Annotated in this window: 51 protein-coding genes and 4 tRNA genes (1 of these 55 running past the window's edge); 11 read left to right on the forward strand and 44 right to left on the reverse strand. The window is 60.6% G+C overall.

The features are described from left to right. The 17 genes from tuf (FJ248_00005) to FJ248_00085 all read right to left on the reverse strand — a co-directional run bounded on the left by tuf (FJ248_00005) (position 1) and on the right by FJ248_00085 (position 17,614). Positions 1–1,206, reverse strand: a complete 1,206-nt coding sequence (gene tuf / locus FJ248_00005) for an elongation factor Tu (protein ID MBM4119276.1) — start codon at positions 1,204–1,206, stop codon at positions 1–3. 28 nt (positions 1,207–1,234) lie between these two features. Further along, the gene (gene fusA, locus FJ248_00010) at positions 1,235–3,316 is read right to left on the reverse strand and encodes an elongation factor G (protein ID MBM4119277.1); all 2,082 of its coding nucleotides are present in this window, start codon (positions 3,314–3,316) and stop codon (positions 1,235–1,237) included. Positions 3,317–3,441: 125 nt separating this feature from the next. Beyond that, positions 3,442–3,912, reverse strand: coding sequence for a 30S ribosomal protein S7 (gene rpsG, locus FJ248_00015; GenBank protein ID MBM4119278.1), 471 nt, complete (start codon positions 3,910–3,912; stop codon positions 3,442–3,444). Positions 3,913–3,935: 23 nt separating this feature from the next. Next, on the reverse strand, positions 3,936–4,307 hold the full coding sequence (locus FJ248_00020; protein MBM4119279.1) for a 30S ribosomal protein S12: 372 nt from the start codon (positions 4,305–4,307) through the stop codon (positions 3,936–3,938). 109 nt (positions 4,308–4,416) lie between these two features. Next, positions 4,417–8,592 carry a DNA-directed RNA polymerase subunit beta' gene (rpoC, locus tag FJ248_00025; protein ID MBM4119280.1) on the reverse strand — a complete coding sequence of 1,392 codons (4,176 nt, stop codon included), beginning with the start codon at positions 8,590–8,592 and terminating at the stop codon, positions 4,417–4,419. Between the two features lie 25 nt (positions 8,593–8,617). Beyond that, positions 8,618–12,583, reverse strand: coding sequence for a DNA-directed RNA polymerase subunit beta (rpoB, locus tag FJ248_00030; GenBank protein ID MBM4119281.1), 3,966 nt, complete (start codon positions 12,581–12,583; stop codon positions 8,618–8,620). A 90-nt stretch (positions 12,584–12,673) separates the two neighbouring features. Then, positions 12,674–13,609, reverse strand: a complete 936-nt coding sequence (locus tag FJ248_00035) for a 50S ribosomal protein L7/L12 (GenBank protein MBM4119282.1) — start codon at positions 13,607–13,609, stop codon at positions 12,674–12,676. A gap of 19 nt (positions 13,610–13,628) precedes the next feature. After that, the gene (locus FJ248_00040) at positions 13,629–14,324 is read right to left on the reverse strand and encodes a 50S ribosomal protein L1 (GenBank protein ID MBM4119283.1); all 696 of its coding nucleotides are present in this window, start codon (positions 14,322–14,324) and stop codon (positions 13,629–13,631) included. Between the two features lie 23 nt (positions 14,325–14,347). Further along, positions 14,348–14,770 (reverse strand): 50S ribosomal protein L11, encoded by a 423-nt coding sequence (gene rplK, locus FJ248_00045; GenBank protein ID MBM4119284.1) that lies wholly within the window; start codon positions 14,768–14,770, stop codon positions 14,348–14,350. 34 nt (positions 14,771–14,804) lie between these two features. After that, positions 14,805–15,356 (reverse strand): transcription termination/antitermination protein NusG, encoded by a 552-nt coding sequence (gene nusG, locus FJ248_00050; GenBank protein MBM4119285.1) that lies wholly within the window; start codon positions 15,354–15,356, stop codon positions 14,805–14,807. A 2-nt stretch (positions 15,357–15,358) separates the two neighbouring features. After that, entirely contained in the window at positions 15,359–15,553 is a 195-nt protein-coding gene (secE, locus tag FJ248_00055; protein ID MBM4119286.1) for a preprotein translocase subunit SecE, read from the reverse strand. 41 nt (positions 15,554–15,594) lie between these two features. Beyond that, positions 15,595–15,669, reverse strand: a tRNA-Trp gene (locus tag FJ248_00060). Positions 15,670–15,710: 41 nt separating this feature from the next. After that, a complete protein-coding gene (gene rpmG / locus FJ248_00065; protein ID MBM4119287.1) occupies positions 15,711–15,860 on the reverse strand; it encodes a 50S ribosomal protein L33 in 150 nt (49 codons plus the stop codon). Positions 15,861–15,893: 33 nt separating this feature from the next. Continuing rightward, entirely contained in the window at positions 15,894–17,099 is a 1,206-nt protein-coding gene (gene tuf / locus FJ248_00070) for an elongation factor Tu (protein MBM4119288.1), read from the reverse strand. Positions 17,100–17,270: 171 nt separating this feature from the next. After that, positions 17,271–17,346 (reverse strand) — tRNA-Thr (locus FJ248_00075). A 64-nt stretch (positions 17,347–17,410) separates the two neighbouring features. After that, positions 17,411–17,485: transfer RNA gene (locus FJ248_00080), tRNA-Gly, on the reverse strand. Positions 17,486–17,528: 43 nt separating this feature from the next. Further along, positions 17,529–17,614: transfer RNA gene (locus tag FJ248_00085), tRNA-Tyr, on the reverse strand. 309 nt (positions 17,615–17,923) lie between these two features. Here FJ248_00085 and FJ248_00090 point away from each other — a divergent pair. Further along, positions 17,924–18,187: a DUF4321 domain-containing protein gene (locus tag FJ248_00090; GenBank protein MBM4119289.1), complete on the forward strand. Its 264-nt coding sequence runs from the start codon at positions 17,924–17,926 to the stop codon at positions 18,185–18,187. Between the two features lie 6 nt (positions 18,188–18,193). Here FJ248_00090 and uvrB read toward each other — a convergent pair whose 3' ends face one another. Then, positions 18,194–20,206, reverse strand: a complete 2,013-nt coding sequence (gene uvrB, locus FJ248_00095; GenBank protein MBM4119290.1) for an excinuclease ABC subunit UvrB — start codon at positions 20,204–20,206, stop codon at positions 18,194–18,196. Positions 20,207–20,266: 60 nt separating this feature from the next. Between uvrB and FJ248_00100 the strand changes: the two genes are divergently transcribed. After that, positions 20,267–20,467, forward strand: coding sequence for a hypothetical protein (locus FJ248_00100; GenBank protein ID MBM4119291.1), 201 nt, complete (start codon positions 20,267–20,269; stop codon positions 20,465–20,467). A gap of 115 nt (positions 20,468–20,582) precedes the next feature. Here the strand turns inward: FJ248_00100 and FJ248_00105 are convergent, their stop codons facing one another. Further along, entirely contained in the window at positions 20,583–20,837 is a 255-nt protein-coding gene (locus tag FJ248_00105) for a hypothetical protein (GenBank protein MBM4119292.1), read from the reverse strand. A 294-nt stretch (positions 20,838–21,131) separates the two neighbouring features. Here FJ248_00105 and FJ248_00110 point away from each other — a divergent pair, with 294 nt between their 5' ends. Next, positions 21,132–21,605: a hypothetical protein gene (locus FJ248_00110; GenBank protein MBM4119293.1), complete on the forward strand. Its 474-nt coding sequence runs from the start codon at positions 21,132–21,134 to the stop codon at positions 21,603–21,605. On the opposite strand, the gene FJ248_00115 is transcribed toward FJ248_00110, so the two are convergent. The 6 genes from FJ248_00115 to FJ248_00140 all read right to left on the reverse strand — a co-directional run bounded on the left by FJ248_00115 (position 21,606) and on the right by FJ248_00140 (position 30,065). Beyond that, the gene (locus FJ248_00115; GenBank protein ID MBM4119294.1) at positions 21,606–22,937 is read right to left on the reverse strand and encodes a CCA tRNA nucleotidyltransferase; all 1,332 of its coding nucleotides are present in this window, start codon (positions 22,935–22,937) and stop codon (positions 21,606–21,608) included. A gap of 373 nt (positions 22,938–23,310) precedes the next feature. Further along, positions 23,311–24,072: a DUF3047 domain-containing protein gene (locus FJ248_00120; protein ID MBM4119295.1), complete on the reverse strand. Its 762-nt coding sequence runs from the start codon at positions 24,070–24,072 to the stop codon at positions 23,311–23,313. Then, positions 24,048–25,595: a mercuric reductase gene (locus tag FJ248_00125; GenBank protein MBM4119296.1), complete on the reverse strand. Its 1,548-nt coding sequence runs from the start codon at positions 25,593–25,595 to the stop codon at positions 24,048–24,050. The genes FJ248_00120 and FJ248_00125 overlap by 25 nt, the downstream gene beginning before the upstream one ends. A 17-nt stretch (positions 25,596–25,612) precedes the next feature. Beyond that, the gene (locus tag FJ248_00130) at positions 25,613–26,350 is read right to left on the reverse strand and encodes a TVP38/TMEM64 family protein (GenBank protein MBM4119297.1); all 738 of its coding nucleotides are present in this window, start codon (positions 26,348–26,350) and stop codon (positions 25,613–25,615) included. Between the two features lie 215 nt (positions 26,351–26,565). Beyond that, positions 26,566–28,572: a glycogen debranching protein gene (locus FJ248_00135; protein ID MBM4119298.1), complete on the reverse strand. Its 2,007-nt coding sequence runs from the start codon at positions 28,570–28,572 to the stop codon at positions 26,566–26,568. A 449-nt stretch (positions 28,573–29,021) separates the two neighbouring features. Further along, a complete protein-coding gene (locus FJ248_00140; GenBank protein MBM4119299.1) occupies positions 29,022–30,065 on the reverse strand; it encodes a hypothetical protein in 1,044 nt (347 codons plus the stop codon). Between the two features lie 122 nt (positions 30,066–30,187). On the opposite strand from FJ248_00140, the gene FJ248_00145 reads away from it, so the two are divergent. From FJ248_00145 to queG, 5 genes are all read left to right on the forward strand, one after another. Further along, a complete protein-coding gene (locus FJ248_00145) occupies positions 30,188–30,790 on the forward strand; it encodes a dephospho-CoA kinase (protein MBM4119300.1) in 603 nt (200 codons plus the stop codon). Between the two features lie 179 nt (positions 30,791–30,969). Continuing rightward, positions 30,970–31,893, forward strand: coding sequence for a thioredoxin-disulfide reductase (gene trxB, locus FJ248_00150; GenBank protein MBM4119301.1), 924 nt, complete (start codon positions 30,970–30,972; stop codon positions 31,891–31,893). A 62-nt stretch (positions 31,894–31,955) separates the two neighbouring features. Further along, positions 31,956–33,134, forward strand: a complete 1,179-nt coding sequence (thiI, locus tag FJ248_00155) for a tRNA 4-thiouridine(8) synthase ThiI (GenBank protein ID MBM4119302.1) — start codon at positions 31,956–31,958, stop codon at positions 33,132–33,134. A gap of 128 nt (positions 33,135–33,262) precedes the next feature. After that, a complete protein-coding gene (locus FJ248_00160) occupies positions 33,263–33,655 on the forward strand; it encodes a hypothetical protein (GenBank protein MBM4119303.1) in 393 nt (130 codons plus the stop codon). Next, entirely contained in the window at positions 33,652–34,608 is a 957-nt protein-coding gene (gene queG, locus FJ248_00165; protein ID MBM4119304.1) for a tRNA epoxyqueuosine(34) reductase QueG, read from the forward strand. Before FJ248_00160 ends, queG begins: the two co-directional genes overlap by 4 nt. A 152-nt stretch (positions 34,609–34,760) precedes the next feature. Here the strand turns inward: queG and FJ248_00170 are convergent, their stop codons facing one another. Then, positions 34,761–37,151 (reverse strand): endonuclease MutS2, encoded by a 2,391-nt coding sequence (locus tag FJ248_00170; GenBank protein MBM4119305.1) that lies wholly within the window; start codon positions 37,149–37,151, stop codon positions 34,761–34,763. Positions 37,152–37,246: 95 nt separating this feature from the next. Between FJ248_00170 and FJ248_00175 the strand changes: the two genes are divergently transcribed. After that, positions 37,247–37,444 carry a DUF3565 domain-containing protein gene (locus FJ248_00175; GenBank protein ID MBM4119306.1) on the forward strand — a complete coding sequence of 66 codons (198 nt, stop codon included), beginning with the start codon at positions 37,247–37,249 and terminating at the stop codon, positions 37,442–37,444. Between the two features lie 171 nt (positions 37,445–37,615). On the opposite strand, the gene FJ248_00180 is transcribed toward FJ248_00175, so the two are convergent. The 11 genes from FJ248_00180 to FJ248_00230 all read right to left on the reverse strand — a co-directional run bounded on the left by FJ248_00180 (position 37,616) and on the right by FJ248_00230 (position 47,415). Beyond that, positions 37,616–37,963, reverse strand: a complete 348-nt coding sequence (locus tag FJ248_00180; protein ID MBM4119307.1) for an RNA-binding protein — start codon at positions 37,961–37,963, stop codon at positions 37,616–37,618. 310 nt (positions 37,964–38,273) lie between these two features. After that, entirely contained in the window at positions 38,274–38,618 is a 345-nt protein-coding gene (locus tag FJ248_00185) for an RNA-binding protein (GenBank protein MBM4119308.1), read from the reverse strand. Between the two features lie 240 nt (positions 38,619–38,858). Continuing rightward, positions 38,859–39,578: an ABC transporter permease gene (locus tag FJ248_00190; protein MBM4119309.1), complete on the reverse strand. Its 720-nt coding sequence runs from the start codon at positions 39,576–39,578 to the stop codon at positions 38,859–38,861. 68 nt (positions 39,579–39,646) lie between these two features. Further along, complete coding sequence (locus FJ248_00195; GenBank protein ID MBM4119310.1) at positions 39,647–40,375, reverse strand: ABC transporter ATP-binding protein; 729 nt, start codon at positions 40,373–40,375, stop codon at positions 39,647–39,649. A gap of 12 nt (positions 40,376–40,387) precedes the next feature. Continuing rightward, positions 40,388–41,092: a cytochrome C gene (locus tag FJ248_00200; GenBank protein ID MBM4119311.1), complete on the reverse strand. Its 705-nt coding sequence runs from the start codon at positions 41,090–41,092 to the stop codon at positions 40,388–40,390. Beyond that, a complete protein-coding gene (mobB, locus tag FJ248_00205; GenBank protein ID MBM4119312.1) occupies positions 41,076–41,615 on the reverse strand; it encodes a molybdopterin-guanine dinucleotide biosynthesis protein B in 540 nt (179 codons plus the stop codon). Before mobB ends, FJ248_00200 begins: the two co-directional genes overlap by 17 nt. Positions 41,616–41,640: 25 nt before the next feature. Beyond that, positions 41,641–42,933, reverse strand: coding sequence for a molybdopterin molybdotransferase MoeA (locus FJ248_00210; protein ID MBM4119313.1), 1,293 nt, complete (start codon positions 42,931–42,933; stop codon positions 41,641–41,643). Positions 42,934–42,938: 5 nt separating this feature from the next. Then, positions 42,939–43,892: an Mrp/NBP35 family ATP-binding protein gene (locus tag FJ248_00215; protein MBM4119314.1), complete on the reverse strand. Its 954-nt coding sequence runs from the start codon at positions 43,890–43,892 to the stop codon at positions 42,939–42,941. A gap of 35 nt (positions 43,893–43,927) precedes the next feature. Continuing rightward, entirely contained in the window at positions 43,928–44,863 is a 936-nt protein-coding gene (gene tatC / locus FJ248_00220; GenBank protein MBM4119315.1) for a twin-arginine translocase subunit TatC, read from the reverse strand. 72 nt (positions 44,864–44,935) lie between these two features. Continuing rightward, positions 44,936–46,453 carry a Do family serine endopeptidase gene (locus FJ248_00225; GenBank protein ID MBM4119316.1) on the reverse strand — a complete coding sequence of 506 codons (1,518 nt, stop codon included), beginning with the start codon at positions 46,451–46,453 and terminating at the stop codon, positions 44,936–44,938. A gap of 221 nt (positions 46,454–46,674) precedes the next feature. Continuing rightward, positions 46,675–47,415, reverse strand: coding sequence for a hypothetical protein (locus FJ248_00230; protein MBM4119317.1), 741 nt, complete (start codon positions 47,413–47,415; stop codon positions 46,675–46,677). 113 nt (positions 47,416–47,528) lie between these two features. On the opposite strand from FJ248_00230, the gene FJ248_00235 reads away from it, so the two are divergent. Beyond that, positions 47,529–48,293 (forward strand): glycosyltransferase family 2 protein, encoded by a 765-nt coding sequence (locus tag FJ248_00235; protein MBM4119318.1) that lies wholly within the window; start codon positions 47,529–47,531, stop codon positions 48,291–48,293. Here the strand turns inward: FJ248_00235 and FJ248_00240 are convergent. Beyond that, positions 48,272–49,837 (reverse strand): hypothetical protein, encoded by a 1,566-nt coding sequence (locus FJ248_00240; protein ID MBM4119319.1) that lies wholly within the window; start codon positions 49,835–49,837, stop codon positions 48,272–48,274. The genes FJ248_00235 and FJ248_00240 overlap by 22 nt on opposite strands. Positions 49,838–49,843: 6 nt before the next feature. Next, the gene (locus FJ248_00245) at positions 49,844–51,556 is read right to left on the reverse strand and encodes a carbamoyltransferase (protein ID MBM4119320.1); all 1,713 of its coding nucleotides are present in this window, start codon (positions 51,554–51,556) and stop codon (positions 49,844–49,846) included. Positions 51,557–51,699: 143 nt separating this feature from the next. On the opposite strand from FJ248_00245, the gene FJ248_00250 reads away from it, so the two are divergent. Further along, positions 51,700–53,496 (forward strand): hypothetical protein, encoded by a 1,797-nt coding sequence (locus FJ248_00250; protein ID MBM4119321.1) that lies wholly within the window; start codon positions 51,700–51,702, stop codon positions 53,494–53,496. Positions 53,497–53,573: 77 nt separating this feature from the next. Here FJ248_00250 and FJ248_00255 read toward each other — a convergent pair whose 3' ends face one another. The 5 genes from FJ248_00255 to miaA all read right to left on the reverse strand — a co-directional run. Continuing rightward, entirely contained in the window at positions 53,574–54,026 is a 453-nt protein-coding gene (locus tag FJ248_00255; GenBank protein MBM4119322.1) for a c-type cytochrome, read from the reverse strand. 390 nt (positions 54,027–54,416) lie between these two features. Then, complete coding sequence (locus tag FJ248_00260) at positions 54,417–55,274, reverse strand: helix-turn-helix domain-containing protein (GenBank protein ID MBM4119323.1); 858 nt, start codon at positions 55,272–55,274, stop codon at positions 54,417–54,419. 82 nt (positions 55,275–55,356) lie between these two features. After that, positions 55,357–56,277, reverse strand: a complete 921-nt coding sequence (locus FJ248_00265) for a sugar kinase (GenBank protein ID MBM4119324.1) — start codon at positions 56,275–56,277, stop codon at positions 55,357–55,359. A 14-nt stretch (positions 56,278–56,291) separates the two neighbouring features. After that, the gene (gene mtnP / locus FJ248_00270) at positions 56,292–57,188 is read right to left on the reverse strand and encodes an S-methyl-5'-thioadenosine phosphorylase (protein MBM4119325.1); all 897 of its coding nucleotides are present in this window, start codon (positions 57,186–57,188) and stop codon (positions 56,292–56,294) included. 10 nt (positions 57,189–57,198) lie between these two features. Further along, positions 57,199–57,671, reverse strand: the end of a protein-coding gene (gene miaA / locus FJ248_00275) for a tRNA (adenosine(37)-N6)-dimethylallyltransferase MiaA (GenBank protein ID MBM4119326.1). It continues 562 nt past the right edge of the window; 473 of the gene's 1,035 nt are visible here — the last part of the coding sequence; its start codon lies beyond the right edge, outside the window — the gene reads right to left on this strand; it ends in the stop codon at positions 57,199–57,201.

A 57,671-nucleotide genomic window follows, 5' to 3' on the forward strand; every position in this document is an offset into this window, starting at 1 on the left:
TTAGGCCAGGATTTCTGTAACGACGCCGGAGCCGACGGTCTTGCCGCCCTCGCGCACTGCGAAGCGTAGCCCCTGATCCATGGCCACCGGGCTGATGAGCTCGCCCGTCACCGTCACGTTATCCCCCGGCATGACCATCTCCACCCCCGGGTTGAGCTCCACGACGCCCGTGACGTCGGTTGTCCGGAAGTAGAACTGCGGCCGGTAGCCCTTGAAGAAGGGGGTATGACGGCCGCCCTCTTCCTTGGTGAGTACGTAGATCTCGGCCTTGAACTTCGTATGTGGGGTGATGCTCTTGGGCTTGGCCAGCACCATGCCTCGCTCCACGTCTTCCTTCTTGGTGCCCCGGAGCAGCACGCCGATGTTGTCACCGGCCTGCCCCTCGTCGAGCACCTTGCGGAACATCTCCACGCCGGTCACCACCGTGGTCTGGGTGGCCCGGAACCCCACGATCTCGATTTCGTCGCCCACCTTGACAATGCCCCGCTCGCAGCGCCCCGTTACCACGGTGCCGCGGCCGCTGATCGTAAAGACGTCTTCGATGGGCATCAGGAAGGGCTTGTCGACCGCCCGCTGGGGGGTCGGGATGTAGGTATCGATTGACTCCAGGAGTTTCAGGATGGCAGGCACGCCCAAGGGGCCCTGATCGCCCTCCATGGCCTTGGTGGCCGAGCCCGTGATGATAGGAGTCTTGTCCCCCGGGAACCCGTACTTGGTAAGCAGTTCGCGGACCTCCAGTTCGACCAGCTCCAGAAGCTCCTTGTCGTCCACCTTGTCGGCCTTGTTGAGGAACACGACAATGTAGGGGACGCCCACCTGGCGGGCCAACAGAATGTGCTCGCGGGTCTGGGGCATGGGCCCATCGGCCGCGCTGACCACGAGAATCGCCCCGTCCATCTGGGCCGCCCCGGTGATCATGTTCTTGACGTAGTCGGCGTGCCCCGGGCAGTCCACGTGGGCATAGTGCCGCTTGTCGGTCTCGTACTCCACGTGGCTGATGGCAATCGTCATGATCTTCGTCGCATCGCGCCGGCCCTGGCTCTCGCTCGCCTTGGCCACCTGATCGTAGCTCACGAAGGTCGCCATGCCCTTGTCCGAGCAGATCTTCGTCAACGCACTGGTCAACGTCGTCTTGCCGTGGTCCACGTGCCCGATCGTCCCGATGTTCACGTGCGGCTTCCGCCGCTCAAACTTGCCCTTCGCCATGATGTCCCTCGCTCCTCTTCGCTAAATTCTACTCGCCGCGGTTCTTGGCGACGATTTCATCCGCAATCTGTCTTGGCACTTGCTCGTACCGGTCAAATTCCATGCTGTAGGTGGCCCGGCCCTGCGTGCGGGACCGGAGGTCCGTCGCATAGCCAAACATGGTGCTCAGTGGCACCGCCGCATCGATCGCCTGCGAACCCGCACGCACCTTCATGCCATGAATCTTTCCGCGCCGGCCGTTTAGGTTGCCGATGATGTCCCCCATAAATTCCTGCGGGACCAGCACTTCCACCTTCATGATCGGCTCCAGCAGCACCGGATCGGCCCGCTTGCAGGCATCCTGGAACGCCATGGAACCAGCGATCTTGAACGCCATTTCGTTCGAGTCCACATCGTGATATGACCCGTCAGTGAGTGTCACACGCACGTCACGCATTGGATAGCCGGCCAGCACGCCTGTTTCCATTCGTTCCTTGATGCCCTTTTCGATCGCCGGGATGTATTCCCTCGGAACGGCGCCCCCGACGATCTTATTGACGAACTCGAATCCCTTGCCCGGCTCCGACGGCTCGACCGTGATGCACGCATGGCCGTACTGGCCGCGTCCACCGGTCTGCTTGATATATTTACCTTCCGCATCGGCCGGACGCCGGATGGTTTCACGGTACGCCACCTCAGGCTTGCCGACATTAGCTTCGACCTTGAACTCGCGCAGCATGCGGTCCACGATGATTTCCAAGTGCAATTCGCCCATGCCCGCGATGATCGTCTGGCCAGTCTCCTCGTCGGTCTTGACCCGGAACGAGGGATCTTCCTGCGCCAGCTTCTGGAGCGCCACTGCCATCTTCTCCTGATCGGCCTTCGTCTTGGGCTCGATCGCCATCGCGATGACCGGCTCCGGAAATTTCATCACTTCCAGCAAAATGGCGTTCTTCTCGTCGCTCAGTGTATCGCCCGTCGTCGCGCCCTTGAGCCCGACAGCCGCAGCGATGTCGCCGGCGTAAACCTCGGTGATTTCCTCGCGTTTGTTCGCGTGCATCTTCAGCAAGCGCCCAATTCGCTCGCGGGAATTCTTGGTCACATTCAGCACCGACGTCCCCGTTTTGAGTGTGCCCGAGTAAACACGGAAGAACGTCAACTGACCAGCGAAGGGATCGGTCATGATCTTGAAAGCCAGCGCGGAAAAGGGCTCACTGTCGCTAACCGAGCGCTTGATCTCCTTGTCCGCCCCTGGCTCGACCCCGACCACAGGCGGAATGTCCAGCGGCGAGGGCAAATAATCCACGACGGCGTCCAGCAATTGCTGCACGCCCTTGTTCTTGAACGCCGAGCCGCAGATCACGGGCGTGATCTGCATCTTGATCGTCCCCGCACGAAGCGCCCGCATGACCTCTTCAACTGAGAGCGCCTGACCGTTCAGATATTTTTCCATCGCCTGATCATCGAACTCGGCCACCGCATCAAGCATCTTCTCGCGATATTCCTTGGCCTGGTCGGCCAGGTTGGCCGGGATGTCTCGCACTTCGTATTTTGCACCAAGCGTCTCGTCGTCATAGAAGAACGCCTTCATCTGCACAAGATCGATCGAGCCACGGAATTCCGCTTCACGTCCGATCGGAATCTGGATTGGCACCGGCTTGGCCCCCAAACGCTCCACCATAGACTTCACGCTGGCGTAAAAATCCGCGCCGATGCGGTCCATCTTGTTCATGAACGCGATGCGCGGCACGCTGTACTTGTCCGCCTGCCGCCAGACCGTCTCGGACTGCGGCTCCACGCCCTGCACAGAATCAAACACCGCCACGGCTCCGTCGAGCACCCGCAGGGACCGCTCCACTTCAATCGTAAAATCCACGTGGCCGGGCGTATCGATGATGTTGATGCGCTGGTCCTTCCAGAAACAGGTGGTTGCGGCCGCCGTGATCGTGATGCCGCGTTCCCGCTCCTGCTCCATCCAGTCCATCGTGGCGGCGCCGTCGTGGACCTCGCCCATACGGTGCGACACCCCGGTGTAGTACAGGATGCGCTCCGTGGTCGTGGTCTTCCCGGCATCAATGTGCGCCATGATGCCGATGTTCCGCGTCCGGTCTAATGGTGCCTGCCGTGCCATATGCCTTCCAATTCACACCCTAAAAACAACAATGCTGCAACATCGAGCCACTTCGGTCGCTGCGGCGACTCGGACCCACCGATGCCTTCGCAGCGTGGCCCAACTGCAGCACGGGCAAAACGACGCTACCAGCGATAATGCGCGAAGGCCCTATTCGCCTCCGCCATGCGATGTACGTCTTCCCGCTTTTTCACCGACGCGCCGGTGTTGTTGGCCGCGTCGAGTAATTCTCCGGCCAGCTTCTCGGACATACTCCTGCCGCCTCTGGCCCTTGAATATTCAGCGATCCAACGGAACGCCAGCGCCATGCGACGGACCGGACGAATTTCCACCGGAACCTGGTACGACGCCCCACCCACGCGGCGCGACTTGACTTCCACCGCCGGCTTCACGTTGTCCACCGCAGACCGGAAGACTTTGAGCGGATCTCCGCCTGTCTTTTCCTCTACCAGATCAAAGGCGCCGTAACACACTCGCTCGGCCGTGCTCTTCTTCCCCTTTGACATTAGGACATTGATAAACTTGGTCACCATCTTGTCGTGATAGCGCGCATCCGGGTTTACGTCACGCTGTCCAAATATTCTGTGTCTCGGCATAGCTCGGTTCCGATTTCGTAATCTTACTTGGGCCGCTTGGCGCCGTACTTCGACCGCCCCTGCTTGCGATTGGCCACACCGGCGGCATCGAGCGTACCCCGGACAATGTGATACCGAACGCCCGGCAGGTCCTTCACGCGGCCTCCGCGCACGAGCACGATCGAGTGCTCCTGGAGATTGTGCCCCACGCCTGGGATGTACGTCGTCACTTCCATCCCGTTCGTAAGCCGTACGCGTGCCACCTTCCGAATAGCCGAGTTCGGCTTCTTCGGCGTCGAGGTATAGACGCGGACGCACACCCCCCGCCTCTGCGGACACCGCTTCAGCGCAGGGCTCTTGGTCTTGCTCTGCGACAGCACCCGTCCATGACGCACGAGCTGATTAATGGTCGGCATTCTCTACCTTAAGGCCCTTCAGTTTTTCCAGAAAATCTAAAAAGCGCAAAGCCGCCGGATTATAAAGAGGAAGTCCGCTTCTGTCAAGCGACGGTTTCCGCTTCCAAACTTACTCTCCCGAACCGCTTTCCCCTGTGGCTCCGTCGTGCCCAATGCCGACCGCCTCCTTCTCCAGTGCCAGCGGTTCGTCTTTTGGGCTGATCACGAAGGTATCCCGGTATTCGGCGAAACCGGTGCCGGCCGGAATCAGCCGCCCGACGATCACGTTCTCCTTCAGGCCCATCAGCATGTCTTCGCGGCCGTTGATCGCCGCCTCGGTCAATACGCGCGTGGTTTCCTGGAACGAAGCCGCCGAAATGAAACTGTCCGTTGTCAGCGCCGCCTTGGTGATGCCCAACAACACCGGCTTGCCGACCGCCGGCGTGCCGTCCTTGGTCAGTACCCGCTCGTTCTCATCCTCGAACGCGAACTTATGCACCTGACTGCCGGGCAGGAATTCCGTATCCCCAGTATCCTCAATGCGGACCTTGCGCAGCATCTGCCGCACGATAATCTCGATATGCTTGTCGTTGATGGACACTCCCTGCAGCCGGTAGACATCCTGCACCTCGTCCACCAGATACTTCTGCAGCTCCTTCGGTCCAAGCACGTCGAGGATGTCATGCGGATTGGCCGACCCATCCATCAGGGGCTCGCCCGCACGCACCCAGTCGCCCTCGTGCACGTTGACGTGCTTGCCCTTAGGGATGAAGTACTCCTTCACATCCCCAACCTTGTTGTCCACCATGACCTTGCGCATACCCTTAACGAACCCGCCATAAGACACTTCTCCGTCGATCTCGCTGATAACCGCCTGCTCCTTCGGCTTGCGTGCCTCGAAAAGTTCGGCCACGCGCGGCAGACCACCGGTGATATCTTTGGTCTTAGTCGTTTCGCGTGGAATTTTTGCCAGCACGTCGCCCGGATGCAACGTTGCGCCCTTTTCCACGAAAATGTGAGCGCCCACCGGCAACAGATATCGCGCCACGGACCCGGTCGACGACACCTTTGCGGTTTTGCCGCCATCATCCTTGATGGAAATGCGCGGTCGCAGCGTCGTGGCTCCAGTATGCTCAATGACCACTTTACGCGAGAGCCCGGTGACCTCATCAAACTCTTCCTTCATTGTGACGCCCTCGACGATATCGCCGAACGCCACTCTGCCACCGACCTCCGTCAGGATTGAGAGCGAGTAGGGATCCCACTCGACCAGTTTTTGACCGAGCGTGACGCTACCGCCGTCTTTCAGCTTGATCCTGGCACCATAGACCACGGGATACTTTTCACGCTCCCGGCCGTTCTCGTCGTAGATGGCAATCTTGGCATTGCGATTCATCACGACCCACTCGCCTTCCTTGTTCTTGACCGCGATGCCGGCGTTGTGCACGTCCGCATTCTTCTTCGCATCGAAGCTCATGTACTTCATGCTCCCGGCATGCTTCGCTTCGAGTACTGTTTGTTCAACGACCTTGCTGGCCGTACCGCCGATGTGGAAGGTCCGCATCGTGAGCTGCGTGCCCGGCTCGCCAATGGACTGCGCGGCAATCACGCCAACTGGCTCTCCGCGCTCGACCAGGCGGCCGCGGGACAGATCGCGCCCATAGCACTTCCTGCACACGCCCCGGCGCGCCACACAAGTCAGCACTGACCGGATCTTCACCCGGTCCACGCCGGCCTCGACGATGCTCTTCGTGCGCTCCTCGTCAAGCTCCTCGTTCGCCTTGATGATGATCTCGCCTGTGAGCGGATCGTGCACGTCCTCTGCCGCGATGCGTCCGAGAATACGATCTTCGATCGGCTGGATGATCTCGCCGCCCTCAATGAGTGCCGTCACTTCAATGCCATCGGTCGTTCCGCAATCGTCCTCATTGATGATGACGTCCTGTGCGATGTCGACCAGCCGGCGCGTCAGATAGCCGGAGTTTGCTGTCTTCAACGCGGTGTCGGCCAAACCCTTCCGGGCGCCGTGCGTCGAGATGAAGTACTGCAGTACGGTCAGCCCTTCGCGAAAATTCGCCGTAATCGGCGTCTCGATGATTTCACCGGAGGGCTTGGCCATTAATCCGCGCATCCCGCCTAACTGGCGGATCTGCTGCGAACTCCCGCGTGCGCCCGAATCGGCCATCATGAAAATGGGGTTGAATGCTTCGGGTGCCGTCGCGGCGCCACCTGCGCCCAGTTCCTTCATCATCTCGTTGGCCACCTGCTCCGTGACGTGGGCCCAGATGTCGATCACCTTGTTGTACCGCTCGCCGTTGGTGATCAGCCCCTCGGCATACTGCTTTTCAATTTCGTTGACCTCTGTCTGGGCCTTTGAGATCAGGCTCTCCTTCTTGGCCGGAATGTGCATATTGTCGATGCAGATTGACATGCCCGCCTTGGTCGCGTAGGCGAACCCGATGTCTTTGATGCGGTCCAGCAGCATCACGGTGTCCTTGTGGCCAGCCTGCCGGTACACCGCGTCAATGAGCTTGGTCATCTCCTTCTTGGTCATCAGCTGATTGGCGCAGGAGAACGGCATGGACGGAGGCAGGATCTCGCTCAGCAGAACCCGCCCAACCGTGGTCGACACCATCGCGTTATTAATCCGTACCTTGATCCGAGCGTGCTCCTCCGCTTCGCCCAAATCATAGGCCATCCGTACTTCCTTCGGTGATGCAAAGACCTTGTTTTCACCCTTGGCGCCGGCCCGCTCCTTGGTCAGCCAGTAACAACCAAGCACCATGTCTTGAGACGGTACCGCGATTGGCCGGCCGTTCGCAGGCGACAGGATGTTATTGATCGACATCATCAGTACGCGCGCCTCGACCTGCGCCTCTGCTGACAGCGGCACGTGGACCGCCATCTGGTCGCCGTCGAAGTCCGCGTTGAACGCCGCGCAGACCAGCGGATGCAGCCGGATAGCCTTCCCCTCGACCAGAACGGGATCGAAAGCCTGAATGCCCAACCGGTGCAGCGTTGGCGCCCGGTTCAGGAGGACCGGATGCTCGCGAATGACCTCGTCGAGCACATCCCACACTTCCGGACGTTCCTTCTCGACAAGCCGCTTGGCGCTCTTGATCGTTGTGGCCGCGCCGCGCTCTTCCAGCTTGTGGAAGATGAATGGCTTGAAAAGCTCAAGCGCCATCTTCTTCGGCAGACCGCATTGATTGAGCCGCAGCTCGGGGCCCACCACGATGACAGACCGCCCCGAATAGTCCACGCGCTTGCCAAGCAGGTTCTGACGGAACCGGCCCTGCTTGCCCTTGAGCATGTCGCTCAGCGACTTGAGCGGACGCTTGTTCGGCCCGCGGATGGCGCGGCCGCGCCGGCCGTTGTCGAATAGCGCGTCCACCGCTTCCTGCAGCATGCGCATTTCGTTTCGGATGATCACCCCCGGCGCGCGCAGCTCCATGAGGCGCTTCAGACGGTTGTTCCGATTGATCACACGTCGATAGAGATCGTTCAGATCCGAGGTCGCAAATCGCCCGCCGTCGAGCGGCACGAGCGGACGCAGTTCCGGCGGCAGCACCGGGACGACATCCATCACCATCCACTCGGGCTTGTTCCCGGACCGGCGGAACGCCTCCAGCACTTTCAGCCGCTTCGCGTATTTCTTCTTCAGCGTGGCTGACAGCACTCCCTTGGCCTTGGCCTGCAGATCGGTCCACTCCGCATCGATATCCACCTTTCGCAGCAGCTCACGGATCGCTTCCGCGCCGATGCCTGCCTTGAAGGCGCTCGAGCCGTGCTCGGCCTGCAACTCCCGGAGCTTGTCCTCAGCCAGCAGATCTTTTTCCTTGAGCCCCTTGATGCCACCTCCGTCCACAACCACATAGCTTTCGAAGTAGAGCACCTTTTCGAGATGCTTGAGGCTTATGTCGAGTAGCGTCCCGATGCGCGACGGGACGCCCTTAAGAAACCAGATGTGTGCGACCGGCGCGGCTAATTCAATATGTCCCATGCGCTCGCGGCGCACTTTCGACTGAACGACTTCAACACCGCACTTGTCGCAGACGATGCCGCGGTGCTTCATCCGCTTATACTTACCGCAATTACACTCCCAATCCTTGGTCGGCCCGAAAATCTTGGCGCAGAACAGACCATCCTTCTCAGGCTTGAAGGAGCGGTAGTTGATGGTCTCCGGCTTCTTCACTTCGCCGTACGACCACGACCGAATCTTATCCGGCGACGCGATGCGGATACGCATGGCGTCAAACGACACGGAGTCGCGCGGTTTTTCGAACAGTGTGTAGATGCCTTCCAAGGTCAGGCCCTCCTCAATGAGGTCGTCAGTCTTTGCCCTTGATCAACTCAACGTCCAGCCCGAGGCTCTGCAATTCCTTCACAAGCACGTTGAAGGATTCCGGAAGACCGGGCTCCAGGAAATTCTCGCCTTTCACGATTGCCTCGTACATGCGCGACCGGCCTGGCACGTCATCCGATTTCACGGTCAGGAACTCCTGCAGCGTCGACGCCGCGCCATAGGCCTGCAGCGCCCACACTTCCATCTCACCAAGCCGCTGTCCGCCAAATTGAGCCTTCCCGCCCAGCGGCTGCTGCGTGACCAGCGAGTAGGGCCCGATCGAACGCGCGTGGATCTTGTCGTCGACCAGGTGATGGAGTTTCAGCATGTACATGTACCCGACGGTCACCGGGCTCTTGAACGCCTCACCGGTCCGACCGTCAAAGACCTCGGATTGCCCACTCGACGGTAGCTTGGCCCTCTTAAGCAGCTCTTTGATCTCTTTCTCAGACGACCCGTCAAACACCGGGCTCGCGACATGCAAGCCCAACGCCCGCGCCGCCCAACCGAGGTGAATCTCGAGAATCTGTCCGACGTTCATACGCGAGGGAACGCCAAGCGGATTCAGCACGATGCCGACGGGTGTGCCGTCCGGCAGATAGGGCATGTCCTCTTCCGGCACGATGCGCGACACGACCCCCTTGTTGCCGTGACGGCCGGCCATCTTGTCGCCGACCGACAGCTTGCGCTTCATCGCGATGAAAACCTTGACGAGCTTGATGACGCCGGGCGGCAGCTCGTCGCCGCGCTTCAGACGCCCAACCTTCTCGTCGTACAGTGTTTGGAGAATTTCGCTCTGCTCTTTCGCATGCCGCTCGATCTCCTCGAGCGCCTTCTGCTCTTCCGGATCACTGAGCATGATGTGTCGGATGTGCTCGTCCGAAAGCTTCTTCAGAATCTCTGCCGTCAGCTTGCCCTTCTTCTTCAGAATGACGTCGCCGCCATCCGGATCCATAAGATCGCGCCCGACAACCTTGCCCAGCAGGAGCTTGCGAACCTTTTTGTGTTTTTCCTCTTCAATAATGCGCAGCTCGTCCTGGTGGTCGTGCTGCAGCTTCATCACGTCGTCACTCTCGATGCTCTTGGAGCGCTCATCCCGCTCGCTCCCCTTGCGGGAGAAGATCTTCACGTCCACCACAATGCCTTCGACACCTGGAGGCACTTGAAGCGATGTGTCTTTGACATCCCCAGCCTTCTCGCCAAAGATTGCCCGGAGGAGTTTTTCCTCTGGCGTGAGCTGCGTCTCGCCCTTTGGCGTCACCTTGCCGACCAGAATGTCCCCTGGCTTAACCTCAGCACCGATCCGGATGATGCCGCTCTCATCGAGGTTACGCAGGGCCTCATCGCCCACGTTCGGAATGTCGCGCGTGATATCTTCCTTGCCCAGCTTCGTATCGCGGGCCTCAACCTCGAATTCCTCGATGTGAATCGAGGTGAACACGTCCTCGCGCACAAGCTTCTCGTTGATCAGGATCGCGTCCTCGAAGTTGTAGCCACCCCAGGGCATGAACGCCACCAACACGTTCTGCCCCAACGCTAGTTCGCCATGATCCATGGCCGGCCCGTCCGCCAGCACCTGGCCGCGCTTGACCGGTTGGCCCACGCGCACGACCGGCTTCTGCGTGATGCAGGTGCTCTGGTTGGACCGCTGGAACTTCACCAGGTTATAGACATCCAGCAACGAATCCCGCCGCCGGCTGCTCTCGCCCTTTTTCGGCTCCGCGCGGACGACGATTTTCGTCGCATTCACGCTCTCGACCACACCGGTCCGCTTTGCCTGCACGACATAGCCGGAATCCCGCGCCACAACCGCTTCCATACCGGTCCCGACGAAGGGAGCTTCCGTGCGCACCAGCGGCACGGCCTGCCGTTGCATGTTGGACCCCATCAGCGCGCGGTTAGCGTCGTCATGCTCGAGAAACGGCACCAGCGCCGTCGCCACGCTAACAACCTGCTTGGGCGACACATCCATATACTCGATCTTGTCCGGCGTGGCCGTGATAAATTCACCGCCATAGCGCGCTGACACGGTCTCCGATATCAGCCGGTCCGATCCGTCCAGTCTCGAGTTTGCCTGTGCGATGTAGTACTTCTCGCCCTCAATCGCGGAGAGATATTCGATCTCGTCGGACACACGGCCCTTCTTGACCTTCCGGTAGGGCGCCTCGATAAAGCCAAACTCGTTGATCCGCGCGTAGGTCGCCAGCGACGTGATCAGACCGATGTTGGGACCTTCCGGAGTCTCGATTGGACAGATGCGGCTGTAGTGGGACGGATGTACGTCGCGCACTTCGAATCCGGCACGCTCGCGCGTGAGACCGCCAGGGCCTAGGGCCGAGAGGCGCCGCTTGTGTGTGATTTCTGCCAGCGGATTTGTCTGGTCCATGAACTGCGATAGCTGGCTGCTGCTGAAAAATTCCTTGATCGCCGCCACAACCGGCTTCGCGTTGATCAGGTCATGCGGCAGCACCGTTTCCATGTCGAGCAGGTTCATCCGCTCCTTGATGCTGCGCTCCATCCGAACGAGACCGAGCCGGAATTGATTCTCCAACAGCTCGCCGACAGACCGTACGCGGCGGTTGCCCAAGTGATCGATGTCGTCGATCTCGCCCTTGCCCAGTTTGAGGTTAACGAGATAACGGATCACCTCGACAATGTCCTGCGGGGTCAGCGTCCGCTGCTCCAGCGGGAAATCCAGCCCGAGCTTCTTGTTGAGTTTCAGCCGGCCGACCTGCGACAGATCGTACCGCTTCGAGCTGAAGAACAGGCCGTCGAACAACACGCGTGCCGTTTCGATCGACGGCGTCTCGCCGGGCCGAAGGCGCTTGTAGATCTCAACCATCGCCTCTTCTTTGGACCCAGTCTTTTCCATTTCAAGGGTGCCCAGAATCACCGGCGTTGTCGTGACGCTGTCCAGATAGATGACCTTGAAGCTCTCGATGTGACTCTCGGCGATCTTTTCCAGCAGCGCAGGCGTGAGCTTGGAATTTTTTTCGAGAATTTTTTCTTTACTCTTCGGGTCGGTCAGATCCGTCAACACGGCGCGGCCCACCAGCTCAGCGGGGTCGACCGGAATGTCCTTCACTCCGGCGGCTTTGGCGCGCGTGATCAGCGCCTTGGTTAGTTTCCCGCCCTCGCGCACGATAACCTCACGGCTGCCCTTCTCGGTAATTTCCACCGAACAGCGCAAGCCGTGGTGCACATCGGGGTCCAGTTTGCGGAGAAACTTCCCCTTCGAGACATGCACTTCCTCGATAGGGTAGTACATTTTGAGCAGATCGTCCGTGGAAAACCCGAAGGCCTTTAGCAGGATGGTCGCGGGCATCTTCCGGCGCCGGTCGATGCGGACGTAAAGGATGTCGCGGGCGTCGAACTCGAAATCGAGCCAGGAACCCCGATAGGGGATGATGCGGGCGGAATAGAGCACCTTGCCGCTGGCGTGGGTACGGCCCTTGTCGTGTGTGAAGAACGCGCCCGGCGAGCGGTGCAACTGGCTCACCACGACCCGCTCCGTCCCGTTGATGATGAAGGTGCCGCGCTCAGTCATCAGTGGCAGCTCGCCGACGTAGACCTCCTGCTCGCGAACGTCGACCACCTTCTTTTTCGGACTTTTGTCCTCCTTGTCCAGGACCACCAGGCGGATACGGAGCTTGAGCGGCACAGCATAGGTCATACCCTGCTCCAGGCATTCCCGTACGTCGTATTTTGGCGCGCCCAGCAGATAGCTCGTGAATTCCAGCACCGCCGTGTTGTTGTAATCGCCGATGGGGAACACGCTGGCTAGCGCGGCCTGGAGCCCCTTGTCCTCCCGCCGGTTCGGCTCGGACTCCATCTGGAGAAACTGCTCGTAGGAGCGCTTCTGGATTTCGATCAGATCCGGAATGTCGATGTTGGTCCGGATCTTCGAAAAATCCAGTCGGTCGAACATTCCGTTTGCAGTCGAACTCGACATGATGAAACCCCTCTCCTGCTTATCGCGACACGGAGGACACCCGTCCGGTCAGACGGGTGCCACCCGCACGTCCGCACACTGGGTCCGTTGTTACTTGATTTCGACCTTGGCGCCGCTCTCTTCGAGCTTCTTCTTCATCGTGTCGGCTTCTTCCTTAGCCACGCCGGTCTTAACCGGTTTCGGCGCGCCCTCGACGAGATCCTTTGCCTCTTTGAGGCCCAGGTTGGTCAGTTCCCGCACGACCTTGATGATCTGGATCTTCTTGTCCGCCGGCGCGCTGGCAAGCACAACATCGAACGACGTCTTCTCCTCAGCTGCCGCCGCCGCACCGCCGCCAGCCGCAGGCGCCGCCGCCACGGCCACCGGCGCCGCCGCCGTCACGCCAAAGCGGGTCTCCAGCCCCTTGACCAGCTCCGAAAGCTCGAGCACGCTCATGCTCTCGATCGCCGCGATGAATTCCTCTTTAGACAACTTGCTCTGTGTCGCTGACATAGCCCCGTCTCCTTTCTTCGTACCCTGAATGGCTGCCAATACTCTCACCACCTGTTCTACCACCCCGTTCAACGTATAGACCAACCCGCGCACCGGTCCCTGCATCGTCGACAGCAGCATCGACAGCAGGACTGTCTTTGCTGGCAGGTTAGCAATCGCCGCGATCTGGGACGGCTGGAGTAGCTTGCCCTCCAGCACGCCCGCGGCGATCTTGATCTTCTCATCACGCTTTTCCCCCTTGAGAAAATCGCGCAATACCTTGGTCGGCAGGGCCGGATCGTCATAGCCGATCACCAACGCCATCGGCCCCTTGAAATACGGCTTGGCGTCGATGAGCGACGTGCCGTCCACCGCCCGCGCGGCCAGCGTGTTTTTGACCACTCGCAGTTCCGCCTTCGCACCGCGGAGCTGCTTACGCAGTTCCGTGATGTCGTTCGCCGGCAGGCCGGAGCACTCGGCCATCACGGCCAGCCTGGCCCGCGAGAACCTTTCGTGCAGCTCGGCAACTGCCGCGGATTTCTCTTCTTTTTTCATACCCTCCGCCTCGCTTCCGTTATGCTTCCCACTGCTTGGCGATCGCCACCGGATCCAGCTTCACGCCGGGGCCCATCGTGCTCGACAGCGTCGCGCTCCTGAGATACCGCCCTTTCACTGAGGCCGGCCGCGCCTTCATTACCGACTCCAGAATTGCGCTGGCATTATCGTGGAGCTTCAGCGCATCAAACGACACCTTCCCGACCGGCACCTGCACGATCCCGGCCTTCTCCGTCTTGTACTCCACGCGGCCCTTGCGGATTTCTGAGACCGCCTTGCCCACCTCAAACGTCACAGTGCCGGTCTTGGGATTTGGCATGAGTCCGCGCGGCCCCAAGACCTTACCGAGCTTGCCGACCGCGCCCATCAGATCGGGCGTTGCAATGGCCTGATCGAACTCCATCCAGCCATTTTTCACCTTCTCGATAAGATCGTCGCCGCCCACATGGTCGGCGCCCGCTGCCCGGGCTTCCTGCTCCTTCTCACCCTTCGCGAAGACCACCACGCGGACCTGCTTACCGCTGCCATGCGGCAGCACCGTCGTACCACGCACCATCTGGTCCGACCGCTTAGGATCGATGCCGAGCCGGAGCGCCAGATCGACTGATTCGTCAAACTTGGCATAGGCCGCCTGCTTCACCAGCGCCGCCGCATCTTTCAGGTTGTAGAATTTGGGCTCGACCTTTTTGCGAGCCTCGTTCATTTTCTTGCCCATCGTCGTGCTCCCGTTAATCCGTGCTACTGAATCGTGATGCCCATGCTGCGCGCCGTCCCGGCCACGATGTTGATCGCGCCCTCGAGATCGGCGGCGTTAAGATCGGCCATTTTTTTCTGTGCAATCTCCTTCAACTGCGCCTGCGTGATTTTCCCCACCTTATCTTTGTGCGGGACGCCCGACCCCTTGATGATCCCGGCAGCCTTTTTCAGGAGATCCGACGCTGGGGGCGTCTTCATGATAAAGGTAAAGCTGCGGTCTTTATAGACCGTGATGACAACCGGAATGATGCTGTCGCCTTCCTTCTGGGTCTTGGCATTGAACTGCTTGCAGAACTCCATGATGTTCACGCCGTGCTGACCGAGCGACGGCCCCACCGGGGGAGCCGGATTTGCCTTCCCCGCCGGAATCTGCAGCTTGATCTGTGCCTGTACTTCCTTCGCCATGCCCTCTCCTTACTCGTCCGAATTCTAAAACTGCCTAGATACGCTCCACCTGTATGAAGCTGAGCTCAACCGGTGTGGATCGCCCAAAGATGCTCACCAGCACCTTAACCCGATTGTGCACGTCGTCCACCTCATCCACGTGCGCATTGAAGCCCATGAACGGGCCATCGATGATGCGCACGTTGTCGCCCTTGATGAACTTGAACTGCTCACGCGGCGCTGCCGTGCCGACATCTACTACCTGTTTAAGCATCGACTCCGCTTCTTCTTGCGACAGCGGGACTGGACGCGTGCCACCCCCGACGAATCCCGTCACCTTGGGCGTTTCCTTGATCATCTGGACAGTTTCGTCGGTCAACGGGGATTCCAGCTCAATCAACACATAGCCAGGGAAAAACTTCCGCCGCGAGGACCGGCGCTTGCCGTCCTTGATCTCAATCACTTCCTCGGTCGGCACCAGCACCTGCCCCAGACTATCCTGCCGGCCCATCTGGTTCGCGCGCTCGATGAGACTGGCCTTCACCCGGCCTTCAAACCCGGCGTAGGTGTGGAGCACGTACCACTGCCTAGCGACTGTGTCCGTCATGCTCAGATCACCTTTCCAACTAGCCAGACGAGAAACGCGTCCATCACCGACAGGTAGACAGACATGATGACGCAGAACACGATCACCACCATGGTCGACCCCATCGTCTCGTGACTTGTGGGGAATGAGACCTTCTTGAGTTCGCTCTTAACGTCGCCGAAAAACTCGACGATCGCCAACCTTAATCGCGTGAACATGCGCTTCCCTACTTCCTGCTTCGCTCGCTCGATGCCTCGATTGGCAGGGGCACTAGGATTTGAACCCAGACTTTCGGTTTTGGAGACCGACGTGCTGCCATTAACACTATGCCCCTTCACGCCCGCCCGCCGCCCATCCGCACTGGCGCACGCTCGCTTACTTTACTTCCTTATGGGGCTGGTGCTTTCGGCAAAACCGGCAATACTTATTGCGCTCGATCCGGTCTGGGTCGTTTTTCTTGTTCTTCATGGTCGAGTAGTTCCGCTGCTTGCAGATCGTACACGCCATGGAAATGATGTCCCGCATCGGCTAATGCCTCGCTTCGTTCGAAGGTTCGTCTTAGGCCAGGATTTCTGTAACGACGCCGGAGCCGACGGTCTTGCCGCCCTCGCGCACTGCGAAGCGTAGCCCCTGATCCATGGCCACCGGGCTGATGAGCTCGCCCGTCACCGTCACGTTATCCCCCGGCATGACCATCTCCACCCCCGGGTTGAGCTCCACGACGCCCGTGACGTCGGTTGTCCGGAAGTAGAACTGCGGCCGGTAGCCCTTGAAGAAGGGGGTATGACGGCCGCCCTCTTCCTTGGTGAGTACGTAGATCTCGGCCTTGAACTTCGTATGTGGGGTGATGCTCTTGGGCTTGGCCAGCACCATGCCTCGCTCCACGTCTTCCTTCTTGGTGCCCCGGAGCAGCACGCCGATGTTGTCACCGGCCTGCCCCTCGTCGAGCACCTTGCGGAACATCTCCACGCCGGTCACCACCGTGGTCTGGGTGGCCCGGAACCCCACGATCTCGATTTCGTCGCCCACCTTGACAATGCCCCGCTCGCAGCGCCCCGTTACCACGGTGCCGCGGCCGCTGATCGTAAAGACGTCTTCGATGGGCATCAGGAAGGGCTTGTCGACCGCCCGCTGGGGGGTCGGGATGTAGGTATCGATTGACTCCAGGAGTTTCAGGATGGCAGGCACGCCCAAGGGGCCCTGATCGCCCTCCATGGCCTTGGTGGCCGAGCCCGTGATGATAGGAGTCTTGTCCCCCGGGAACCCGTACTTGGTAAGCAGTTCGCGGACCTCCAGTTCGACCAGCTCCAGAAGCTCCTTGTCGTCCACCTTGTCGGCCTTGTTGAGGAACACGACAATGTAGGGGACGCCCACCTGGCGGGCCAACAGAATGTGCTCGCGGGTCTGGGGCATGGGCCCATCGGCCGCGCTGACCACGAGAATCGCCCCGTCCATCTGGGCCGCCCCGGTGATCATGTTCTTGACGTAGTCGGCGTGCCCCGGGCAGTCCACGTGGGCATAGTGCCGCTTGTCGGTCTCGTACTCCACGTGGCTGATGGCAATCGTCATGATCTTCGTCGCATCGCGCCGGCCCTGGCTCTCGCTCGCCTTGGCCACCTGATCGTAGCTCACGAAGGTCGCCATGCCCTTGTCCGAGCAGATCTTCGTCAACGCACTGGTCAACGTCGTCTTGCCGTGGTCCACGTGCCCGATCGTCCCGATGTTCACGTGCGGCTTCCGCCGCTCAAACTTGCCCTTCGCCATAACTCACGCTCCTTCGTGACTCACCCCAAAAAAAATTAGCTGCAATCCAAATTCAGGTTCTTCGCCGGCAGCACCATCTTCCACTCAACCCTCAAAACACTTGAGGGCGTCTTCCGCTGGCTTAATCACGATACAGCCCAACTTAGCCAGAGGCTCGAGCGAAGCTTGGCATGGAGCCCACGACGCGGATCGAACGCGTGACCTCGTCCTTACCAAGGACGTGCTCTGCCAACTGAGCTACGTGGGCCACCGCCTCACACACCGTCATACGCGAACGCGCGCCACTAATTTCCGCTTCGCGTCTTCCAAGTTGGAGCGGGCGATGGGATTTGAACCCACGACAGCCAGCTTGGAAGGCTGGAACTCTACCACTGAGCTACGCCCGCCCTTGTGCTTTCCGCTGCAAACTCTAGGCGTCAAGCTGGGGCGTGGTGGGCAGGCAAGGATTCGAACCTTGGAAGACATAAGCCAGCAGATTTACAGTCTGCCCCCGTTGGCCACTTGGGTACCTGCCCGCTGATTCACGCCTCCGCCACATTTCTCAGACGCAACCGCATTGACTCAGAAACAAAAACAGACCACCCCACAGGCAACACACCGATCTTCCGCCAACCAGAAAACAGGCGGCTTAGCCAGGATGATCCAAAATTTATTTTTAGAAACGCCGAATTATATGCGGCGAGCCATTTCTTGTCAAGCTCATTATTTTAGCAAAGAACGCCTTCAATGGCGGGAGCATTTTCTTGACTTCCGAAGGGCCTTTTCGCTATCGTGTCGCGCGGTTCGGATTGTATTGGCAACTGGACAGGCTACGGACAGAGCTCATGAGAAAATCGCCCTGGATGCTGCTGCTCTTTATCCTCATCGGGGGATTGCTGGGAGGCATTCTTGGAGAGATTCTTCGGGTGATGGCCCCGCAGGAAGGCACAATTCAGCGGATCTTCACAACTGCCCTGACACCTGGTGTTGATCCGCCCCTCGTCATCAATTTTATTTTACTAAAAATCACCGCCGGCTTTACGCTCAAAATGAACCTGCTGACCTTCCTCGGCATGTTCCTGGGCGTCTACCTCTATAAACAAATCTGAACGAGATTACCCAACTTCTTTAAGATCAAGGTCCTGCTTCTTCAAGGCACGAATCCGATCCCGTAATTCCGCCGCCCGTTCGAATTCCAGATTCTTTGCCGCTGTTTTCATCTCGGCTTCAAGCCGCTGGATCGCCAGCTGGACATTACCCGGCTTCCCAGAATCAGCCATGGGCTCTGCCGCCAGCGGAAAATCATGGTAGTCCGCCTGGGCCGTCTGGTATTCAAGCTCTGGAATGAGTTTCCGGACGCTCTCCGGCGTGATGTTGTGCTTGCGGTTGTATTCCTCCTGAATTCGCCGACGGCGCGCGGTTTCCTCCATCGCCTGCTTCATGGACGCAGTCACCGTATCTCCATAAAAAATGACCCGTCCGGCACTGTTCCGTGCCGCACGTCCTGCGGTCTGAATCAGTGACCGGTGCGATCGTAGATAGCCCTCCTTGTCCGCATCTAGAATAGCCACGAGGCTCACCTCGGGCAGGTCGAGGCCCTCGCGTAACAGATTGATCCCGACCAGCACATCGAATGCCCCCGTGCGCAGGGCGCGGATAATCTCCGCCCGTTCGAGCGTTTTGATGTCCGAATGAAGATACCGTACCCTGATGCCAAGGTCGTGGTAGTACTCGGTCAGGTCTTCCGCCATGCGCTTGGTAAGCGTTGTGACCAGGACGCGATGGCCCCGCGCAGCCTCTGCGCGTACCTCGCCGAGCAGATCGTCCACCTGCCCTTTCGCGGGTCGCACCACAATATCGGGATCCATCAGGCCGGTCGGCCGGATGATCTGCTGGACCACCTTTCCCTTCGCCTGCTCCAATTCGTAGGGCCCGGGCGTCGCCGAGACGTAGACGACCTGATTAAGACATTTCTCAAACTCGTGAAACTTCAACGGACGGTTGTCCACAGCTGATGGCAGGCGGAACCCGAATTCCACAAGTGTCTTCTTCCGTGAATAGTCCCCCTCATACATGCCGCCAACCTGCGGGATAGTCGCGTGCGACTCGTCCACGACGAGCAAAAAGTCCTTTGGAAAATAATCAATCAGGGTCGGCGGGGGCTCGCCCGGCGCGCGCCCGCTGAGGTGACGTGAGTAATTCTCGATGCCATGGCAGTAGCCCATCGCCCGGACCATCTCGACGTCAAACCGCGTGCGCTGCTCGAGACGCTGCATTTCGACCAGCTTGCGCTCTCGCTTCAATTCGGCCAGCCGCTCTGCCATTTCCTTTTCGATGCCATCCAGCGCCCGCTCGTAACGGTCCGGTGCGATGAGATAGTGCGTGTTGGGATAGATGGGCACCTTGGGCAGCCGCTGGAGCGATTGCCCTGTCAGCGGATCGATTTCGTGGATCGCCTCCACCGTGTCGCCAAACAGCTCAACACGCACTGAATTAGCCTCAGACGACGCCGGAAAAATTTCGATGACGTCGCCTCGCACGCGGAACGTCCCGCGGTGGAAATCCACGTCATTGCGCTCGTACTGGATCGCCACCAGCTTCTCCAGAATCTGCTCGCGACGGATGTTCCTGCCCTCCTCCAGATGCAGCAGCATGTCGTGGTACACCTCCGGCGAACCGAGGCCGTAGATGCAGGAGACTGAGGAGACGATCACCACGTCGTTGCGCTCCAGCAGCGCACGCGTGGCCGAGTGCCGCATTTGATCGATCGCATCGTTGATCGACGAATCCTTAGCGATGTAGGTGTCTGTCGAGGGAATGTAGGCTTCCGGCTGATAGTAGTCGTAGTAGCTGATGAAGTATTCGACTGCGTTGTGCGGGAAAAACTGCCGAAACTCCTGATAGAGCTGCCCGGCCAGTGTCTTGTTGTGGACCAACACGAGCGTCGGCTTCTGCACCCGCTCGATCAGATTAGCCATCGTAAAGGTCTTGCCGGAACCGGTGACGCCCAACAAGACCTGGTGCTTCGTACCAGCTTCGATCCCGCCCGTCAGCTTCGCGATTGCCTGTCCCTGGTCACCACAGGGCTTGAACGGCGCTTCGAGTTTAAAAGGACGTCTGCTAGTCACTTTGGCATCTTAGCACAGCGGTTTCGTGACAGTCCCCGTCCGGCCACTTACGACTCAGGTATGATCTTAGCGGCCGCACGACTGCGCGCCCTCTTTTTCGTAAGCCTTCTGATAATCTGGGCGGGCGGCTCCGCGCAAGCCCAGATCGTGCTCGACGGCGCCCTCACGTCCTCATTACTTGCCACCGCCACGGCGGTGATCGCCGCGCCATCCACTGAGGGCGGCACGGACGCATCCGCGATCCCCTGGTGGCACCTTTGACGGCCAGAAGCAAAACGTCCAGACAGACCGTCCCCCCGCAGCTAACGGCGAGGATGACACCCGCCTCGAGCAGCAGAGCGCACGCAACCACCAGCAGTCAGTAGCGACTCATGTCTTATTTGGAGAAAGGCTTGTTCGGAGACGTGATCTGCACGATGTCCTGGACACGGCGATCGCGCGCCTCGCGAAGCGCCTGGCGGCGCTTCCACCGATCCAGCGTCCACCAGCGGAGTTGCTTTGAGAAGGTCATGGGCGGGGGCGGTACGTTGCCGGCCGACTGGTGCTGAAAGTCGTAGCCTTGTGCCCCTTCGCGGTTGCGAAAGAACCGGTCGTAGAGGTGCTCGTAGAGTCCCTTGGAGGAATCCGCCATGGTTTAGGCTCTCAGTTGGGCGCGCATCCTACCGTGACCCGCGATGCGATGCAACGGGAGACCCCTTGGAGGGGTTGACTTGGCCCGTTTCAAGCTTATTTAAGTTGCATGTCGCAAAACAATGCCCCCAAAAACCTTAGTTTTGACGAACACAAAGCGGCCGAAGCCGCATTTGCTGGCCGCCCCCTTGATCCATCTTGGTCAAATTCCGCCCGAACGGTTTATGAAGGCATTCTAGCGGCCCGAGGCCTTCCCATTCCGGAGCCTGTTACGCCTGACAGTACATCAGCGGATGTGGCACCCGCGCCGTCACAAGCTAAACAGTCGGCTGCGGAATTGGACTCCACCGATGTAACGGTTTCTGACGACCCGCCCGCGTTGAAGATCCTCTCGCGTGAAGACGCGTTGCGAGCCGGCGCACTAATTGATGTTACTCCGATCGCGCACAAGCTGGGATTGAAACTCCCGGTCGGCTTTTCGCGGCCCCTGTGGGAGCTCGGCATCACGGCCGCCCACAAGGTGCCTGAGGCGGAATTTGAGGGCCGCGTGCGCGACGTCCTCGCGGCTTTTCGGATTCGTCTGGCGGTCACACCCACGGCTAGTCCACTGATCGAATTTCCGGCGCTACTGGCCTTCCCGCCAGATCCAGTACCGCAAACCTGCCTCGTGTTCGCCGTCGCCCAGCCGGACATGAACGCGCCCGTGGCGCTCACATTCCTTCTGCCGGGCGAAGTCTCGACCAGCGTCCTTCCGTTGGGCAAAGAATAATTACAGCCGGGCGAGTTTCGCTACCAGCTTCAATTCGTCGGCTTTGCTTCGCACGACCCCGTCCAGGCGGGCATCCAGCAAACGAGTCAGAATCTTTTTATAGGCCGGTCCGGGCGTGAGCCCCAGCGCCTTGAGATCGGCGCCTGTCACGGACAGCTTGACATCACGATACTGGGAGCGATAGTCCAGCAGCCGCTTCCGAACGGCCTCGGATGACGCCCTGGCGATTAGAAGACACACCGTCTCATCCGCCAGACCATCCAGCGCTCGATAGATTGCGCTCGGTTTGGGCGCAGGCCGTTTTGCCAACCCGCGCAGAATCGTAGCCGCTCTGCCGTGGCCGGCCATGACCTGTCCCACGTCACGTGCTGGCAGCGCCAGTCGCTGCATCATGTCCTGCACGGCGTTGGGAGTCAGCCCCTCGACCAGCGCCATGAAATAGACCAGCCAGAGATTGTGCGGCCCGCCCGTCTCCATTTTACGGCACCGGTCGACTGCCGCGCGCACCATCTCAAACCGCCGCGCCATGCCCGATGTCCAGATCAATTTTGGATGGACGAACCGCAGCAGCTTCAGCACGCCCAGCCTTGCCAGAGCCTTCTCCGGCTGCGCCTCCAACAGGATGAGACGCAGTTCGTTGCACAGCCGTTGACCGGACAGGTGCCCGGGCAGGTCCTGCCGCCCGGCTTCCACGCAGTGGCGCAATGTTTCCCCGTCCATCCGAAAACCCAGCCGCGCTTCCAAACGGACGGCGCGAAAAATCCTCGTCGGATCGTCCAAGAAACTTTTCGCATGCAGGGTCCGCAACCGTCTGGCTTGCACATCCCGCTGCCCGCCGAAGAGATCGACTAGCTCACCGAATCGACGCGCGTTGAGCCGGATGGCCATGGCATTGACCGTGAAGTCGCGTCGAAAGAGATCCTGCATGATCGAACCGGACACGACTTGGGGCAGGGCCGCCGGCTGAGCATAGGTTTCGCTGCGGGCTGTGGCCACATCCAGCGTCAGCTCGTCCGGCAACGTGATTGTCGCGGTGCCGAAGGCGTGATGGGCCTGCACGGTGCCATCTAGTTCGCGCCCCACGAGTTTGGCAAAAGCAATCCCGTCCCCCTCAACAACGACGTCAATGTCCGCCGATGTCTTGCTCATCAAAAGATCGCGCACGAAGCCGCCCACCGCGTAGGCAGGCAGCCCCATCTCATCGGCCAGACGGCCGGCCGTTTGCAGCAGGATGAACCCGCGTGCCGACATTTGTGAGATCATCCGATCCCCGAGGGTGGCCGGCATCGGCCAAACCGGTGCGCTAGCAGCAGGACGTGTGGTGGTCGGCATGGCCTAATTGTAACAGGAGCACGATCTCAAGGTAATACCAAAGGGCTTGCTGCCCCCCCCCAAATGTTAGGCCACTGTCCTAGAGTCATGCGCACACCGGCTGCGGGGTGATCGTCTCCGGGTCTGAGGGCCGATATTCCAGTGAGCTGTGTAGGCGCTACGTCGCGTAGTGATGGCACCAGCGTTCGATTGTGACCAGCGCGCCTCATGCCATCGCTGGCCTGGTTTAAAAAGGGCCCCCGGTACTTGTTGTGCCACGCCTGCACGCCCACGCGGACATCGGAGAGGGGACAGGTCAGGGCTAAAGTCAAACATGTTCCAGGTGTGCTCTTTCATGGTGTCCTTCCGAGCCTCAACCTGATCCTCAACCTTCTTACTTTGCCTTTAGAAAAATGATATCCCCGTAATAGGCCACCGCCGATTCCTTCGTATTGTCCGTGTCGCTCATGATCGCCACACCATTGATTAGCAGCGGTTCGCCGTTGAACGCCTTCTTGTAATCCTCATAGATGTTCCGCTCCTCGTCCTTCCACATCCCTACGCCATGCGCCCCGCTCTCCACCACGACCATCTGCGCGAAGTCCGTGTAGGCGTTCTCGATGAACAGGCCCTGCGGCGCCGTCGCATCCCAGATGTAATTAATCGCCGCAATCGGAATGTCCCCAAAGATCAGCTTGCCCACCCGGTACTTGGCCTTTTTAACGAAGCTCACTTTGTCCGGATCGTATTTGAAGGTGATGTACAGCCGCGCCGGGTAGTCGTCTCCCTGCTTCGTCCTCACGTCGCTTGCCTTCAGGATATTGTCCACCTTCCAGCGCCAGCGAACGATCGGGTATTCCTTTGGGTCGATCCTCACGACCTTTGTCAGTCCGGAGGCCGATTCCTTACTAGTCGCCTTAACTACAACCGTGTCGCCATCTTTGACGAAGGCATAAGTCGTATGGACGGGGACTTTGGGGAACGTCAGGGGTTTCCAGCCGTCCGGTAGGTCGGCGCCCACTTTCACGGCCGAAAATTTTCCGACTTCGAGAACGGCATTCGACTGCGCCGCCACGACGGCCGGCAACAGCACTGTGCTGCCGATGAAGAAAAGAGCCGCCCACACGGCCCCTAGCGCATGATCGAGAAGAGCCATTTCAGGATCTTCTTCGTGCGGTCTGTAAAATGAGCCTTGCGCCACAGGTTGATGACGTGCTGGTTGACTTCCGCCTGCGTCGGGTAGGGATGAATGGTCGCCGCGAGCGTCCCGGCGCCAGCGCCTGCCTTCATCAGCACCGAAAATTCACCGATCATGTCGCCCGCGTGCGCCGCGACGATCGTCGCGCCCAACACCTTGTCCGTGCCTTTCTGGATGTGCACGCGGGCAAAGCCCTCCTCCTCGCCGTCCAAAATCGCACGGTCAATCGCGTCCAATTTTAACGTATAGGTCTCAACCTGGAGGCCCCGTTCTGTCGCGTCTTTTTCGTGCATTCCCACGTGCGCGATCTCCGGCTCCGTGAAGGTCGCCCAGGGCATGATCAGATCTTCCACGCTGGCCCTGCCCAGCCCGAAGGGATGGGGAAACAGCGCGTTCTGAATCACGATCTGTGCCATCGCGTCCGCTGCATGTGTAAACTTGTACTTCGAGCAGATGTCGCCCGCCGCATAGATGCGCGGATTCGTCGTCTGGAGATGCGCGTTTACTTTGACGCCCTGCGTGTCGTAGGCCACACCCACGCTTTCCAAATTCAGCCCCTCCACGTTCGGCATCCGACCGACCCCGATCAGAATCTCATCTACCATTACGTCATACTGCTTGGCGTGGGAGTTCACCGTCATCCGCTTGCCGGTGGCCGTCTTCTCAATGTTCAATTCCCGTCCACAGCAAAGCAGCTGCACGCCGTCGCGCTGCATGGACTTCAGGACAATCTCGGCCGCGTCGCGGTCCTCGTTCGGCATGATGCCGTGCGTGGCCTCGACGAGGTAGACCTCGCTGCCAAACCGCGCGAAGGCCTGCGCCAGTTCGCAGCCGACCGGCCCCGCACCGATCACGCCCACCTTGCGCGGCAGCTCCGTCAGTGTGAAGATCGTCTCGTTCGTCAGATAACCAGCTTCCTTCAATCCCGGCGTAAGTGGCGTGACAGCGCGGGCGCCCGTACAAATGGCAGCCTTGGTGAATTTCAACTTCTGCTGACCCGCGTGGCCTTCCACCGTGATCGTCTCCGCATCGGCAAACCTCGCACTGCCAATATAGACGTCCACCCCGAGGCTCTTGTACCGGTGTGCCGAATCCATATGACTGATTCGCGCGCGCAGTTTACGCATCCGTTCCATCACCGCCGCAAAGTCGTACTGCACGCCGGCCGGCACGTGCACACCGAACTCCTCCGCACGCTTGATGTCCGCCCAGGCGCGCGCGGCCCGGATCATGCCCTTGGAAGGCACGCAGCCCACGTTCAAGCAGTCGCCGCCCATCAGGTGTTTCTCGATCAGCGCGACTTTCGCGCCAAGACTCGCCGATACCACGGCCGTAATCAGTCCCGCCGCCCCCGCGCCAATCACCACCATGTTGTACCGCCCGCTTGGATCAGGGTTGACCCAGGTCGGCGGATGGACGTTGGCCACCAGCTTCTGGTTATGCTCGTCGTTGGGAAGAACCGTCACCGGCCCAGTCGACATGAACGCTCCTTACTGTATTACGCCGCTGATTTCTTCGCGGTGTACTTTTTATACGCGATCGGCGCAAGCGCCAACAGGCCCAGTAGCATTAAGGCCATCAACACGTTCGGCGAGGCAATTTCCTTAAGCGAATTGATCGCCCCCAACTGCTGCCCCGCGTAAGCATAGATGAAGCTGGCGGGGATGATCCCGAGGGCCGTCGCCACCACGTAGGTGCCCGGCGACACACGGGTCAGCCCGCAGAGCAGATTGACGATGAATAACGGGAAGATCGGAATCAGTCGGATCGTCAACAGATAGTTGAAACCGTTTTTCGCGAAGCCCTCTTGAAACGGTTCCAAACGGCTACCGAACTTCGCCTCCACCCAGTCCCGCAGCAGATAGCGCCCGGCGAGAAACGCCAGCGTCGAGCCGGAGGTCGCCCCCAGGTTCACGTAGAGCGTGCCGACTACGCTGCCAAACAGAAACCCCCCGGCCAGTGTGAAGAACACCGCGCCCGGAAGCGAAAAGGCCACGAAGACGCAGTAGCTGACGATAAAGATAATAACGGAAGTGGTGTAATTCGCGTCCGTGAAGCCCCGCAGTGCGTCGCGGTTAGCTTTCAGCGCATCAAGCGAGAGGTAGGTGCCAAGATCAAAATAAAAGAAGGCCCCGATGGCAGCAATGAAAAGCACCGCGACGATCAGCTTGCCGCGGCCCGCCACAGGCGGGGCCGGCGCTTGCATTGATGCAGGTGAAGACATGAAAAGCATCATGGCGGCCTCGCATTGAGGTGTCAACTCTGGCTTGGAAACTCTCCGAGGGAGTCGTGGGAGGGGCCGGCACCTTGGCATCCAACCGCAAGACTAGTCCGGCAAGATCAGCGCAAAGACTGGGGTGTTGCGCTCTCGGCGGTGAAGGATTCGTTACATGCCCGGGTTAGTCAGCATGAGGCAGCCGCGTCCTGATGTTCGTGAGGTGCGTGGTTCCCTCATTTATTGAGTACCCGCTCGCCATGCGCGGGGAGCTCCCCACCCGACTGAGATACGGTGAGGTCTTCGATGAGCGCGCGCAGGGGCTCGGCCACCGACCAGGCCTGTGCGAAACAGCCGCGCGGCAAGTGTGGCGAATCGGCATCGAAAGTCTCCGACACCTGTCCGAGGCCGGCTTCGTTTAGATGCTGCTCGAGCCCGCTCAACAATCCCCGCGCCTGCTGCCTAGCCTCCGGCGTACCGCCCTGCACCCGGACCCACGCCGTTATGAACACTCCCAACAGAAATGGCCAGACCGTGCCCTGATGGTAGGCCCCGTCGCGGCTGTGCACGGTGCCCTCGTAGCGAGCACAGTAGCGCGGATCGCTCGGCGCGAGCGTGCGCAAGCCGACCGGCGTAAGCAGATGTTCCTGCACAACCTCCACAACGCGCTTCGCCTGTTTTGTCTCGAGCAGCTCCCCAGGCAAGCACACGGCGTAGATTTGATTGGGCCGCAGTGAGGCATCATCGCCGCCCTCCCCGTCAACCACATCGTAGAGATAGCCGCCCGGCTCGTACCAGAACCGCGCGCGGAACGATTTGATAGCCTTGATGCGGTCTTCGTCACACCGCTTGGCAAATAGCGTATCGCCGAATTTCTCCGCCAATTCCTTCCCGACCATTAACGCGCGCACCCAGAGGGCCTGAATCTCCACCGGCTTGCCGCAGCGCGGCGTGACCACCCAGTCGCCCACCTTAGCGTCCATCCAGGTGAGCTGCACCGTTGGTGCGCCGCCGGTGATCAGCCCGTCTTCATCCATTCGAATGTTATAGCGTGTGCCCTGTCGGTAGCCGTCGAGAATGGCCCGCACGGCGGGCCAGACGACGTCACGCGCCGTGGCATGATCCGTTGTGGCGTCGAGATACCGGCCGACGGCATGGACAAACCAGAGCGAGGCGTCAATCGTGTTGTACTCCGGCGTCTCGCCCACATCGGGAAAGCGGTTGGGGATCATCCCCTGCGAGATATGCGCGGCAAAGGCCGTGATAATCTGCCGCGCGACGTCATAGCGCCTGGTGACGAGGCACAGGCCCGGTAGCGAGATGAATGTGTCCCGCCCCCAATCGGTGAACCAGGGATAGCCGGCGATGACGGTTTTCTGCCGGCCGCGGTCTGAGAGAAAGGCGTCGGCTGCGGTCCAGAGCGCGCGGGTTAAAGGATCGTGATCCTGCATGGTCTCGGCCCGCTGCCTGCGGCGGCGACGTTCCTCATGCATGAGGGTTTCCGGCTCGACCGCTTCAAGCAGTTCTGTCGTCAGCACGAGCCCGACCGGATGACCTGGCATCAGTTCCATTGTGAACTCACCGGGCGACCACCAGTCTTCCTCACCGTCTAGTCCACGCTCCTGCTCGATCGGCAGTTGGACGCGGCGGTGCCAAGCAGGCGCGTGGCAATAGGTTCCGCTGAAGAAGGCCCGGATCGCCGGCACGCCGTCATAGGGCTGCCACAGGATCGGATTGGTGCCACACACCCCCGGCCAGAGGCTTTGATTCTCGTGGTGCGTGCTGTGGTAGTCGCGACCCGACAGCATGGGACGCACCATGAGCGCGGCGGTGCAGCCGTGCGCCCCCACCAGCTGCCAGCGCACGACGACCAGGTCGCGGCCATGCGGGCAAAAGATTTCGCGCACGATTTGTCCAGCGCCGACGTCATAGGTCCAGGTCGGCCAGGGGGCGAGCGAAAAACCGATGCAGCGCCGGTACCCGCCCGGATGGACCGCGCCGGGATAGCAATTGGTCGAGAGCGCGTGCGTCTCTTTGCCGATTAAGAACTGCTCTTCGAGATGATTGACGAGGACGACCCGGTCCACCGGCGGGTTGCGCGCGACCAATAAAAGCGCGTGGTAGCGACGGGTGTTGGGGCCGGCCACCGTTCCGGACGCAAACCCGCCTCGCCCGTTCGTCTCCAGCCATTCAAGACTCAGTGCTTGCTCAAAGTTTTGGCAGGTGCCTTGATCAAGTTTCATAATACAACAGCGCTGAATGTTAAATTTTCAACGCTCAATTCAAAATTCGACATCAGGGCTATTATAGGCCCTGGACCGGCTTAAAGGGGCAGGTCACGATCGGCTGCGTTGCCTTAGGCCCCCTCTCCCCCCATCAGTTTTTGGATGACCGCTATCCCACTGGGGGGAGCATGCTGGCGGAAAACCTGTAATTGTTCAGCTTTTGTAGCGGAAAAACCCGACGGGTCAGTTCAGGGGGATCTCTTCCCGGTTGAGCAGATATTCGATGATTTCGATCTTGTCGCGCAGAAGGCGTTGCACTTTGGGGGACATGGGCACGACAGCGCCGACCGGCTTACCCGCTTCCAAATCCTCGAGCGCGGGCAGCGCTCTCAAAATCGCCCTTTCATTTTCCGATCTAAAGGCAGCCATTGATCAACTCTCGGCTACCTTCATCATACTACGCGAATTTATTGCGTGCCAGTGAGGGGGGGCAACGCTCCGAGATAGGCGAAAGACCCGATTTTCAGAAGTGGACTGTCAGCGCGAAGACGGAAATCGCCGTTGCTGGGGTTCACAAAACGAGGATCCTCGCGAAGGTCGGAGGGCGACTTGAGGTCCGGTGCCGGCACAGGCGGCGGACCCGATCGCAAATAATCGTTCTGGCTGTTGAAAAAGGCATTGTACGAGAGCGTAACGGTGCTGGCCGGCGCTACCGCCACGCCCGTGGCGTTTAATCCAACGATGTTCCCGGACGCCTCCCCGCTCGATCTGTCCAAAAAAGCCGCCCCGCCCCCGTTTTTGGCGATCGTGTTACCGACCAGCACTGCGCGCGCCTGATCCGTCACCACTACGCCTTCAAACAGACTGCCTGTGATGACGTTACGTTCCAACCGTACGTCGGACTTCCCGCCGACCGTCACGCCATGGTCGTTGTCGTGGATCAGATTCTCCGTCAATACTGCCTGCGAATCGGCGAACTGCACGCCCGTCGTTTCACTGCCGCCCAGCGTGCAGCGCTCGATGTGCACGCCTGCAACCTGTTGCCCGAACAGCTTACCGTTGATCACCACTTGGCGCAGCAGAATGCCTTTGCCGTTGAAGATGCCCATGGCCAAACCACCGTGCTCCTGAATGGTGAGGCCGCTGATTTCGATGTTGGTCGCGCCGTAAGGCCACTTGCCGATGTGGAGCGAACCAACAAGGTCGCGCCCAAGAATCTGCACCTTGTCCACGCCATCGCCAACGATGCGCACGCGATCCTTACTGTGGATGGTCACGTTTTCCGGATAGGCGCCAGCCTTAATGCGTACAATATCGCCTTTTGTCGCTGCATCGATCGCCTCCTGGATGGAGGTGTATTGTCCACTGCCGTCCAGCGCCACGACGAGCGTACGTGCACCGTCGATGACCAGCGCGGGAGCGTGGGCGAGCGGCGGCACCGACGGCTTGTCCGCGCAGGCCGTGAGCCAGAAACAGGACACCGCAATAATTACAAGTCGCACGAAGAACATGTGAGGGTGATACAGGCGCGCGGCAAAGGAAGTCAAGCGTGGGAGACGTTATCCATTACACGTAAATCGTTATTTGCAAGGAACGATCCGCGCTCCACGCCAAATCCGTGCTATGCTGCGGCATGATTCTAGTCGGACTCACCGGCGGAGTCGCCTGCGGTAAGAGCAGCGTCGCGCGCCTCTTCCAGGACTGCGGTGCGATCCTGATTGATGCGGACAGTCTCGCCCGCATGGTCGTCGAGCCAGGCAAGCCGGCCTTCAAAGCCGTCGTCACGGCTTTTGGAAAGAAAATTCTCTCCCCCGATGGCACATTAAAACGGGAGTCGCTCGGCAAGATCGTCTTCGCCAGTCCAGCCAAGCTCAAAAAACTAAGTGCCATCGTTCATCCGCGCGTCGCCCGAGAACAGGCCAGGATGACCCGCGCGGTCGCCGAGCAGGAACCTCAAGCCGTCGTCATCTATGATGCCCCGGTCCTGATCGAAGCTGGCGCACACAAACGGATGAACAAGATTCTCGTCGTCTCAGCCGATGAACAGACCCAGATCACGCGTCTCCAGAATCGCAATCACCTCTCCAAAACGGAAGCCCTCCGCCGCATCAAGAGCCAGATGCCGCTCAAAAAGAAAATCGAGCTAGCCGACTACGTCATTAACGGTACGCTGTCCTATGAGCAGACGAAGCACGAAGTGCAGCGGATCTACGCTGAACTGAAGCGGCTCGCCTAGTCAGGATGCTGGCAAAAACTGCCGCCTTTAGTCTCGCGTCGCTCGGAACCGCACTGCACTGAATACGTACGCCGCGGGCCCTCGCTGACTGCGGCCGCGCCGGTCAGCCTTTTTGAACCTCCTACTATCTCCGTACACCTCTCTTTTTCCATATGACAGCCTGTGTTAGAGTTACTCCCATGCGCCACGTCGTCATCATCGGATCGGGGCCGGCCGGCCTCACCGCCGCCATTTACGCGGCACGGGCCAACCTGTCCCCGCTCGTCATCGAGGGCCTACAAGCTGGCGGACAACTCACAACCACGACCGAAGTCGAGAACTATCCGGGCTTCTCCCACGCCATCATGGGGCCCGACCTAATGAAGGAGATGCGCGCGCAGGCAGAACGGTTCGGCGCGACGTTTTTCCAGGGCGATGTGACGAACGTGGACCTCAAGAAACAGCCGTTCACCATTACCCTCGAAGGCGAGGCGCCGATTGAGGCCGCAGCCCTCATCATCGCCACCGGGGCCTCGGCGCAATATCTCGGCCTTCCCAATGAGCGGCGGCTACTCGGGCACGGCGTTTCGGCCTGCGCTACCTGCGACGGATTTTTCTTTAAAAACAAGGCCCTGGTCGTAGTCGGCGGCGGCGACAGCGCGATGGAGGAATCCATGTTTCTGACCAAGTTCGCCTCGCGCGTCCACGTCGTGCACCGGCGGGACAAACTGCGCTCCTCCAAGATCATGCAGGACCGTGCCATGAAGAACGAAAAAATCTCCTTTGTCTGGAATTCATCTGTGGAAGATATCTTAGGCGATCAGGTCGTGACCGGCGTGAAGCTGAAGAATCATGTGACAGGGAAAACGTCAGAACTGCCCTGCGCGGGTGTCTTCATGGCCATTGGCCACAAACCGAACACGGATCTTTTCAAGGGACAGCTCGACCTAGACGCGAAAGGCTATATCCTGACGAACAACGGCACCGCGACGAGCGTGCCGGGTGTCTTTGCCGCGGGCGACGTGCAGGACGCGAAATACCGACAGGCTGTGACCGCCGCTGGCTCCGGCTGCATGGCGGCAATTGACGCCGAGCGATATCTTGAAAACCAAGGTTGCGCTTGAGGCTACGGTTACGCGACCACGCACCTCTCCCACCTCAACCTGAGCCTTCACCTGCGAAGCCCATGCGCTGCGTTCTCGTCCATTATCACGAATTGGCCCTCAAAGGCCGCAACCGCCCCTTCTTCGTGGGCAAGCTCGTCCGGCACATCCGCACGGTGCTTAAGGGTCTCGGTGTCGTCAGGACAGAGCCGTTGCAGGGCCGGATTCGCATTGTTCTCAAGGACGACGCGCTCTGGGAGCCCATTAAAGAACGCTTGGCGCGCGTATTCGGCATCGCCAACTTTTCGCTCAACCACGGGACGCCGCTCGACCTGACGCATCCTGACTTGGACGAATTGAAAAAACTCGCGGGGCAGGCCGTGCAAGGCTTGCCCTTCTCCACCTTCCGCATATCTACTAAACGCGCGGACAAGCGGTTTCGGCTCACTTCAATGGATGTCGAGCGGGCCATCGGCGCGCATGTCTGCGCCCTCACCGGCAAGAAGGTCAATCTGTCCGAGCCGGACCTGAGCATTCACATCGAAATGCTGGCGCGGCAGACCTATCTCTCGGTACAAAAGGAACAGGGCTCCGGTGGCATGCCGACCGGCGTGAGCGGCAAGGTGGCCTGTTTGATTTCAGGCGGCATTGATTCGCCCGTGGCCGCCCATCGCATGCTGCATCGCGGCTGCAAAGCCACCTTCGTCCATTTTCACGGCCGGCCCTTCGTCAGCCGGGCATCGGAGGAAAAGGTTCGTGAGATTGTCCAGGTTCTTACCCGCTATCAATTGTACTCACGGCTCTATCTTGTACCCTTCGGCGAAATTCAACAGCAGATCGTGGCCACTGCGCCGGCGCCGCTGCGCGTCGTGCTCTACCGCCGCCTGATGATCCGCATCGCCCAGGAATTTGCTCAGCGCGATAAGTGCTGGGCGCTCGTCACCGGCGATAGCCTCGGCCAAGTGGCCTCGCAGACGCCGGAGAATCTCAGCGTTGTGGAAGAGGCCGCCCAGTTGCCGATTTTGCGTCCACTGATCGGCATGGACAAGAGCGAAATCACCGACCAGGCGCAGCGCATCGGCACCTTCGACATTTCCATTGAGCCGGATCAAGACTGCTGCCGGCTGTTCGTCCCGCCGCATCCCAGCACCCGGTCGAGCCTCGTCTATGTCCGCAAGGCCGAACGCGGGTTCGATCTTGATGCGCTCGTTAAACAGGGCCTCGACAAGACCGAGCTCGCCGAATTCTCTTTTCCCGAGTAAACTGAGTTTCCAAGCGGGTTCCCTTCACAATGTTGCTCCAACTCCACACTCATAACAACGATTCGATGGCCACTCGTCATTCGCGCACCTGAAGTTCCTGTGCTAGAATCCCGCGCACAGGAGGCCCCATGCACACTCAGACTGCTCATGCCGCGTTCGCAGTGACCACCCTCCTGCTCATGACAATGATCGGGACCCCCGAATCCGCGCAGGCCTCCCCAACCCCTCCGCCCATGTCCGATTCCACGGCGACCACCGAATTGAACTGTAGTTTCGGCATGGGAAAGGGCGAGGCAGGGCAAAACTGTCAGGTGCCCATCCCACCCGGCTGTGCCGTGGCCCACTTGCCCGGCACGACCAAGCCCTGGACGAACATTTCGAAAGGCGGGAATACGATTTGCAAGTTTGACGATAAGGCGACGAACTGGAAGACCCGCATCATCGGCACCTGCGGCAAATGCAAGACCGATCATTGTTCGGTGCAGTTCATCGTGAAGTTTGATTGTTCTCAAAGAAAATAGCCGTGTCACTTGCTGACGCAATCAAGCAGGAGGCCCATGCGCTCGGCTTCGATGCCGTCGGGATCGCCCGCGTCGACGCCCTACCCGCTACGCTCTCCTCCCGCCTAACCGACTGGCTGGGCCGCGGCTATCACGGCGCGATGCAGTGGATGGAGAAGACGCCCGCCCGCCGGGCTGATCCCCGCGACGTGCTCCCTGGCTGTCGCTCGCTGATCGCCCTCGGCATGAACTACTACACCGGCCATCAAGCGGACGAACGGCCCGGACACGGCCGTATCGCGCGCTATGCCTGGGGACAGGACTACCACGCGGTGTTGCGCGATCGGCTCGAACAACTGGAGGCACGGATCACGGCTTTGGCGCCGGAGGCCGCCACTCGCTTGTATGTGGATACCGGTCCCGTAATGGAAAAAGCCTGGGCGCAACAGGCCGGCCTCGGCTGGATTGGCAAACATTCCAATCTGGTTTCCACCCGTTACGGCTCCTGGCTCGTGCTGGGTGAAGTGCTGACAACCCTGGACTTGGATGCTGACGAACCGGCGACCGATCTCTGCGGCACCTGCACGCTCTGCCTCAAGGCCTGTCCGACCGGCGCCATCACGGAACCGTATCTCGTTGACGCGCGCCGTTGCATTTCCTACCTGACGATCGAACTACACAAACCCGGCGATGAAATTCCGTCCGACCTGGCATCCAAGCTCGGCAATCGCATCTTCGGCTGCGACGATTGTCTTGATATCTGTCCGTACAACGTTCACGCGACGCCCACGGACGAGCCGGCCTTCCAGCCTACACCGGGGACGCTGGCGCCACGCTTGGAGCGGCTGGCTACGATGAAGAAAGATGAATTTTCAACGACTTTCCGTTTAAGCCCAATCTCACGATCCAAGCACGCCGGGTTTCTTCGGAATATCCGGCTGGCCATCAAAAACACGTCCGTCCGCACAACCTGACCCCCCGCGCCCCCCCTTGTACTCAGTTTTTTCCGGGAGTACGTTTCCGTCCATCACTTTTCGTCTACGGCAAACCTAGCGATCCGATCAGCCAGCTCAGCAAGAGCACCGCGTTTCGCATGCAACTGCCGCTCGCCGCTTTGTGACCGCTCCTATTTCAATTCGACGACCGTCACGCCGTCGCCGCCTTCGGCCCGCTCGCCGGGGCGGAACGTCGCCACGTAGGGCGAGGATTTCACATACTCGCGGATGACAGCCTTCAGTTTGCCCGTGCCGTGGCCGTGAATGATCCGCAGCAGGGCCGCGCCGGTCAGCGTGGCCCTGTCGAGCGCCGCCACGGTCATCTCCAGCGCCTCGTCAGCCATGCGACCGCGCAGATCCAGCACTGTCGCCGTTTCGGATTCGGCCAGCGAAGGCTGATCACGTGGACGACTTGTCACGGCAGGAGCGGCACGCGCGGGCTCATGCGGTCCAGCCAGCCCGACCAAGCCCGAAATATCCACCGACATCTCCCTATCGCCGACGCACACCTTCACCCGTTTTTTGCCCTGCGGCGCTTCCAGTAGCGTCCCGGTTTTCCCCAGACGGGATAATTCAACGCGGTCGCCGGCCGTCAATTGCCCGACCGGAACCGTCCCACCCGATTCGGCTAGACGCGAGCGGGCCTGCGCGCTGATGTCATCCAGTTTCTGCTTGGCCTCCCTGGCTTTGACCAGGGTCCGTTCGCGCTTGATCTCCTCAACCACACCCTGTACCTGCGCCCGCGTGCGCAGCAGTTCGTCCGTCAGTTTTTGCCTCGCGCCCTTGCGGTCCTCACGCTCAGAGGCTCGGAGCCGCGCTGCGATCTCGGACGCCTCCCTGGCCGCCTGCTCTGCCTCGGCCCGCAACTCGGCCGCCCGGGCGGTGTCCTCGCTCAACCGGCGCTGCTTCTCCTGAAGCTCACCCATCACCTGCTCGAGCGACCGGTCCTGCTTGCTCAACAGACCAGCAGCTTGATCCAGAATCGCCTCCTCCATGCCGAGCCGTCCGGCGATTTCGATGGCCGACGAACCGCCCGGCATGCCCATGATCAATCGGTAGGTCGGCGAGAGCGTGGCGACATCAAACTCGACGCTGGCATTGGCGCAGCCCGGCACGGTCTGGGCCATGATCTTGAGCTGATTGTAGTGGGTCGTGGCCACCACCTTCATACCGCGGTCGGCCAGCTTCAACAACAACGCCTCCGCCAGCGCTGCGCCCTCGGCCGGATCGGTCGAGGTCACCGGCTCGTCCAGCAGCACTAAGGCGCGGGAGCGCGCACCGGACGCCAGGCGGAGCAACTGGATCATCTGGGTCATGTGGGCAGAAAAACTAGACAAATCCTTGGCCAGGTCCTGCGCATCGCCGATATCGGCGTAGAGGTCCGGGAACACTGCCATCTCCGATTCTTCGCCGCACGGCAGTGGCAACCCCGCCCGGACCATCAGCGAAAAGAGTCCGATGATTTTCAGGGTGACTGTCTTGCCGCCTGTATTGGGACCGGAGATCACCAGCACGCGCACCGTCTCGTCAAACAGAATGTCGTTGGCGACGACGCGTTCACGCCCCAGCACGAGCAGCGGATGACGGGCCTGCTTGAGGATAACCCGCCCCCGATCATTTAACGTAACGACCCGTCCACCGGTCAGACAGCCGAACGAAGCCCTGGCGGCGATGCCGTCGAGCCGCGCAAGCGCGGCCAGCCCCTCCAGGATGATCGCCGCCAGGCCGGCCACCATGGCTGACAATTCCCGGAGAATCCGCCGGACCTCCCGCTGCACGTCCAGATCGGCAACCTTGATCCCGTTGTTCAACTCGACGAGTTCGCGCGGCTCAATAAATACCGTGGCGCCGCTGGCCGACACGTCATGCACGATGCCGGGAATTTTCCCTTGCATCGCGTCCTTCACCGGCACGACGTAACGGCCCTCGCGTTGGGCAAAATATTTCTCCTGCAGGACTTCGGCATAGCGCCTGGATGCCAGGATGGCGTCGAGGCGGTGGCGCATCTGCTGCTTGAGGCCCGCTGCCAGCTGGGACAGGCGACGCAATTCTGGCGTGGCAGACTCGCGGACATTTCCCTCTGCGTCCACCGCCCGGTCGATAGCGGCCTTCAGGCGCTGGAGATCGAAGAAGGACTTGAGCGGCCCGGCCACGGACGACAGGGCCGGACAGTCCTCGCGATGCGCACCCAGATAACGAATCACGTCCATGCCGAGACCGAGGCTGGTGGAAAGATCGCGCAGTGCGTGCGTCTCCATTGGGGCACCCTTCACGGCACGATCGATCGGCTCGCGGACGTCCGGAAACGGAAGGGACGGAAACGGATCGCCTCCCTCCCGCAAGATCATCATCTCGGCAGTTTCACGCAACCGGTCTCGAGCAGATTCCAGATCATCTTCCAGTAGCACCGTCCGGCACCACTCGACGCCCATCGGAGAGCGGGCCTGTCCGGCCAGCACGTCGAGGATGCGGTTCCACTCAAGGACCGCCATAGCCTGAAGGAGAAAAGCGTGACTGCTCATGTGCGCGCCATCTTACCCTAGGGGGGCGCGACCTACAAAGGGCGCTTGCCGACGGAGACAGCACGTGCTATGTAAACCGTTTATAGGATGGGAACATGAAACAGAAGATCGTCGGCTTTCATCAGGATGCGCACGGGGATTGGGTAGCCGATCTGGCCTGCGGCCATGGGCAGCACGTTCGGCACCAGCCGCCGATGAGCGTTCGGCCGTGGGTGCTGACCGAGGAAGGCCGGAGGGCGAGGCTCACCAGCGAACTCTCCTGCCTGCGCTGCGAAGAGCCTCCATCAGGCTAAACTCCAATGGCCACGACCTCGCCCTACTATGCCCCTGATACAGAAAAAGCCCTGCGTGTAACGCCGGACCGTGTGCCACTGGACCGGCTGAAGGCGTCACGCTAAGGAAAAGAAAACGGGGCTGCCGTTGCAAAACGGCAGCCCCGTTCGTTTGTCGGTTTCGCTCTGGGATTACCAGCGGCCCCGGTTGCCTCCACCGCCACCGCCACCGCGGTTGCCCCCGCCACCACCGAATCCGCCACGGCCGCCGCCGCCACCACCGGTACGAGGCTCCTGCGGACGGGCTTCGTTCACCGTCAGAGTGCGGCCGCCCATCGGCTGCCCATTCAGGGCTGCGATGGCCTTCTGAGCCTCATCATCTGAGGACATTTCGACGAAGCCGAAGCCCCGCGACTGCCCCGTGAACTTGTCCGTGATCACCCGCGCAGAGGCCACTGTGCCGTGCTGCGCAAAGAGCTCACTGAGTTGCTGTTCGGTCGCCGAATACGGCAACCCACCGACATAAATTTTCGAACCCATGAGGGGTCCTCCTTTTTGGTATTACGATATTGTTGTTGACTCGAGGATTTCGTAGGGGAAGGAACGGGCCGAAGACGCGAACGCTGCAGCGGCTTAGGTCTGACTTCCGATCAAACTCCCGGGGCAAAACAACATCGGTGCAGGCCTTGTTATCATGAACCCCACCGACAGGCCCTTACGGTGAGGCAGCTAAAATCTAGCACGGGCCATTATAAAGCGCAACTTCCGGCAGACTTTCCAGTCGGCACAAATAAAGAGGGGCTGCCGTCTTGACGACGGCAGCCCCTCACTCAACAGCTGTCGCTAGGGATTACCAGCGGCCCCGGTTGCCCCCGCCGCCAGCGCCACCGCTGCTACGGCCGGCGCCACCGCCGAAACCACCACGGCCCCCGCCGCCAGTGCGCGGCTCCATGGGCTTGGCCTCGTTCACGGTCAGGGTCCGCCCGTCCATCTGCGTCCCATTCAGGGCGCTGATGGCCTTCTGCGCATCCTCGCTCGTGGTCATTTCCACGAAGCCGAAGCCACGGGACTGCCCCGTGAACTTATCCGTGATCACCCGCGCCGACTCGACTGCGCCGTGCTGCGCAAAGAGATCACTGAGTTGCTGTTCGGTCGCCGCGTACGGCAACCCACCGACATAAATCTTAGAACCCATCTGGGGTCCTCCTTAGTATTGTGACATTGTCTTGGCCGCGAGGGCAGAAGAGGAAGGAGCGGGCCGAAGGCGCGAACGCTGCAGCGACTTAGGTCTGGCTTCCGATCAGACTCCCGAACAACACAACATCGGTTATGGGCCTCATGATTTGACTGTCACCGCCAGGCCCATGCGATGAAGTGAATGTACGGTACCATGCCCCCGGGCGAATAGCAACCTTTCTTTCTTCATGACCGCTTGCTACTCTCCAACCCGAACGAGCAGGCCGCGCTCCTTGCACACGTTGAACGTGTAATGGAACCAGCCGACCATCATTACCAAATAGAGCCCGTTCAGCCCCGTTGCCCAGGCCAGATGCAGACCGGGAAACACAGACGTCGTCAACACGCTCCGCATGCCCTCGAACACATGCGTGGCAGGATTGCCCCAGGCAATAGTCTGCAACCACTTTGGAAGAATCTCGACCGGATAGAAGACGCAGGAGATCGGCTGGAAGAGAAAGACCATGCCCCAGGCAAATACTTCCACCTCCTGCCCGAACCGCATGATGAGCGAGGTCGTTAGCACGCCGATGATCCATCCTGCGATCATCAAATTCAGCACAAAGGGGACCAGCGCCAGCCCGATCATGAACACGTTGTAGTCGTAGAATAGCAGCGCGCAGGCCGCCATCACGAACGACACGGCCGACACCTTGAAGACGCTCAATGCCATTGTCGAAGCCAGAAACTCGCCTGGCGTCAGCGGGCTGGCGAAGAGATTCATGAGATTCCTCGCCCAGACTTCCTCCAGAAACGAGATCGTGATGCCCTGCTGGGCGCGAAACAGCACATCCCACAGAATCAGCGCACCCAGAAAGAACGTAACCACGCCGGGCAACTGCCCCTGATAGCGCATGAGGTACATCGTGATGAAGCCCCAGATCACCAGGTCAATGAAGGGCCAGTAGAAAATCTCCATCAACCGGGGCAGGCTGCGCCGGTACAGGAACAGATGCCGTTGAACCAGTGCGTTGATGCGGTGCAGCTTCACGATTCCCTCGCCAGCTTGAGAAACACCTCTTCCAGATCGCGCTGGCCAAACTGCCGCATGATGTCCTGCGCCGTCCCCTGCGCGACGATCTTACCCTTCTGAAGAAAGATGATCCGATCGGACATCTCCTCCATCTCTTTCATGTTGTGGGAGGTATAGAGGACGCTCAATCCGGTCGCCTGCCGCACGTCCCTGAGCAGCGCACGGACCTTGTGCGCGATATCGGGGTCGAGGCTTGCCGTCGGCTCGTCGAGTAGCAGCACTTTCGGTTCCGTCAGAAAGGCCTTGGCCAGGGCTAGACGCGTCATCTGACCGGACGAGAGCCGCCGTGTCACATGCGTCCGAGCCGCCTCTAGCTCCATCTTCTTGAGTACATCATCGATCCGCCGCGGAATGTCGGTCATGCCGTAGAGCTTGGCCACAACCCAGAGGTTTTCCTCAACTGTCAGCGAATAGGGCATGGAAATATACGTGGAGGAAAAGTTGACGTGCTGAAGAATCTCTTCGCGGTGCGTCGCCAGATCCTTGCCGAACATGCGGATCGACCCGGACGTGGGCGTGACCAATCCAAGCAACATCTGGATCGTGGTCGTCTTCCCCGCCCCGTTGGGACCGAGCAGGCCGAGAATCTCACCCGGCTCGATGTCGAACGAGATTCCGTCCACGGCGGTGAAATCGCCGAAGCGCTTGATGAGATCGCGGACTTCAACGATGGGCGCAGACATAGCCGGCTGTGGTCAGAAGAGAAGGTCCTGGACCTTCTCCGGAAGGTGGCAGGTCTCGCACTTATTGCTGAGCACTTTCCCCTCGTGCTCCGTCTTGCCGTCGTGGCACCGGAAGCAATCGCCGAGATTTTTCTTCCAGAGCACGCTATCAGGTGGATGGTCAGGATACCAGGGTTTGCTGTCCGCCTTGACGTGCCCACGAGGGATGACGATCGGATAGCCCTTGATCGGCGCCTGATGCACGACGCCAGCGTGGCAGGTGGTGCAGCCCTCCCCCTGCCCGCGCGTAGCGAAGGCCTCCATGTGCTTCCGATGACTCATGATAAGCCCGACGTCCTGAACCGGTTTCGGTAGATCGCGCGGCGCGACCTCGGAAATGCGCAGCACTTCGCGATGGCAACTGATGCAGACTTCCGAATAGACCTTCGCGTTCAGATTGTGCGCGTCCGTGGGCGTTCCGAAAAGCGTGACCAGCACGTCCTTCGTGCCGGCATAGGCCTTGTCGCGCAGGAAGCCTTCCAGCCCCGGCCGGACGTGGCAGGCCACGCACTCGACGTCCTTGTGGGAAGACTGCACCCATGAGTTGTAGGATGGCGTGATGTTGTGACAACTGGCACAGAACTTCGGATGGTCAGTCAGCGGAATCGCGACGCTTCCGAGAACCAGCGCCCCGGTGGCGATTACCAGAATGACGGCCGCCTTAGGCGTCCAATGCATGCTGTGTGCGCTTCGGGAATTTCTTGACGATCAATGCCGCTACGCCGGCGATATCGTCCGGATCAAGCACAGGCACCGGTACTTCAACCGGTTTATTTGAAACGACTGCGAGCAGGCCCACCGGCGATACCGGCACCTCGCCTATCTGATCCCGCACGACGACAATCTTCGGAAAGCTATCGCTCTTCCAGCCCTCGGCAAGGATAAGGTCGATGGACTTGTCGAGAAACCGCTTGCGCAGGTCGGTTAGATGGATGTCGTCATCCACATCAGAAAACATGGCGAGGCTGCCCTTGGATAGCACCAGCACCGTACTGGCGCCGGCCCGCTTGTGGCGCCAGCTGTCCTTGCCCTCGGTATCGAGATCGAAGCCGTGACCGGAATGCTTGACGGTCGCGATCTTGTAGCCCGCCCTCACCAGCTCGGGGATGAGCTGTTCGATAAGCGTGGTCTTCCCGCTGTTGGACCGCCCAACGAAGCAGAGGACCGGCACGGTCCGGCCAGCTGCTTGCTTCCTCGTCATCTTTTTCTTCGCCGCTTTCTTCATCTCAGCAACAGGACAGCTTGCCGCTGCGCGTGTGCGACTGGCCACCTTCCCAATCCCAGAGGTTCGCGCTCAGAATCTGCACCGCGACTGTGTCGCCAAGATTGAGCTTGTCCACTTCTTGCGGAATGTCGATCAGACAATTGGCCTTAACCATCGAGGTCAGGATGCCGGACCCCTGATCGCCAGTCGTCCGCACCTTGAACACACCGCCCTCCTGCGTCAGGACGCCGCGCAGGAAATGGCGGCGGTCGGTCTTCTTGGAAAATTTTTCCTGGAAGTGCGCCTGCACAACAGGCCGCCCGTAGCTGCGGTGCCCGCCCATCTTCAGTATGGCCGGCCGCACGAGCTGCTCGAAGGTGACCATCGAAGACACGGGATTGCCCGGGAGGCCAAAGGCCAACTTGCCCTGGATTTTTCCGAAGGCCAGCGGCTGGCCAGGGCGGATGGCCAGCTTCCAGAAATGCATCTCCGCCCCGAGGTCCTTGAAGACCGCCTTAGTGAAATCATAATCGCCCATCGAGACACCGCCGGAGAGCACAAGAATGTCGGCATTTAGCCCGTGCATGATCTTTTCCTTGAGCGCCGCGGGATTATCCTTTGCGATGCCGAGCAGATAGGGAATACCACCCGCTTCCTGGACGGCCGCCGCGATACCCCAACTGTTTGAATTAATGATCTTTTCCTCGCTGAACCGCTCGTCCAGGTCAGCCAGCTCGTCGCCTGTTGAGAGAATCGCCACCCGCGGCCGCTGATAGACGAACACGAACGACTTCGCCAGAATGGCGAGCATCCCCGCCTCCGCAGGACGAATCTGCGTGCCCTTGGCAATGATACACTCGCTCTTCTTCACATCCTCGCCCTGTGAGCGGATGTTGGAGCCACGCGGCTCCGACTTGAAGACCCTAACGCAATCCGGTGTGTGCTCCGTGTCCTCGACCTTGAGCACCGTGTCCGCGCCTTTCGGAACTGGTGCCCCCGTCATAATCCGGATTGCCTGGCCGGGGCCGACCGTCTTTACGGCCATCTTGCCGGCTGGCACGTCTTCGATGACTCTGAGCGTAACGACCCTGCCGATCGCATGCTCCTGCTTGATGTCGTCGTGGCGGACGGCAAACCCGTCCATGGCCGAGTTGTCCCACGGCGGATTGTCCCGCTGGGCGACGATATCTTCGCCCAGCACGCGCCCCAGGACTTCGAGCAGACCGATCTTCTCCAGGCCAAGCGATTGCGCAGCATCGAGCACAATCTTCTGCGCATCTTGTAACGGCGTGAGTCTCTGTAGTCCTTCCGCCATGCGTGTCAGCCCTTGTGGGTCGGCCCCATTTTGATCAGCGAGCCACTCTTCTTGCAGAAGGCTTCGATCTGGTTGGCGATGTCGTGGTAGGCCTGCGCCGTGGGCGTGTCCGAGTTAAATAGGGCATAGGGCTCACCCGCGTCGCTCTGCATGACCACTTCGGGATCAAGCGGGATGCGCCCCAGGAATGGCACGCCCATGTCGTGCGCGGAGGCTTCGCCGCCGCCCTTCCGGAAGACATCGATGTGCTGGTGACAATGCGGACAGTCGAGGCCGCTCATGTTTTCGACGATACCGATGATCGGCACCTCGCTGTCCCGGCAGAACGTCACCGATTTGCGCGAGTCGAGCAGTGCCACTTCCTGTGGCGTCGTGATGATCACCGCCCCGCTCACGTTACCAATCAGGTCAATCGTCGTCACCGATTCGTTGCCGGTACCCGGCGGCAGATCAACGAAGAGGAAGTTCAAGTCCTGCCATTCCACGCCGCCAAGCAACTGATTGATAAATTCGTATTTGTAGGCGTCCCGCCAGATGATGGGATCGTCAGGATTCTGCAGCAGGAATGACATGGAAGCAATTTTCATATTGTACGCCTGGTACGGGATGATCCCGCCCGAGGTGCTCACCTTGAGCTTGCTGCCTTCGGCGCCGACCATTTTGGGAATATTCGGTCCGTGAATGTCCATGTCGCAGATGCCGACATGCCAGCCCTTGAGCGCCAGGCTTACCGCAAGGTTGGTCGTGCAGGTGCTCTTGCCCACGCCTCCCTTGTTACTCATAACGAGGACTTTATATTCGATGCGCTCCAGGCGCTTGGCCACTAGCCAACGGCTGTGCCCTTCCTTGTCCTTCTGGCAGGTTTCGTTCTCGTCGCAGATGGCGCAGGCCCACATGTAGGTGCAGACGTCGCCATTGCCGCCGCCCGAAGGTTGCATCATTTTCAATTCTTTCGCCATTCCGCTCCTTGCCTAACTGGTCTCTTTGTACTTTCCTAGCGCCGCCCGACTCCGCCCGGCACGGCCACGTAGGGGTCCTCGGCCCTCATCGGCTTGGCCGCCACCGGTGCCGGTGCACGTCCTGCCGCTGCAGACTCTGCGGTCGGCTCTGAACCTGTCGCAGATTTCTTTTTGAAGAAGCCGGCACTGACGATGCCAACTTCGTAGAAAATATACATCGGCAGTGCCATCAAACATTGATTGAACGGATCGGGGGTGGGCGTCAGAATCGCCGCGATGATGAAGGCGCCGAGAAAAGCCCATTTGCGATAACGCTTCAAAAACGGCACGTCCACCCAGCCCAGCTTGGCCATCAGCGTGATCGCCAGCGGCACCTCAAAGATCAGCCCAAAGACCAGCAGAAACCAGAGGGCGAACCCGACGTACTGCGCGATGGACAGCTGCGGAATGAAACCGGCGTTGACGCCGTAGGAAATCAGAAAGTTCAAGGCAAAGGGCAACACGAAGAAAAACGAGAAGGCGATGCCCAGATAAAACGCGATCGTACTGAGTAGCACGAAGGGGCCGACGAAACGTCGCTCCGGTGCGTGCAGGCCCGGCATCACAAACTGCCATATCTCCCACAGCACATAGGGCGTCGCCAACACCAACGCGAAGAGCCCAGCCACCTTCACGTTCTGCCACAGGGCCTCGGCCGGTGCAAGAAAGACAAAGGGCACGACCGGCAGATCGGTCGGCACCCACTGCATCTTGCCCAGAATGAACGCGTTCTGGAGGGGCACCCGCAACCACTGGACCAGCGCGTCGGCGTAAAAAAACGTGCCGACGAACACCGCCGCCAGAATCAGAACGGCGCGCGTCAGCCGGGCCTGAAGCTCCACGAGGTGCTCCATGACCGGCATCTTGCGGTCTTCCAGCGGCGTGAAGACCGAATCCTGGAGCCACTTTTGAAAATCGTTCAAACCGGCCATGGCAACCGATCGTCAGGCTGAGGTTGAGGGGGAAATTTCCGCCCCCACCCTCAACCTTGGCTTCACCCTCCCCTATTTCGGGCTCACCGCCACAAAGAGCGTATTGCCCTGCCGACTCAGCAACAGCACGGCCGTCTCGTCCTTTTTGATCTTCGCGACAGCCTTCTTGTATTCCTCGAGGCTCTTGACGGTCTCGCGGTTTACCTCCTGAACGATATCGCCGCGCTGCACGCCAGCAGCCTCGGCCGCGCTGCCCGCCTCGACGTGCTGCACCGCCACGCCGTTGGTCTTAGCCGGCACGTTTAACTGGCTTCGGAGCGCCGCGTCCAGCATCTGAGTCTTCAGCGCAGCCAGCACGTTGTCCGGTGGCTTCTCCGTATCGGACTGGCCGGGGGCGGCGGAACCGGACGGCTCGCGCTTGGCTAGCACTTCATCCAACGGCCGCTCGCCGATCTTCACGGCGATCACCTGCTCCTTGCCGTCGCGCAGAACCTTTACGCGCGCCGTCGTGCCGACCAACGTGCGCGCGACCATGTTCCGAAGCTGGCTGACGCTCTGGATGTCCTTGTCGTTGAACCCGATCACCACGTCGCCCCGGTTGATTCCGGCCGCATGCGACGGCCCGCTCTCGTTCACTTCGCTGATCAAAACGCCGCTCTTCCGGCTGTCCGGCAATTTGAACGACTTGGCCAACTCCTTGGTGACTTCCTGGATCGCAATACCCATCCAGCCCCGCACGACCTTGCCTGTCTTAGTCAGCGCCTCAGCGATATCCACGGCGATACTGCTGGGGACCGCAAAACCGATGCCCTCAGAACCGCCGGTGCGCGAGAAGATGGCTGTATTGATGCCGATCAGGTCGCCGTTCATGTTGACCAGCGCGCCGCCCGAATTACCCGGATTGATCGCCGCATCGGTCTGGATGAAATCCTCATAGTCAGCGATTCCGACATTGCCGCGACCCAGCGCGCTGATGATGCCGAGCGTAACGGTCGAACTCAGCCCGAAGGGGCTGCCGACGGCTAGCACCAGATCGCCGACCTGCAGTTTATCGTACTCCCCCCATTTCAGCGCCGGGAGATTGTCCGCCTCAATTTTCACGATCGCCAGGTCCGTCTTGGGATCGGCGCCCACGAGTTTCGCTGTAAACTCTCGCTTGTCGCTCAGCGTGACAGTAATCTGCGACGCATTGTCCACCACGTGGTTGTTGGTGATGATATAGCCCTTTGAGTCGATGACGACGCCGGACCCCGCGCTCTGTTCCGGACGGCCGGGCGGTCCCGGAGGCGGCGGAATCTGCTGCCCTGGCTCGTCGCCGGGTGGCTCCTCGCCGGGAGGCCCCCCAAACGGACCGGGCGGCAGCGGGAGCTGGCGGCGGCCACCGCGGCGGCCTTCCTGGCCGCTCACCTGGATGTTCACCACGGCCGGCGTAACTTTTTTGACGATCTCGGAAAAGCCTTGTGCTAAGGCCGGCGGCACCGCCGCATCGGCCACCGGAGCAGACCACAAAGCCGCTCCGACCATCCATCCAAGCACCAGAACGGAGACCAGAGTCATGACTGCAAGTCTAACTCGTGTACGGTTACGCATGAACAGATCGAACCTCCTTAGAAAAAGGGCCTTCACACCAGCAGGTTTGGCATATTTACGTCTAAAAAACGACGCTTTATTCTACACCAACCTCTTCCGTTCCTTCAAAGACAAACTCCCTTCCTGGACCGGCCTGTTCTCTCCCGGAAGGGAGAGCGATCGGGCATTGAGCGATGGAGCAGCCGTGCCCGGCCGCCTCACCCCGCCGCGCTCATCGCCTGTCACTTGTCACCCCAAGCCTTACGCAGATTCAGGAGCAGCCGCTTGGACGCATCCTCCATAGAAATGACCCGGAGCGTATTCGGCGCCCCTTCAAACGTGGGCGGCCAGTAGCGGCGGTTCGGCTCCATTGGCCGCAGCCAGACCACTGGGTACCACTGGTTGATCCCCGGTGCCATCGGACGGTCCAGCGTCGCCCAGCCGCGCCCTTCGGCCCGGACCAGCGTCTGCCCGGCCTTCACGTCCACCAACGCCGCCTCCAAGAGGGAATAGTTGTCGCGGCGTAGCCCCGGCTGCATGTGCGCCGCCCAGCCGAGAAAGAGGGTCTGCGGATATTCCACTTCCGTAGCCGAGGCCACGACAACAATCAGATACTCCACCCCCTGCTTGCGTCCGAATTCGGCGAACTGATCCGGGTCACCACCGGAGACCGGACGCAGCCCTTCGGCAGGAACGATTTTCGCAATGGTAATTGGAAGGGTCTGCTTGAGTTCCTCCGACAGACTCTCTGCCAACCGCTGGATGGCTTCATCCGGAAGGACCGGCGAGGCCTCCGGCGCGGAGGTGTCGGGAATCACGACAAGACCCGCCTGGATGCCCTGCGGTGACAGATCAGCCGTCACAGCCGTGCCCTTCGGTGTGCCGACATAATCCGCGATACGGTTCGGTGGCATCCCGGTCGTGCACGCGGTCAGCAACAAGACCCCCAGTACGCAACCGGCTTGTGTCCTGAGATAACGCATGGTTGTTCTCCAGGTTTAAAAGCGCACTGTTGTACGTTCGCTCCTAAACGGCGGATTGTCAAGACCCCCTGCCTTGCAATCCCCGAAGCGCTCGGCTAGGCTGGCGCGTAGTCATGGCTACTGCCGAACGCCGCGCGTCTGTGGCTCTTTCCGTCGTCATTCCGGCCTACAACGAGGCGAACCGGCTACCCCCGTATCTGGAGTCCGTCGCCGCCTACCTGACCCGCCGCGGCATAACCCATGAAATCCTTGTCATCGACGACGGCAGCAACGATGACACTGTTCAGGTTGTCAAACAATGTGCCGCCGCGCATCCATCCGTCCGCCTGATCCGGCTTCCCCGCAACACCGGCAAGGGCGCGGCCGTACGAACCGGTATGCAGGCGGCTCGGGGCACGCTCCGTCTCTTTACCGACGCTGACGGCGCGACGCCGATTCAAGAACTGGAGCGGCTGGAGGTGGCGATCATGAATGGGGCTGACCTTGCCATCGGTTCCCGGCCGCTGGCTTCTCGGGACGCCCGCTACACCGTCAAAGCGCGCCCGCACCGTGCGCTGATGGGGAGCCTGTTTAGCCGGATCGTCCGCTGGCTGGGCATCCGGGACATCTGCGACACGCAATGCGGGTTCAAACTATTCCGGGATACGGCGGCGGCGGCTCTCTTTTCCGTGTGCCGAATTGACGGTTATGGATTTGATCTTGAGCTCGTCTACATCGCGCAGCGGCGGGGCTACCGGATTGTCGAAGTGCCGATCAACTGGGCCGACCAGCCGGGGTCGAAGGTGCAGGTGGTGCGCGACGGATTCCGTATGCTGCGCGAGATGCTGGCCGTGCGTTGCAACGAGCGGCGCGGGCTCTACGCGGACTGCCGCACGTAGATCGCGACCTTCGCGTCCTCGTAGACTTTCGCCCAGCTGCGCGCGTCATCCAAAGCCCGCGCCAGGCCACTTGCGCGCGTCACCAGCACCCAGTCCACGAGATACCGGTCGAGCACCCCAAGTGCCGGCGGATCTTGATTGGCCAGCGCCAGATAGTCCTTAAAGATTCTTCGCTCACCGATCTGCCAGGCCGGCATGCGCCCATCGATGAAGATTTTTTCCTCCGGAAGCCACCAGAGCAAAAATCCGCCGTGGCCGTATTCATTGAAAAGTTTCGTCCCGACCTGATTCCGGTTGGCCTTGATCCACTGCACCGCCTCAATTGGATACTGGGTCTGACGAAAAAACTGCGCTGGGGCCAGGCCAGACTGCATCACTCGTTCCAGATGCTCCGTCCCGGATAGACCCAGCGCAAGCGCCACGCAGGCCGCGGCAGCCAACCGCCAGTGTCCGGGGTTCCGGACCGTCTGCGGCAGCACGGCGGCCGCGCGGACCATCGCTGCCTCCAGCAATTCTGCACAAAGCGGAAGGCTCACGATCAGAAAGATCGGAATGTTCCGCCAATGCCGGATGGAAAAACCAAGGAACACGATCCAGAGAGCCCACCGCACCGGTTCGATGCGGCGATAGCCAAAGACAGCCAGCACGCCAAGTCCGACGAGATACGTTACATAGAGTGTGCCGCCCGTCGTAGCCAACGACAGAGACTGCCACTCGCGCAGCGTCTCCAGCATGAAGGTGTCGGACAGCGACTCGATAATTTCCCGGTAGAGTCCCCACCCATAGGGAGTGCACAGGGTTGCCGCAGCCGCGACTGCCGCCGCACCCGTCAGTGTGCCGAGGCGGGACCAGTCCGGAATCGGCTCATCCACCTGCTGGGCGAGGACGGGCCACCCTGCGATCACGCTGCGCAGCGCGACCGCCGCGCCAAGCAGCACGCCCAATACAAACAGACCGGCCGTGAAGCCTCCGTGCAAGTTGGCCCAAAGGAGAAACAGCGGCAGCAACGTCCACACGATAGTGCGGTGCCCCGTCTGCACGTGGTGCCAAATCCATAACAACACGGACAATCCGAGCAGCGTGAGAAACTGCGTGCGTGCACCCAGAAAGGGTCGTGCGACCCACAGCACAGCGGCGATGGCGACCAACCGAGCGGTCCAGCCGGCGCGCGCCGGCGCCGTAGCTAGCACGCAGGCGCCGACAGTCACGGCGGCGAAGAACAGAATCACGCCAAGCGCACCGGCGTCGCCCAGCATTCGATAGATCAGCGCAAGGAGGCCGTCGGTCATCCAGGCATGCTCAACCCACGGCCAGCCGGACATCGTGTGTGAATAGGGATCGGTCGCTGGCATCCGCCCAGCATGATCGAGCAGATCGAGTCCCGCGCGCAAATGCCAGCCAAAATCCGGTTCCGTAAGCGGTTGCAGCGAGAGGTTCAGAATGAAGAGCAGCAGGAGAGCCGTGAGCGCAGAACAGGAACGGGGGACGAGTGACAAGCGACCGATGACGAGCGGAGCTGGAGCTTCGCTCTTGTCAGTACTCATTGGCCATCACGCTTCACGGCCTCTCCCCACTAGCAGATTCCCCAGCACCAGCCAGTCGACTTGCGTGCGACGGAAACACTGGATCGCCTCTTCAGGTGTGCAGACGATCGGCTCCCGGACATTAAAGGAGGTGTTCAGCAGCACCGGCACGCCGGTTTGCTTCGCGAAGGCCTCCAGCAGCGCGCGGAACCGGGGGTTTGACTGCTTGTCGACGGTTTGTACGCGCGCCGTCTCGTCCACGTGCGTCACGGCCGGCAACACGCCCTTGGCCTCCGGCCGCACCCGGTGTGTGAACTGCATAAACGGCGATGGTCTAGCGATGTCGAAATACTCAGCGGCCCGCTCCTCCAGCACCGCTGGCGCAAACGGCCGAAAGGGCTCGCGGAATTTCACCTTGGCATTGATCAGCTCGCGCATGTCTTCGCGGCGCGGATCAGCCAGCAGGCTCCGGTTGCCCAGCGCGCGCGGCCCCCACTCCATGCGATCCTGAAACCAAAAGACGAGCCGGCCGTTTGCCAATTCCCCCGCCATCCGTCTGATCAACGCATCATCCGTCAGTCGTTGCCAGGACAACCCGGCCTCAGCCAGGGCATGGCGGCAATGGTCCTCAGAAAAGGCCGGCCCCCAATAGGCATGAGACATCGGCTCGTGCGTCGTCGACCCGCCACGCCGCGCCGTCCACCAGAGCGCCGCGCCCAGCGCCGCGCCCGAATCGCCAGCCGCCGGCTGCACGTAGACCTGCGAAAACCCGCTGTCGGACCTCAGGCGGCTGTTGGCGACGCAATTGAAGGCGACGCCGCCGGCCAGACAGAGCGCCTCCATGCCTGTGAGCTTCTTAAGATGTCGCGCCAAATGCAGCAACGTTTCTTCCAATACCCGTTGCGCGCTGGCCGCCACGTCGCGGTGTCGCTGCTGAATCTCCTCAGTCACAACGCGATGGGGGCCAACCAAACGTTCGAACGCCAGCGAAAACAGTCCGGCCCGGGCCAAGTGAAAGTCGAGCAGCCGCGTGTTGAACCAAAACTGTCCGTCGGGCTTCACGCCAAGAACTTGTTCGCGCAGCACGTTGGCAAAGCGCGGCTCGCCGGAGGCCGCCAGCCCCATGACGATGTATTCGTCCTGATCCGGCGTGAAGCCGAGAAAGGCCGTGATCGCGGCGTAAAACTGTCCGAGCGAATGGGGCAACGCCGTCCGCTGCAACATCCGCATCTGTTGCCCCTCCCCGGCCAGTAGCGTGGTCGTGTGGGCCTCAGAGGCGCCGTCGACGATCAGAATTGCCGCCCGTTCAAAGGGCGAAACGAGAAAGGCGCTGGCCGCGTGGCAGAGATGATGATCCAGAAAGACCGGGTCGTAGCGACCGGGCCCGAAGTACCGCTGGAGATGCCGCGGGAGAAACGCCAGCTCTGCCCATTCCTGCCACAAACGCTCCGCGCTGCGACGGCCCTTCACGCTGAAGAGCGCCGGCGAACGAAGCATCGCGCCCAGCGCCAGCCGCGCTCGCCGGCCGACCTGCCAGTATTTCCACGGCACGGCAATCGCGTCCACGTCTGCCAAATGCACGCCGGCATGATCCAGACACCACTGCATAGCATGGACTGGCAGTGCGGTAACGTGTTTGATGCGGACAAACCGCTCTTCCTCGGCTGCGGCCACCACACGCCCGTTCTGCACGAGCGCCGCCGCCGCATCGCGCATGTTGGAAAGACCCAGAACCAGCATAGCGGCAGGATAAACGAGGTGCCCTCAAGTGGCAAGCTTGCCTATTTTCACCGCATGGGCGTCGGTCGATTCCACCGTGAAAGTTGCAATCCCGAATCGATTTCGGTACGGTGGCGCGTCACAGCATCCTGAAAGAGGTTTGCGTGCATCGTTGGATACTGCGCCCCCTGCCATCTGTTTCGGCCCTGGTCCTCCTGCTAACCCTTTTGACAGCTGGCTGCGCCAAAATTGGGTGGACGCGCGCGGCCTTGCCGGACATGGGACCGAAACTGCCAATGACGGCCGCCCTGACGTTGGACCCGTCCTTGACATCGACCGAGTTCACCTACACAGACAACTGCGGGCGTCCAAATATTCCGGTGGCGCTGGGGCAGATACTGGAATCGGCATTGACTGACGCCGCCGATCAAACGTTCAAAACGGTCGAGCTGCCCGGCAAAAAACCATCTGGCGTACCCGCCGACGTTTCCATCCACGTGGTCCTGGAACAACAGGGCTTCAAGGTCAACCAGGAGGCCCTGTACGACCGCGTCCCGGCCGAGCTGGTGCTCGAAGCCGTGGCCCTGTTCCGCGACCCATCCGGCAAGGTCCTAGGGGAAATTCCGCTCAAAGTCACGCACCGCGACCGCGTCTATCTCGAAGTCACGCAAAAACGCTGCGATTATCTGATGGAGCCGTTTGCCAGCGGCGCTGCCGTAAGTCTGGCCACGCTCTTTGCTAGGGCCTCGCGGGACGTGATGGATCCGGCCAGCCGCGCAGCAGCCGCGGGGGCAGGCCCATCGGGAACGGCATCCGCACTGGTATTCAAAGCCACACTGCTTGATGAAAACAGCGACGGTTTTCTCGAACGCGGCGAACGCGTCAAGGTGCGCGTGGATCTGACTAACTCCGGCACAGTACCTGTGACGGGCGTGAACGTGACATTAAACGGCCTACCTGCCCTGCTCTCAGGTTTTTCGTCTACCACCCTCTCGGCGGGAGGCCTCCAGCCGGGCGAATCCCGTTCGGTGGAATTTGCCGCCACGATACCGCAGGCGCTGGAAAGCCAGAAAGCAGAACTGACTGTGGCCGTCAGCGCAGCGACCGGATCAAGTGCGCCGCTCTCGCAGGCTCTGACAGCGTCTGTGCGCAGCGGTGCGGCACGGTTCGACTCCATCGACCAGATTCCGGCCGGCACAGGCTTGCAGCGTCCGCACACCTACGTTCTGGCTGTCGGCGTCAGCAGTTATCGCGATCCGCAACTGGCTGCGCGCAAATATTCGTCGCTGGACGCGGAACTGACGGCCGCTTATTTTCAGGCAGTGGGCGGTGTGCCGCTCGCCAACATCAAGCTGCTCCAGGACTGGAAAGCGCTCCGCCCCGATATCGAAGACACGATTCTGGAATGGCTGCCGAAGCGGCTGTCCTCCGACTCGGTCGTGATCGTGTACTTCTCGGGGCATGCCGCCGTCTCACCGAGCGGCGAAACTTATCTCGTCCCCTATGACGGCAAGGCCAACTCAACGGCACGACTTTACCCGCTCAAGGATCTGGAGGCGGGACTCGTCCGGCTCAAAGCCAAACAGACGATCTTCATTTTCGATGGGGGTATCCTACCGATCGGGCCGGCCGGTTCCAAGGCGCGTGGGCCGCAGTGGAGCGGGACCAAGAGCCCGGTCCTGCACCTCATCGGCGCGGCCGGCTTACAGAGCGGGCTTGAGCCCCCAAAACTGCGCCACGGCCTCTTCACCTATTATTTGCTGCGCGGACTCAAAGGCGAGGCGGATACCAACTTGGATGGGGACATCACATTGGGTGAACTGACGGCCTTTGTTGGACGGACGGTCCCCGCCGTGGCCCGGCAAGAGTTCAATCAGGAGCAGCACCCGTTGTTTGTCCCACCCCTGCCGTTGTCGAGCGCCGCCGCCGGGCTGGTGTTGTCGAAGTCGGCCACACGGTAACAGGCTCATGAAAAACAACGAGGCGGGGAGGATGACATCCTCCCCGCCTCGTTTACTGCTCGATGGAAGGGAATCGACTACTCGTCGCCGCCCTTTTTGCAGAAGCTCCGCTCGTAGTTGATCACCTGCCAGGCTTCCTCTTCGCTGATCGTGCCCGGCGTGAGCGACACCATGCCGGTGCCCGGGCTGCCGTTCTTGATGACCCAGAACAACTCGCCGTCCTTCCGCTTCTTGTGGAACTTACAGTTCGTGAAGTTCCGCGGGCTCGGGTTGAGGATCGCGCCGGCCGGGCCGTTGCCCTCGCCAGTCTTTCCGTGGCAGTTATAGCAGGTGCCCTTGCCTTCGAAAATCGCCTTCCCCTTGGCGATGTTCTCCGGAGTCGCGGCAACCGGGTTCTTCATCGCCTTCGCATCACCGATCGCATCCGCTGGCACGCGCGCCTTGAGAGGATCCCTCTCCTCAGCCACAGCGGCGGTCGCCGTGACAAACATGAGTGCGGTCACCAGACCGACTGCCTTGAGATAACCCATCACAACTCCTCCTTGTTAAGATCTATTTTCCAACGATGCGTGTCCGCAGCCATGATTGGCGCCTGACCGTCCGTCGGGCAAAAAACGTCGCACTATAGCTACGGCTTTGTGGACTTGTCAATCCTACGACAGACTGCGGACCCCCCCCTGACCGGGAAAAGACCCATGCGCATGAGTTCAGCAAGAGGCGCAAATTTGCGCGCCACCGGAAGTGCGGCGGTCTGATTCCGCTGTGGCGGGAAGGCCCTCTGGATGGAAACGGAACGCGGGGCCGGAACGGCGGATGGAACTCAAACCGGCTCGTGAGTTCAAGCGTTGAGGAAAGCCACTTGGAGAGGCCGGGAGCAAAGAGCGCGACGGGCCTGTTCCTAATTCTTAATCTGGGAAAAGCTAGCGTGTCACCACGATATCCCGAATAGCTTTGCCCTTCGGCCCGAACGGTGCCAACGGCGTCCCGTTCAACTCGCCCCGAATACCTCCGGCATTGCCAACCGTCAGCGAAAACTTCTCGTTCGCCCTCCAGGTCAGGCGATCCCCCGGCCGCATCAGTGCCTCGTGCGGACTCGCATTGTCGGTCTGCACCAACACCCAGCTCAGCTCCGTGGCTTCCAACGCCAAAATCAACACATTCTCCGACTCCGCGCCGCCATCCAGCGGCAAGCCCGCCAGCGGATCGCTTGTCGTGGCTGATGTTGGCGCCGTGACCACTGTCCCCCCGGCCGATGCGGGTATCGCCCCGCTCTTGGTGCTCACTTCCGTCGAAGTTCCCGCCTCCCTGGCACTTTTTCGCTCGGCTTCCCGTCCGGTTTTGGCCGGCACCAGCGGCCGCATGACCGACACCGCCCCCTGCTCGCGCGTGAGCAGCAGAATCAATCCCAGCACGGCCACGCCAACACCAGCGACGACGACCTTGCGGTTGGCTTGGCGCTTACGCTCATCCTCCACCTGCTGCTGCCGCAGGCGTTCCCGCTCCTCGTGCTTGCTGTAAAAGGTACAGGAGGACGCAGTGAAGCGCCGCATGGCGTCCTCCTCGTCCAACCCGAGCGACCGCGCGTAGGACCGCACAAACCCCTTGGCGAAGACCTGATCAGGAAGCTTGGTGAAGTTGGACTCTTCCAGCGCCCTGAGATAGTCCAGATGAATGCGGGTCTTGAGAGCCACTTCCTCCAGTGTCAGGCCCTTGGTCTCTCGGACCTGCCGAAAGAAGTCGCCGACCGATTCCGTGATGTCTGCCGCCGCCTCCGTCATAACTGCACCCGTTTCATCAGTACCTTGGCTTCCACCGTGCCCCCCTTATCCTTGCCCAGCCTGGTCTCGCGCATCATCAGCATCACGCTCCCCTCACATCCTCGAAGTGGGTCAATCGCTTGAATTCCTTGAACCGCGCTTCGATCTCTTTGTAGTCGAGGACGCGCAGCCGGTCAAGACTAAACGCTTCCACTGTAAAGGATGCCATCACGCTGCCGAAGATCACCGCCTGCCGGAACGCCTCTTCGGACAAAGTGCCTGTAGACGCCAGGTAGCCCATGAACCCGCCCGCGAAGGTATCACCCGCCCCGGTCGGATCCCTAGCCTGCTCCAATGGAAACGCTGGGGCGCCGAACGTCTGCTTGTGGTTGAACATTAAGACGCCGTACTCACCGCGCTTGATGATCAGATGCTTGGGACCGCGCGACAGGATGGCCTTCCCCCCTTTGACCAGGCTGGGGTCTCCGCCAAGCGCTCGGGCCTCGCCGTCGTTGATGATCAGCACATCCACCTGTTCGAGCACCTTCCACAGCGCGTCGCGCTTGCGCTCGATCCAGAAATTCATCGTGTCGCAGGCAACCAGCGACGGCCGCGTCACCTGTTTGAGCACGTCAAGCTGCAGCTCGGGATCGATGTTGCCTAGAAAGAGCAGCGATGGCGCCCGCAGAGACTCTGGCAGCTTGGGGCGAAACGTCTCAAACACGTTGAGCTTCGTGTCGAGCGTGTGCGCCTCATTCATTTGATAGGTATATTCGCCCTTCCACCGGAAGGTCTTGCCGGGACGCCGTTCGAGTCCCGTCAGATCGATGCCACGGCTTTTCAAAAACGTGACATGCGTATCGGGAAAATCCTCGCCCACCACGGCAAGCAGATCTACCGTCGTGAAATAGCTCGCGGCCGTTGAAAAATACGTGGCGGATCCGCCCAGTACTTCCTCGGCCTGTCCGAACGGCGTCTGCACCGTATCCAGCGCCACCGACCCGACGACCAGCAGTTTCCCCATGCTATTGTCGCTCCTTACCCCTCACGCCTGACGCTGCGCGGCTTTTTGAGATATTTACCGATCAGCGGCTGCAACTTTTTCTTTGTGGCCCCCGGAATCTTCTCCGGCGCCGTCACGATCGCATACTGCAACGCCGTCGCACAGGCACAGGCACGCGATCCTGCGACAACCGGCACCGCCGCCCGCAAGATGCGCTTGGCCTGCTCCACGTTTTTGTGCAGGGTGGCCAGGATCATTTCGACCGTCACCGACTCCTCGCTGCTGTGCCAGCAGTCGTAGTCGGTCACCAGCGCCAGCGTGGCATAGCACAACTCCGCCTCGCGTGCGAGCTTGGCTTCCGGCATATTGGTCATGCCGATCACATCCACGCCCCACTGCCGGTAGAGCAACGACTCCCCCCGCGAGGAAAACTGCGGCCCCTCAATGCACAGATAGGTCCCGCCTTGATGAGCCATGACGCCGACCCGGGCCGCCGCTTGATGGAGCGCTTTGCACAAGGCCCCACAGAGCGGATCCGCAAAAGCTACGTGTGCTACGATGCCCCGTTCGAAAAATGTGCTCGCGCGCCGCTTCGTGTGATCGATGAATTGATCCGGGAGGACGACATGCCCCGGCTTGAGCGCCTTCTTCATGCTGCCCACGGCGCTCACCGAGATGACCCGCGAGACGCCAATGGTTTTCAACGCGTAGATGTTGGCCCGGTAATTGATGTCCGACGGCGCAATCCGGTGCCCACGGCCGTGGCGCGACAGGAAGGCCACGGGCACGCCGTCGAGCGTACCCGTGATTACGGCGTCGGACGGCGCCCCGAACGGCGTGCGAACCTTCACTTCGCGAATGCTGGACAGCCCCTCCATATGATAGAGGCCGCTTCCGCCAATGATGCCGATGTCTGCGTGTGGCTTTGCCATTTCTGCTTCGCTAATTGCTCAGTGCAACATTTGCAGACGATGCCCCGGCCTGCGCCTGCGCGGCAGCGACAAATTTCTGGATGTCCGACACAATGCGCACGGCAGTCTGCGCCGGCGTTTCAGCTTCCCCGACAGTCAGCCACTGCACCCCGGGTTCTTTGCGAAACCAGGTCATCTGGCGTTTGGCGAAATGCCGCGTGTCCCGTTTGAGCCGACGGACGGCTTCCTCATAGTTATACTCCCCGCACAGATAGCCGGCCATCTGCTTATACCCTAACCCCTTCATGGAACCCAACTGCCGCCGGTAGCCCCGGTCCAGCAGTCGCTGCGTTTCCTCCACCAGCCCCTTGGCGATTTCCAGCTCAACCCGGTCGTCCACGCGCCGGTAGAGCGCGGGCCGCTCGCGCGTGAGCCCAAGTAGCAGCGACGTGAACGGACTGTCCGTGAACGCGTGACGTTGATGCGCCTCCGACAGGGGACGGC

Source organism: Nitrospira sp., assembly GCA_016873435.1.
Classification (GTDB): domain Bacteria; phylum Nitrospirota; class Nitrospiria; order Nitrospirales; family Nitrospiraceae; genus VGXF01.

Bases quoted from the DNA above. Each gene is read 5' to 3' on its own strand.
- tuf (MBM4119276.1), bottom strand. From the start codon at position 1,206: ATGGCGAAGGGCAAGTTTGAGCGGCGGAAGCCGCACGTGAACATCGGG.
- fusA (MBM4119277.1), bottom strand. From the start codon at position 3,316: ATGGCACGGCAGGCACCATTAGACCGGACGCGGAACATCGGCATCATG.
- rpsG (MBM4119278.1), bottom strand. From the start codon at position 3,912: ATGCCGAGACACAGAATATTTGGACAGCGTGACGTAAACCCGGATGCG.
- FJ248_00020 (MBM4119279.1), bottom strand. From the start codon at position 4,307: ATGCCGACCATTAATCAGCTCGTGCGTCATGGACGGGTGCTGTCGCAG.
- rpoB (MBM4119281.1), bottom strand. From the start codon at position 12,583: ATGTCGAGTTCGACTGCAAACGGAATGTTCGACCGACTGGATTTTTCG.
- FJ248_00035 (MBM4119282.1), bottom strand. From the start codon at position 13,609: ATGAAAAAAGAAGAGAAATCCGCGGCAGTTGCCGAGCTGCACGAAAGG.
- FJ248_00040 (MBM4119283.1), bottom strand. From the start codon at position 14,324: ATGGGCAAGAAAATGAACGAGGCTCGCAAAAAGGTCGAGCCCAAATTC.
- rplK (MBM4119284.1), bottom strand. From the start codon at position 14,770: ATGGCGAAGGAAGTACAGGCACAGATCAAGCTGCAGATTCCGGCGGGG.
- nusG (MBM4119285.1), bottom strand. From the start codon at position 15,356: ATGACGGACACAGTCGCTAGGCAGTGGTACGTGCTCCACACCTACGCC.
- secE (MBM4119286.1), bottom strand. From the start codon at position 15,553: ATGTTCACGCGATTAAGGTTGGCGATCGTCGAGTTTTTCGGCGACGTT.
- rpmG (MBM4119287.1), bottom strand. From the start codon at position 15,860: ATGCGGGACATCATTTCCATGGCGTGTACGATCTGCAAGCAGCGGAAC.
- tuf (MBM4119288.1), bottom strand. From the start codon at position 17,099: ATGGCGAAGGGCAAGTTTGAGCGGCGGAAGCCGCACGTGAACATCGGG.
- FJ248_00090 (MBM4119289.1), top strand. From the start codon at position 17,924: ATGAGAAAATCGCCCTGGATGCTGCTGCTCTTTATCCTCATCGGGGGA.
- FJ248_00100 (MBM4119291.1), top strand. From the start codon at position 20,267: ATGATCTTAGCGGCCGCACGACTGCGCGCCCTCTTTTTCGTAAGCCTT.
- FJ248_00105 (MBM4119292.1), bottom strand. From the start codon at position 20,837: ATGGCGGATTCCTCCAAGGGACTCTACGAGCACCTCTACGACCGGTTC.
- FJ248_00115 (MBM4119294.1), bottom strand. From the start codon at position 22,937: ATGCCGACCACCACACGTCCTGCTGCTAGCGCACCGGTTTGGCCGATG.
- FJ248_00120 (MBM4119295.1), bottom strand. From the start codon at position 24,072: ATGGCTCTTCTCGATCATGCGCTAGGGGCCGTGTGGGCGGCTCTTTTC.
- FJ248_00125 (MBM4119296.1), bottom strand. From the start codon at position 25,595: ATGTCGACTGGGCCGGTGACGGTTCTTCCCAACGACGAGCATAACCAG.
- FJ248_00130 (MBM4119297.1), bottom strand. From the start codon at position 26,350: ATGATGCTTTTCATGTCTTCACCTGCATCAATGCAAGCGCCGGCCCCG.
- FJ248_00135 (MBM4119298.1), bottom strand. From the start codon at position 28,572: ATGAAACTTGATCAAGGCACCTGCCAAAACTTTGAGCAAGCACTGAGT.
- FJ248_00140 (MBM4119299.1), bottom strand. From the start codon at position 30,065: ATGTTCTTCGTGCGACTTGTAATTATTGCGGTGTCCTGTTTCTGGCTC.
- FJ248_00145 (MBM4119300.1), top strand. From the start codon at position 30,188: ATGATTCTAGTCGGACTCACCGGCGGAGTCGCCTGCGGTAAGAGCAGC.
- trxB (MBM4119301.1), top strand. From the start codon at position 30,970: ATGCGCCACGTCGTCATCATCGGATCGGGGCCGGCCGGCCTCACCGCC.
- thiI (MBM4119302.1), top strand. From the start codon at position 31,956: ATGCGCTGCGTTCTCGTCCATTATCACGAATTGGCCCTCAAAGGCCGC.
- FJ248_00160 (MBM4119303.1), top strand. From the start codon at position 33,263: ATGCACACTCAGACTGCTCATGCCGCGTTCGCAGTGACCACCCTCCTG.
- FJ248_00170 (MBM4119305.1), bottom strand. From the start codon at position 37,151: ATGAGCAGTCACGCTTTTCTCCTTCAGGCTATGGCGGTCCTTGAGTGG.
- FJ248_00175 (MBM4119306.1), top strand. From the start codon at position 37,247: ATGAAACAGAAGATCGTCGGCTTTCATCAGGATGCGCACGGGGATTGG.
- FJ248_00180 (MBM4119307.1), bottom strand. From the start codon at position 37,963: ATGGGTTCGAAAATTTATGTCGGTGGGTTGCCGTATTCGGCGACCGAA.
- FJ248_00185 (MBM4119308.1), bottom strand. From the start codon at position 38,618: ATGGGTTCTAAGATTTATGTCGGTGGGTTGCCGTACGCGGCGACCGAA.
- FJ248_00190 (MBM4119309.1), bottom strand. From the start codon at position 39,578: ATGGAGATTTTCTACTGGCCCTTCATTGACCTGGTGATCTGGGGCTTC.
- FJ248_00195 (MBM4119310.1), bottom strand. From the start codon at position 40,375: ATGTCTGCGCCCATCGTTGAAGTCCGCGATCTCATCAAGCGCTTCGGC.
- FJ248_00200 (MBM4119311.1), bottom strand. From the start codon at position 41,092: ATGCATTGGACGCCTAAGGCGGCCGTCATTCTGGTAATCGCCACCGGG.
- mobB (MBM4119312.1), bottom strand. From the start codon at position 41,615: ATGACGAGGAAGCAAGCAGCTGGCCGGACCGTGCCGGTCCTCTGCTTC.
- FJ248_00210 (MBM4119313.1), bottom strand. From the start codon at position 42,933: ATGGCGGAAGGACTACAGAGACTCACGCCGTTACAAGATGCGCAGAAG.
- FJ248_00215 (MBM4119314.1), bottom strand. From the start codon at position 43,892: ATGGCGAAAGAATTGAAAATGATGCAACCTTCGGGCGGCGGCAATGGC.
- tatC (MBM4119315.1), bottom strand. From the start codon at position 44,863: ATGGCCGGTTTGAACGATTTTCAAAAGTGGCTCCAGGATTCGGTCTTC.
- FJ248_00225 (MBM4119316.1), bottom strand. From the start codon at position 46,453: ATGCGTAACCGTACACGAGTTAGACTTGCAGTCATGACTCTGGTCTCC.
- FJ248_00230 (MBM4119317.1), bottom strand. From the start codon at position 47,415: ATGCGTTATCTCAGGACACAAGCCGGTTGCGTACTGGGGGTCTTGTTG.
- FJ248_00235 (MBM4119318.1), top strand. From the start codon at position 47,529: ATGGCTACTGCCGAACGCCGCGCGTCTGTGGCTCTTTCCGTCGTCATT.
- FJ248_00240 (MBM4119319.1), bottom strand. From the start codon at position 49,837: ATGAGTACTGACAAGAGCGAAGCTCCAGCTCCGCTCGTCATCGGTCGC.
- FJ248_00245 (MBM4119320.1), bottom strand. From the start codon at position 51,556: ATGCTGGTTCTGGGTCTTTCCAACATGCGCGATGCGGCGGCGGCGCTC.
- FJ248_00255 (MBM4119322.1), bottom strand. From the start codon at position 54,026: ATGGGTTATCTCAAGGCAGTCGGTCTGGTGACCGCACTCATGTTTGTC.
- FJ248_00260 (MBM4119323.1), bottom strand. From the start codon at position 55,274: ATGACGGAGGCGGCGGCAGACATCACGGAATCGGTCGGCGACTTCTTT.
- FJ248_00265 (MBM4119324.1), bottom strand. From the start codon at position 56,277: ATGGGGAAACTGCTGGTCGTCGGGTCGGTGGCGCTGGATACGGTGCAG.
- mtnP (MBM4119325.1), bottom strand. From the start codon at position 57,188: ATGGCAAAGCCACACGCAGACATCGGCATCATTGGCGGAAGCGGCCTC.